Annotated in this window: 43 protein-coding genes and 1 pseudogene (1 of these 44 running past the window's edge); 23 read left to right on the top strand and 21 right to left on the bottom strand. The window is 61.6% G+C overall.

Going from position 1 to position 57,671, the window contains the following annotated elements:
• Nucleotides 1-340: the 3' end of a class I SAM-dependent methyltransferase gene (locus tag Q0L30_RS01145; RefSeq protein WP_296650057.1), read on the top strand. 569 nt of this gene lie to the left of the window's left edge; only the last 340 of its 909 coding nucleotides appear in the window; its start codon lies off the left edge, out of view; the stop codon is at nt 338-340.
• Here Q0L30_RS01145 and chrA read toward each other — a convergent pair.
• Complete coding sequence (gene chrA / locus Q0L30_RS01140) at nt 318-1,568, bottom strand: chromate efflux transporter (protein WP_296650154.1); 1,251 nt, start codon at nt 1,566-1,568, stop codon at nt 318-320. The two genes, Q0L30_RS01145 and chrA, sit on opposite strands and share 23 nt — an antisense overlap.
• 267 nt (nt 1,569-1,835) lie before the next feature.
• Between chrA and Q0L30_RS01135 the strand changes: the two genes are divergently transcribed.
• From Q0L30_RS01135 to Q0L30_RS01120, 4 genes are all read left to right on the top strand, one after another.
• The gene (locus tag Q0L30_RS01135) at nt 1,836-2,495 is read left to right on the top strand and encodes a response regulator (RefSeq protein ID WP_296650055.1); all 660 of its coding nucleotides are present in this window, start codon (nt 1,836-1,838) and stop codon (nt 2,493-2,495) included.
• Nucleotides 2,492-3,955 (top strand): ATP-binding protein, encoded by a 1,464-nt coding sequence (locus Q0L30_RS01130; protein ID WP_296650053.1) that lies wholly within the window; start codon nt 2,492-2,494, stop codon nt 3,953-3,955. The genes Q0L30_RS01135 and Q0L30_RS01130 overlap by 4 nt, the downstream gene beginning before the upstream one ends.
• Before the next feature lie 81 nt (nt 3,956-4,036).
• Nucleotides 4,037-4,564: a cytochrome b gene (locus tag Q0L30_RS01125; RefSeq protein WP_296650051.1), complete on the top strand. Its 528-nt coding sequence runs from the start codon at nt 4,037-4,039 to the stop codon at nt 4,562-4,564.
• A 350-nt stretch (nt 4,565-4,914) separates the two neighbouring features.
• Nucleotides 4,915-5,487 (top strand): cytochrome b/b6 domain-containing protein, encoded by a 573-nt coding sequence (locus Q0L30_RS01120; RefSeq protein WP_296650049.1) that lies wholly within the window; start codon nt 4,915-4,917, stop codon nt 5,485-5,487.
• 14 nt (nt 5,488-5,501) lie between these two features.
• Here Q0L30_RS01120 and Q0L30_RS01115 read toward each other — a convergent pair whose 3' ends face one another.
• Nucleotides 5,502-6,134 carry a phosphatase PAP2 family protein gene (locus Q0L30_RS01115; protein WP_296650047.1) on the bottom strand — a complete coding sequence of 211 codons (633 nt, stop codon included), beginning with the start codon at nt 6,132-6,134 and terminating at the stop codon, nt 5,502-5,504.
• 710 nt (nt 6,135-6,844) lie between these two features.
• Here Q0L30_RS01115 and Q0L30_RS01110 point away from each other — a divergent pair.
• The gene (locus tag Q0L30_RS01110) at nt 6,845-9,088 is read left to right on the top strand and encodes an NADP-dependent isocitrate dehydrogenase (RefSeq protein ID WP_296650045.1); all 2,244 of its coding nucleotides are present in this window, start codon (nt 6,845-6,847) and stop codon (nt 9,086-9,088) included.
• Between the two features lie 128 nt (nt 9,089-9,216).
• Here the strand turns inward: Q0L30_RS01110 and Q0L30_RS01105 are convergent, their stop codons facing one another.
• Entirely contained in the window at nt 9,217-10,698 is a 1,482-nt protein-coding gene (locus Q0L30_RS01105; protein ID WP_296650043.1) for an MDR family MFS transporter, read from the bottom strand.
• A gap of 394 nt (nt 10,699-11,092) precedes the next feature.
• Nucleotides 11,093-11,308, bottom strand: a complete 216-nt coding sequence (locus tag Q0L30_RS01100) for a hypothetical protein (RefSeq protein ID WP_296650041.1) — start codon at nt 11,306-11,308, stop codon at nt 11,093-11,095.
• Between the two features lie 445 nt (nt 11,309-11,753).
• Here Q0L30_RS01100 and hpnI point away from each other — a divergent pair, with 445 nt between their 5' ends.
• The 7 genes from hpnI to Q0L30_RS01065 all read left to right on the top strand — a co-directional run bounded on the left by hpnI (nt 11,754) and on the right by Q0L30_RS01065 (nt 21,244).
• Entirely contained in the window at nt 11,754-13,028 is a 1,275-nt protein-coding gene (gene hpnI, locus Q0L30_RS01095) for a bacteriohopanetetrol glucosamine biosynthesis glycosyltransferase HpnI (protein WP_296650151.1), read from the top strand.
• 61 nt (nt 13,029-13,089) lie between these two features.
• A complete protein-coding gene (locus tag Q0L30_RS01090) occupies nt 13,090-14,118 on the top strand; it encodes a lysylphosphatidylglycerol synthase domain-containing protein (RefSeq protein ID WP_296650039.1) in 1,029 nt (342 codons plus the stop codon).
• Nucleotides 14,119-14,464: 346 nt separating this feature from the next.
• The gene (locus Q0L30_RS01085) at nt 14,465-15,976 is read left to right on the top strand and encodes a sugar ABC transporter ATP-binding protein (protein ID WP_296650037.1); all 1,512 of its coding nucleotides are present in this window, start codon (nt 14,465-14,467) and stop codon (nt 15,974-15,976) included.
• A 19-nt stretch (nt 15,977-15,995) separates the two neighbouring features.
• Nucleotides 15,996-17,021: an ABC transporter permease gene (locus Q0L30_RS01080; protein ID WP_296650036.1), complete on the top strand. Its 1,026-nt coding sequence runs from the start codon at nt 15,996-15,998 to the stop codon at nt 17,019-17,021.
• A 100-nt stretch (nt 17,022-17,121) separates the two neighbouring features.
• Complete coding sequence (locus Q0L30_RS01075; RefSeq protein WP_296650034.1) at nt 17,122-18,063, top strand: ABC transporter substrate-binding protein; 942 nt, start codon at nt 17,122-17,124, stop codon at nt 18,061-18,063.
• A 148-nt stretch (nt 18,064-18,211) separates the two neighbouring features.
• Nucleotides 18,212-19,510, top strand: coding sequence for an L-fuconate dehydratase (locus tag Q0L30_RS01070; protein WP_296650032.1), 1,299 nt, complete (start codon nt 18,212-18,214; stop codon nt 19,508-19,510).
• A 150-nt stretch (nt 19,511-19,660) separates the two neighbouring features.
• On the top strand, nt 19,661-21,244 hold the full coding sequence (locus Q0L30_RS01065; RefSeq protein ID WP_367277753.1) for a Na+/H+ antiporter: 1,584 nt from the start codon (nt 19,661-19,663) through the stop codon (nt 21,242-21,244).
• A gap of 163 nt (nt 21,245-21,407) precedes the next feature.
• Here the strand turns inward: Q0L30_RS01065 and Q0L30_RS01060 are convergent, their stop codons facing one another.
• The 9 genes from Q0L30_RS01060 to Q0L30_RS01020 form a co-directional block, all read right to left on the bottom strand.
• Nucleotides 21,408-23,396 carry a c-type cytochrome gene (locus Q0L30_RS01060; protein ID WP_296650149.1) on the bottom strand — a complete coding sequence of 663 codons (1,989 nt, stop codon included), beginning with the start codon at nt 23,394-23,396 and terminating at the stop codon, nt 21,408-21,410.
• A gap of 992 nt (nt 23,397-24,388) precedes the next feature.
• Nucleotides 24,389-26,482, bottom strand: a complete 2,094-nt coding sequence (locus tag Q0L30_RS01055) for a Na/Pi symporter (RefSeq protein ID WP_296650028.1) — start codon at nt 26,480-26,482, stop codon at nt 24,389-24,391.
• 685 nt (nt 26,483-27,167) lie between these two features.
• Nucleotides 27,168-27,455 carry a hypothetical protein gene (locus Q0L30_RS01050; RefSeq protein ID WP_296650026.1) on the bottom strand — a complete coding sequence of 96 codons (288 nt, stop codon included), beginning with the start codon at nt 27,453-27,455 and terminating at the stop codon, nt 27,168-27,170.
• Nucleotides 27,452-28,129: an MgtC/SapB family protein gene (locus Q0L30_RS01045; RefSeq protein WP_296650024.1), complete on the bottom strand. Its 678-nt coding sequence runs from the start codon at nt 28,127-28,129 to the stop codon at nt 27,452-27,454. The genes Q0L30_RS01050 and Q0L30_RS01045 overlap by 4 nt, the downstream gene beginning before the upstream one ends.
• Nucleotides 28,130-28,204: 75 nt before the next feature.
• Nucleotides 28,205-28,762 carry an NUDIX hydrolase gene (locus Q0L30_RS01040; RefSeq protein ID WP_367277751.1) on the bottom strand — a complete coding sequence of 186 codons (558 nt, stop codon included), beginning with the start codon at nt 28,760-28,762 and terminating at the stop codon, nt 28,205-28,207.
• 569 nt (nt 28,763-29,331) lie between these two features.
• A complete protein-coding gene (locus Q0L30_RS01035) occupies nt 29,332-30,312 on the bottom strand; it encodes an FAD:protein FMN transferase (RefSeq protein WP_296650022.1) in 981 nt (326 codons plus the stop codon).
• Nucleotides 30,293-32,515: a PepSY domain-containing protein gene (locus Q0L30_RS01030; protein WP_296650020.1), complete on the bottom strand. Its 2,223-nt coding sequence runs from the start codon at nt 32,513-32,515 to the stop codon at nt 30,293-30,295. The genes Q0L30_RS01035 and Q0L30_RS01030 overlap by 20 nt, the downstream gene beginning before the upstream one ends.
• A 15-nt stretch (nt 32,516-32,530) precedes the next feature.
• Nucleotides 32,531-33,007 carry a DUF2271 domain-containing protein gene (locus Q0L30_RS01025; protein WP_296650019.1) on the bottom strand — a complete coding sequence of 159 codons (477 nt, stop codon included), beginning with the start codon at nt 33,005-33,007 and terminating at the stop codon, nt 32,531-32,533.
• A gap of 65 nt (nt 33,008-33,072) precedes the next feature.
• Complete coding sequence (locus Q0L30_RS01020; RefSeq protein WP_296650018.1) at nt 33,073-33,531, bottom strand: PepSY domain-containing protein; 459 nt, start codon at nt 33,529-33,531, stop codon at nt 33,073-33,075.
• A 144-nt stretch (nt 33,532-33,675) separates the two neighbouring features.
• Here Q0L30_RS01020 and Q0L30_RS01015 point away from each other — a divergent pair, with 144 nt between their 5' ends.
• The 4 genes and pseudogenes from Q0L30_RS01015 (at nt 33,676) to Q0L30_RS01000 (ending at nt 38,680) form a co-directional block, all read left to right on the top strand.
• The gene (locus Q0L30_RS01015; RefSeq protein WP_296650017.1) at nt 33,676-34,335 is read left to right on the top strand and encodes a response regulator; all 660 of its coding nucleotides are present in this window, start codon (nt 33,676-33,678) and stop codon (nt 34,333-34,335) included.
• A gap of 2 nt (nt 34,336-34,337) precedes the next feature.
• Nucleotides 34,338-35,702, top strand: coding sequence for a HAMP domain-containing sensor histidine kinase (locus Q0L30_RS01010; protein WP_296650015.1), 1,365 nt, complete (start codon nt 34,338-34,340; stop codon nt 35,700-35,702).
• A 293-nt stretch (nt 35,703-35,995) separates the two neighbouring features.
• Nucleotides 35,996-36,121 (top strand): annotated as a pseudogene (locus Q0L30_RS01005) (L-threonine dehydrogenase); the annotation flags it as partial.
• Nucleotides 36,122-36,331: 210 nt separating this feature from the next.
• Nucleotides 36,332-38,680, top strand: a complete 2,349-nt coding sequence (locus Q0L30_RS01000) for a TonB-dependent receptor (protein WP_296650012.1) — start codon at nt 36,332-36,334, stop codon at nt 38,678-38,680.
• A gap of 444 nt (nt 38,681-39,124) precedes the next feature.
• On the opposite strand, the gene Q0L30_RS00995 is transcribed toward Q0L30_RS01000, so the two are convergent.
• From Q0L30_RS00995 to Q0L30_RS00965, 7 genes are all read right to left on the bottom strand, one after another.
• Entirely contained in the window at nt 39,125-39,553 is a 429-nt protein-coding gene (locus Q0L30_RS00995) for an antitoxin Xre/MbcA/ParS toxin-binding domain-containing protein (RefSeq protein WP_296650009.1), read from the bottom strand.
• 390 nt (nt 39,554-39,943) lie between these two features.
• Nucleotides 39,944-40,312 (bottom strand): hypothetical protein, encoded by a 369-nt coding sequence (locus tag Q0L30_RS00990; RefSeq protein WP_296650008.1) that lies wholly within the window; start codon nt 40,310-40,312, stop codon nt 39,944-39,946.
• A 428-nt stretch (nt 40,313-40,740) separates the two neighbouring features.
• Complete coding sequence (locus Q0L30_RS00985) at nt 40,741-41,373, bottom strand: LysE family translocator (RefSeq protein ID WP_296650005.1); 633 nt, start codon at nt 41,371-41,373, stop codon at nt 40,741-40,743.
• Between the two features lie 404 nt (nt 41,374-41,777).
• A complete protein-coding gene (locus tag Q0L30_RS00980) occupies nt 41,778-43,445 on the bottom strand; it encodes a TnsD family Tn7-like transposition protein (protein ID WP_296650003.1) in 1,668 nt (555 codons plus the stop codon).
• Nucleotides 43,446-43,462: 17 nt separating this feature from the next.
• Nucleotides 43,463-44,953: an ATP-binding protein gene (locus tag Q0L30_RS00975; protein ID WP_296650002.1), complete on the bottom strand. Its 1,491-nt coding sequence runs from the start codon at nt 44,951-44,953 to the stop codon at nt 43,463-43,465.
• Nucleotides 44,950-47,157: a Mu transposase C-terminal domain-containing protein gene (locus tag Q0L30_RS00970; protein WP_296650000.1), complete on the bottom strand. Its 2,208-nt coding sequence runs from the start codon at nt 47,155-47,157 to the stop codon at nt 44,950-44,952. The genes Q0L30_RS00975 and Q0L30_RS00970 overlap by 4 nt, the downstream gene beginning before the upstream one ends.
• A 1-nt stretch (nt 47,158) precedes the next feature.
• Nucleotides 47,159-48,007 (bottom strand): TnsA endonuclease N-terminal domain-containing protein, encoded by an 849-nt coding sequence (locus Q0L30_RS00965; RefSeq protein WP_296649999.1) that lies wholly within the window; start codon nt 48,005-48,007, stop codon nt 47,159-47,161.
• Between the two features lie 446 nt (nt 48,008-48,453).
• Here Q0L30_RS00965 and Q0L30_RS00960 point away from each other — a divergent pair, with 446 nt between their 5' ends.
• On the top strand, nt 48,454-50,304 hold the full coding sequence (locus tag Q0L30_RS00960; RefSeq protein ID WP_296650142.1) for an acyl-CoA dehydrogenase: 1,851 nt from the start codon (nt 48,454-48,456) through the stop codon (nt 50,302-50,304).
• A 168-nt stretch (nt 50,305-50,472) separates the two neighbouring features.
• Here Q0L30_RS00960 and Q0L30_RS00955 read toward each other — a convergent pair whose 3' ends face one another.
• Nucleotides 50,473-50,883: a VOC family protein gene (locus Q0L30_RS00955; RefSeq protein WP_296649997.1), complete on the bottom strand. Its 411-nt coding sequence runs from the start codon at nt 50,881-50,883 to the stop codon at nt 50,473-50,475.
• A gap of 85 nt (nt 50,884-50,968) precedes the next feature.
• Here Q0L30_RS00955 and Q0L30_RS00950 point away from each other — a divergent pair, with 85 nt between their 5' ends.
• The 5 genes from Q0L30_RS00950 to Q0L30_RS00930 form a co-directional block, all read left to right on the top strand.
• Entirely contained in the window at nt 50,969-51,367 is a 399-nt protein-coding gene (locus Q0L30_RS00950; protein ID WP_296649994.1) for a VOC family protein, read from the top strand.
• 1,619 nt (nt 51,368-52,986) lie between these two features.
• Nucleotides 52,987-54,363: a replication initiation protein gene (locus Q0L30_RS00945; RefSeq protein WP_296649991.1), complete on the top strand. Its 1,377-nt coding sequence runs from the start codon at nt 52,987-52,989 to the stop codon at nt 54,361-54,363.
• 895 nt (nt 54,364-55,258) lie between these two features.
• On the top strand, nt 55,259-55,945 hold the full coding sequence (parA, locus tag Q0L30_RS00940; protein ID WP_296649986.1) for a ParA family partition ATPase: 687 nt from the start codon (nt 55,259-55,261) through the stop codon (nt 55,943-55,945).
• Nucleotides 55,935-56,936 carry a ParB/RepB/Spo0J family partition protein gene (locus tag Q0L30_RS00935; protein ID WP_296649985.1) on the top strand — a complete coding sequence of 334 codons (1,002 nt, stop codon included), beginning with the start codon at nt 55,935-55,937 and terminating at the stop codon, nt 56,934-56,936. Before parA ends, Q0L30_RS00935 begins: the two co-directional genes overlap by 11 nt.
• A gap of 455 nt (nt 56,937-57,391) precedes the next feature.
• The coding region (locus tag Q0L30_RS00930) for a pyridoxal-phosphate dependent enzyme (RefSeq protein ID WP_296649983.1) at nt 57,392-57,671 on the top strand (280 nt) is incomplete at its 3' end.

The following is a 57,671-nucleotide window of genomic DNA, read 5'->3' as shown; positions in this document are numbered from 1 at the left end:
TCGCGCCGCGCAGTTTCCCGATACGCAGGAAAAGGTCCGGGCGCTGCCCATCACGAATTACGGCGAGCGCGATCTGGTTCGTTACGCCATCGATACCGGATTCACGGACATCCACCTGGAACTGCACATCAATGTCGCCACCGACGATGCGCCGTCGTGGCAGACGTATCTGCGCACGTCGCCGCATCCGTTGGCGCCTTCCTTCGAGTCGATATTCGACACGCGATTTACGGCCGAAGAGCGGCAGTTCATGGAAGCACGGTTGCGGCCACTAGTCGAAAGCGGCCGGCAATTCAACGCCCAGCGCATTGCGTACCTCACGGCGCAAAAGCCGTTGTGACAAACGCCGTGCCAATGGCCGCCGCGATACAAAGCACAACGACGATCAGCGGCGGCAGGCGCCAGCGGACCAGAAGGAAAAATGCGCTCGCCGCAATCGCGAAGTCGACCGGCGACCAGACGGCACTGACCCAGACAGGCACATACAGCGCGTGAGCGAGCAAGCCGACAACGGCCGCGTTGACGCCTGCGAGCGCCGCGGCGGCGGACGGTCGGGCGCGCAAGGTCTGCCAGCACGGCACGGCGGCAATGACGAGCAGCAGGCCAGGCAGGAAAATGCCCGCGGTGGCCAGTAGCGCTCCGCTCCAGTGATTCGGCGGCGTGGCCATGATCCAGCCAAGAAAGGCCGCGAAGGTGAAGAGCGGGCCGGGGACCGCCTGCGCCGCGCCATATCCGGCAAGAAAATCGTTCGACGATACCCAGCCGGTTGCGACCGTTTGTTGCTGGAGCAACGGCAGAACGACATGACCGCCCCCGAAAACGAACGCGCCCGACCGGTAAAACGCCTCGAACAGGCGGACGTACTGCGCGCCACCGCTTTCGTGCAGCAATGGCAAACCCAGCAATAGCGCAACAAACAGCGTCAACGCTGCAATGGCTGCGTGGCGGGTCACAGCAAACACGGGAATGCCGTAGGAAGCCGCGGGCGTGACGTCGTTCGCCTGCGTGCGGCAGAGCGCAAGGCCAAGCACGGCGCCCGCCGCAATGACGGCGAGCTGCGCATACACACTGGTGAGCAGGCTGAGCAACACAAGGGCGATCAGTGCAATCGCGACGCGGCGACGGTCGGCGCACAAACGGCGCCCCATGTCCCAGACGGCCTGCGCCACGACGGCGACCGCGACGAGCTTCAATCCATGGACGAGTGCAACACCCGTTGGCCCCGCAACGTTCGGCGCCGCGATCGCGAAGGCGATCATCAGAAGCATCGACGGCAGCGTGAATCCGCACCAGGCGGCAAGGCCGCCGGCCCATCCGGCCCGGAGCAAACCGATCGCAAAGCCTGTCTGACTGCTGGCCGGCCCGGGCAAAAACTGGCAGAGCGCGACGAGATCGGTGAACGCCTCCTCGTCCATCCAGCGACGCCGTTCGACGAATTCACGTCGAAAGTAGCCGATGTGGGCAATCGGGCCGCCAAAGCTCGTCAACCCGAGCCGCAAGAACGCCAGAAACACTTCCAGCGTGCGCTCGACACACGACGACTGCCGCCATGACGTCTGCTCCCCCATTCGTTGTCCCCTGTTCATGGCATCTTCGGCTCGACGCCAACGCTCTTCGCCGTGGCCGCATAATGACCGGAACGAGCGCTGGCGAATCCGATCCGGTGTGCTTGACGAAAATAAACGAAGCGACCGGATCGCGGCACAAAAACGCACGGCTCAAATGCGCGTACCTGCACGCTGACCACTCGCATACAATCACAAACAACGCAAAACCGCCATTACCGGCATGAATATTTCCGGGGCGCCCCCGAAGCAACGCGATGTCACTTGTCCATGAAAATTCTCCTCGTTGAAGACGACGACCTGATTGGCAGCGGTGTGGAAATCAGCTTGCGCCAGGCCGGGTACGACGTCGAGTGGTTACGCGACGGGCGCGACGCCGCCATCGCGCTCGCCACGACGCGCTACGCGCTGCTCGTGCTGGATCTTGGCTTGCCGGGCCGGTCGGGGAACGATCTCCTTCGCTCGCTGCGTGAAGCGGGCGACACCCTCCCTGTGCTCGTTCTGACCGCGCGCGGCACGGTCGCAGACCGCGTCCGGGGCCTCGACGCCGGCGCGGACGACTACCTCGCCAAGCCCTTCGAGCTTTCCGAAATGCTCGCACGCTGCCGCGCGCTCGTGCGGCGTTCGCAAGGCCGCAGCGGCGAGCCGCTCGTCTGGCGCGACTTTAAAGTCGATCTGACCACCCATACCGTCACGCGCAACGAGAGCCGCATCTCGCTCACGTCCAAAGAGTGGTCCATCCTGGTTCAGCTCCTCACGCATCAGGGCATGCCGCAATCGCGCACGCGTCTTGAAGAGCAGCTTTACGGCTGGCAGGAAGGCGTCGAGAGCAATGCGATCGAAGTGCACGTTTCGAACCTGCGAAAGAAGCTTGGCACGGAGTTGATCCGCACCGTTCGCGGCATTGGTTACGTTATCGAAAAACCATGATGTCGCGCTCGATACGCCATCGCCTTTCGTTGACGGTGCTGTCCTGCGTCTGCATCGTCTGGATCGTGGCGGTATTCGGCAGCTTCCGGCATGCCTCGAACGAGGTGCAGCAATGGGAGGATGCGCGGCTTGTCGAATACGCCTCGCTCATCATCCGCTTCGATCGCGCGGATCTGCACCGGTTCGCGGATATTCCCCTCAATGTGCAGATCGAGCTCGCGAAACCGGACGACCAGGGAATTGCCGAATCCGATAGCGACGTGCTGCCACGACGCGTGCTCTTCGAGGTGCTCGACGCAACCGGCAGCACGCTCGCATCCAACATCCCGCAGGACGACGCCACGCAGGACGCGTGGACCGGCGTGCGGCCGCAGCCCTGGACCGCGGACATCGACGGCACCGCGTGGCGCCTCTACGCGCTGCACGACGATGCCACCGGCCGGACGGTGCGGGTGATGGTGGCATCCAACACGGGCAGCGACTTCGCGGTCGGCACGGCCTGGCAAATCGTCTGGCCGGTACTCGCCGCCCTGCCTGTGCTTGCAGCGCTGCTCTGGTATGCGATCGGTCGCAGCCTCACGCCGCTCAAGACGCTGTCCACCACGATCCGCGCTCGCGACGCCGATTCGCTCGAACCCATCGGCATCGCCGCCGTACCGGCCGAGGTGCGGACCCTCGTCGACGCCATCAATCGCTTGCTGTCGCAACTAAGGCAATCGATCGTGCGCGAGCGCGCATTCACATCCGACGCCGCGCACGAATTGAAGACCCCGCTCGCGGCCATCAAGATCCAGGCACAGGTCGCACTGGCCGCGAACGATCCGTCGATTCAGCAGCTCGCCATGCAGCGCGTCGTTCAGGGCGTCGACCGCAGCGCCCGCCTCGCCGAGCAGTTGCTCCTGCTCGCCCGGCTCGACGAGTACGAGCGCATTCCAGCCAGCGCCGTGATGACGGGCGAACTGATGGACGAGGCCGTCGCCCGTCACGCTGCGAACGCGCGCGAGAAGTCGATCGCGATTGCGGTCAAGCGCGAGGGCGCGCGGGCCATTCACGCCGACCCGGTGCTCATCGCCATCCTGCTCGACAACCTGCTCGACAATGCCGTCAAATACGGCACGCCCGAAGGGCACATCGAGATATCGCTGTTCACGCGCGACGCGATGCAATGTCTTGCCGTTCGTGACGATGGACCCGGGGTGAGCGATGCCGAGCGCGCACGGCTTACCGGACGCTTCTATCGCGGCGACGCTGTGCAATCGCCTGGCAGCGGACTCGGACTGTCGATCGTCGAACGCATCGCGCAGTACTTCAACGGAACCGTGCAATTCGAAACGGGCCTCGATGGCCGGGGCCTTGCGGTGATCGTCGAATTCCCCGCGGCGGCGGACAACCTTGACGATGCGCAAAGTGCCCCGATTCACAACGGCGAATACGCGCACCGCGAGAAACTGCCTCCTTAATTAAAACTTAAGTGTCTCTGTGTAGGATCGGAGCCTTCAGTCGAAGCCGACAATCAAGCACCTCCTTCTACCGGGACCGCCATGCAAGCCACTTCACGATACGACGCCGTCTCACGTTTTTTACACTGGCTCGTCGTTGCACTGGTCAGCGCGCAGTTCGTCATCGGCTGGACGATGCCGGACGTGCATCGCGACACACAACCGGTCGGACTGATCGCCTGGCATCTGATTGTCGGCACCGCGTTGCTGGCCGCGATGGCGTGCCGCGTTGTCTGGCGCGCGACGCATCGGCCGCCTGAAGAAGCGTCCTCGCACGCCTTGCGCGCAGTGTCCGGGCTCACGCATTTCGCTCTTTACGCGCTGCTGGTCGTCATCCCGCTGCTTGGCTGGATCAATGCTTCGTCGCGCACCTGGAGCGTGAGCCTGCTTGGCGCTATCCCGCTTCCCGCGCTCTCGTCCGCCGGTTCGTCGTTCGGTCATGCGATGGGCGACGTGCATGGCACGCTGGCGTGGGCACTGTTCACGTTGATCTGCCTGCATGTCGGCGCGGCCCTGCTGCATCGGTTCGTCCTTCGCGACCGTGTGCTGCAGCGGATGACGCCGTGGTGACCCATTCGTCGTGACCCATTCGCGGTGACCTGTTCGTTGTGCGCCATCGAACGGCCCGATCCGCCAGCGACGATAGCAAACCCATCCACACGATAAACACAACAAACAGCCGGTTGCCGATTCCACGTCCACCGCACCAGGGCCGGCGCCGAGGGACCACCGTTACTGCCGCCGCGCGCGTCCGCGTGGACGCGTCGCCCTCCGGCCCGATCAAAAGCGCTCGAGGTCCAACTACGACATGGCGCATCGAGAAATCGAGGTCTAATATGGTGACCCGATTGCGCGCCGCGAGGTCTGCACTCACGCAGATGCCCTTTTGACGCGCGGCTGACCGGAAAGGAGGCAGCATCATGGTGAAAGGCTCCGGCACGCGCTACGGTGCGATTGCGCAATTCTTCCACTGGTGTACTGCAATCCTTGTCCTCGTGGCCTTCATTTACGGGCCCGGCGGCCCCGAACAGCGCGTGTACTCGTCCGTGCACGAGTTCGACCGGCGGCTTCACGAGACGTTAGGACTGTGCGTGTTCGCGCTTGCCGTCATCCGTTTGCTGTGGCGGGCTTTCGATACGCGCCCCGCGGCTCCGGACGGTCCACGCTGGATGGGTGTGCTGGCAACCGTCGTCCAGTGGCTGCTCTATCTGCTGCTCCTTGCACTTCCGCTGACCGCCATTACCGGCGCGTGGCTCCAGGGGCATCCTCTGACGCTCGTCGCCGGAATCGAAATTTCTCCGCTATTCGCAGCATCACATGGTGCGGGCGCAACCTTCGCATCGGTCCACGGGTGGCTCGGCGACCTGATCATGTGGCTGGCCGGACTGCACGCGCTCGCGGCGCTTTTCCACCATATCGTCCTTAAAGACGACGTCCTGACCACCATGCTGCCGCGCTGGTTTCCGGCAGGGCGCACAAAATCCGGCCGATAAATCCCGCACGCCGCTCAGAACCGCTTCGAAAATCCAACGGTCAGGCCGTGCGGAAGGATCTGGACGAACAAGGGTGTGTTGAACGTAGTGGACACGTAACCCACCGCCGTGCCCAGCGCCCAACCGGCGAGGACGTCGGTTTGCCAGTGCGCCTGCGCCTTCATGCGCGCCACCGCGTCATAGGCGGGCAGCAGTTCGAGGGCCCAGACCCAGGGGTAGCGCCGCCCGTAGTTGACGATGAACGGCGTGACGAAGCTCGCCTGCAGCGTGACTTCTCCGCTCGGGAAGCTGTCGCCGCCCTTCACGAACCACGCGCCCGGCCCCCGTCCGCTATTGGGACGCTCACGGCGAAACGCGTACTTCATGCCCTGCGCGGCAACTGCCGATATCGCCACGGAATCCACCGTTTGCCAGAACGTGTGACCGAGTTCGGTGTCGTTGCCGAGCCAGAGTGCGCCGCCCGCCGTGACGGCAACGGCCGAATACTCGATGGCGAGCTGGACGTTCCGGTTCCAGATGCCGCTCTGGTCGTACGCCCATACATGATCGAAACCAGCGTGCGCCGCGATGCTGACGACGCTCAACGCTGCCGGGGCGATCAGCCGTGTGCTGATGCGACTCAAGAATGCCGATGACCTGGTGGACATGTTCACCCACCCTTTCGTTGCGCATTGCTTGTGAACCAACGATCGCCGCAACGACTCACGCCATGGCGGCGATTACCTGTGACCGGTGTTTGTTTGCCGTGCAGGCCCGCCCGTTCGCGATGAACGCGCGCACGTTCAGGTTGTAGTGTGGGTATGCGTGCGCACAGCTTGTCGCGGCAATAAGCGGCCGCGGCTGTGCTGTCCCTTCGAGTGCCCGAGCCCGGGCTCCGGTGCCTTTCCTACTCTACTGCCGACGCCTGAAGAAAAGATTAAGCCGGCTTTTCAATATGTTTTCGCCGCGAGGCCGAGCGACGTGCGACGTGCGATTGATTCGGTGCATTCGTTCCGGCGAGGTCTCTGCCGCGCCGCACCCGGATCGATCCGGCTTGACAACCTCGCGCCCCGCCGATCCGCAAAAGCACGCTCGTTCGATATCGAAACGATCGATCCCCCGATCGTGAATTCGCGGCAGCGTGCACGCGCTCACCTACACTCGTCTGCTCCCAGCTCCGACAGGCAACGCGCGCGCCTTCGTCCCCCTATTTCGGGTCGAAATTGTTAAAAAACTGCGATATCGCATCCCACCATGTGAAATTTTCCGGCGGCTCGGCCCCGCCGAGCCCCAAAATCAGGCAAAATCCTCTTGTTTACGCCGACTGTGCGCAGCCGGTGGTGTTCCCAACCCGTTTTTGGACCCCGCCAAGAAGCCGATGAGTACTCAGCAACCCACGATCATTTACACCCTGACTGATGAAGCGCCGCTGCTCGCCACCAGCGCGTTTCTGCCCATCATCCGCACCTTCGCTGCGCCGGCCGGCGTGAACGTCGAGACCAGCGATATCTCGGTGGCGACCCGTATTCTCGGAGAGTTTCCCGAATTCCTGACGGAAGAACAGCGCGTGCCGGACAATCTGGCCGCGCTCGGCCGTCTGACGCAGCTGCCGGACACGAACATCATCAAGCTGCCGAACATCAGCGCATCGGTGCCGCAGCTCATCGCCGCGATCAAGGAGCTGCAGGGCAAGGGCTACAAGATCCCCGACTATCCGGAAGATCCGAAGAACGACGAAGAGAAGGCGATCCAGAAGCGCTACTCGAAGTGCCTCGGCAGCGCCGTGAACCCGGTGCTGCGCGAAGGCAATTCGGACCGCCGCGCGCCGGCCGCCGTCAAGAACTACGCGCGCAAGCACCCGCACAGCATGGGCGAGTGGAGCATGGCTTCGCGCACTCACGTCGCGCACATGAAGCACGGCGACTTCTATCACGGCGAAAAGTCGATCACGCTCGACAAGGCGCGTGAAGTCCGCATGGAACTCGTCACGAAGAGCGGCGAGACGATCGTGCTGAAGCCGAAGCTCTCGCTGCTCGACGGCGAAATCATCGACAGCATGTTCATGAGCAAGAAGGCCCTGGTGGCGTTCTACGAAGAGCAGATGGAAGACGCGCGCAAGACCGGCGTCATGCTCTCGCTGCACGTGAAGGCGACCATGATGAAGGTTTCGCACCCCATCGTGTTCGGCCACGCGGTCAAGGTGTTCTACAAGGACGCGTTCGCGAAGCACGCCAAGCTCTTCGAAGAGCTCGGCGTGAACGTCAATAACGGCATGGTCGATCTGTACACGAAGATCGAAACGCTGCCGGAATCGAAGCGCGAAGAAGTGATCCGCGATCTGCACGCGTGCCACGAGCACCGTCCGTCGCTCGCGATGGTCGACTCGGCCAAGGGCATCTCGAACCTGCACGCGCCGAACGACGTGATCGTCGACGCCTCGATGCCCGCGATGATCCGCGCCGGCGGCAAGATGTGGGGCGCCGACGGCCGTCCGGCCGACACGAAGTGCCTGATTCCCGAAAGCACGTTCGCGCGCATCTACCAGGAAATCATCAACTTCTGCAAGACCAACGGCGCATTCGACCCGCGCACGATGGGCACGGTGCCGAACGTCGGCCTGATGGCGCAGAAGGCCGAAGAGTACGGTTCGCACGACAAGACCTTCGAAATCACGCAAGACGGCACGGCGCGCGTCGTCGACAACGCCACGGGCGAAGTCCTCGAAGCGCTCACGCAGGAAGTCGAGCAGGGCGACATCTGGCGCACGTGCCTCGTGAAGGACGCGCCGATCCGCGACTGGGTCAAGCTCGCCGTCGCGCGCGCGAAGAACTCGGGCACGCCGGTCGTGTTCTGGCTCGACCCGTATCGTCCGCACGAAAACGAACTGATCAAGAAGGTCGAAACGTACCTGAAGGATTACGACCTGACCGGCCTCGACATCCAGATCATGTCGCAGGTCCGCGCGATGCGTTACACGCTCGAGCGCGTGATCCGCGGTCTCGACACGATCTCGGCCACCGGCAACATCCTGCGCGACTACCTGACCGACCTGTTCCCGATCATGGAACTCGGCACGAGCGCGAAGATGCTGTCGATCGTTCCGCTGATGGCGGGCGGCGGCATGTACGAAACGGGCGCGGGCGGTTCGGCGCCGAAGCATGTCCAGCAACTGGTTCAGGAAGACCACCTGCGCTGGGATTCGCTCGGCGAATTCCTCGCGCTGGCCGTGTCGCTGGAAGACCTCGGCATCAAGACGAACAACGCGAAGGCGAAGCTGCTCGCGAAGACGCTCGACGCCGCCACCGGCAAGCTGCTCGACAACAGCAAGGGTCCGTCGCCGAAGACCGGCGAGCTGGACAACCGCGGCAGCCAGTTCTACCTGGCGATGTACTGGGCGCAAGAGCTGGCCGCGCAGAAGGACGAGCCGGCACTGGCCGCTCACTTCGCACCGCTCGCGAAGGCGCTGGCCGACAACGAAGCGGCCATCGTCGCGGAATTTGCGGCCGTGCAGGGCAAGCCGGTCGATATCGGCGGCTACTACCAGCCGGACTTCGCGAAGCTCACCGCTGTGATGCGTCCGAGCAAGACGTTCAACGCCGCGCTCGAAGCGGCTGCGAAGTAAGCATCGTTCGTAGCGGGGACCGCGCAAGCGGCCCTCGCTTCATCGAAACATGCGAAACGCCCTTGCGGTTAAAACCGCAAGGGCGATTTTCTTTTATGCGTGTGAGTTGTGTCGTGCGATGCGTGCAGCTAGATCGCTTCGCTCGCGGACACCTGATGCCGCGCGCTCAGCTTGAACGGCGGCACGAACAGCAAGGACACGACCACGGCCAGCGCAATCGCCATCAGCGCGAGAAACGTCAGGTGCAGCGATTGATGCAGCGCGAGCCGGATCGACAGATCGCCCGCCACGTGCCCGCCCGGCGCGTCGAGCACGTGGCGCAGCGCATCGGCGCCACCGGCCGGAAGATACGGCGTATGGCGCAGCCCGAAATTGAGCACCGCGCCGAACAACGTCGCGCCCAGCGTGCTGCCCAGATTGCGCGAGAAGAGGTTCGACGCCGTGGCGCTGCCGCGCTCCGAAGGACTGACGATCTCCTGGATCAGCACGAGCGAGCACACGCTCGACGTGCCCATGCCCAGCCCCATCACGAGCGAGCCGACCGCCGCCACGACCGGCGAGCTGTGCGGATTGAGCAACACGAACGCGATGGCGCCGAGCGGCATGAAGAAGCTCCCGCCGACCAGCACGCGGCGCAGCCCGACACGGTGGAACGTGCGCGCGGCGAGCGTCGCACCCGCCGGCCAGCCGACCATCATCATGGTCAACGCCAGCCCCGCCACCACGGGCGAGCGTTCAAGCACGCCCTGGACGTACATCGGCAGGAAGGTCGTGAGCCCCATCAGCACCATCCCGCAGAAGAGCGTCGCGGCGTTGGCCGCGGCGATGGGCCGGTGTGTCCACAGCGCAAACGAGATCATGGGCTCCGCGGCGCGCCGCTCCTGCCACACGAAAAGCGCCCCGCACACGAGAAAAAGCGCGAATTCGAACACCGCGCGCGAATTGTCGGCGGCGCCCGCATCGGTGAGCGCCATCATCAGTGCGCCGATTGCCACGGTAAAGAGCGCAGCCCCCGCAAGATCGATGGATGGCCGCGTATGGCGCTCGTGCTCGTGCAGAAACGCGATGAATCCCGCCGCGGACACAATGCCGATCGGCACGTTCATCCAGAAGATCCACGACCACGAGAACGCGTGAATGATGAATCCGCCCGCAATCGGGCCGAGCACGGCCGAGATCGCCCACACGCTCGCGATCCAGCCCTGTACCTTGCCGCGCTCGTGGACCGGAAAGAGATCGCCGACGATGGTGACCGTAATCGGCTGGATCGCGCCCGCGCCTATGCCCTGAATCAGACGGAAAACGATCATCGCGGTCATCGACCCGGCGTAACCGGCGAGCACCGAGCCGAGCAGGAAGATCGCGATACCCGCGAGCACGACGGGTTTGCGCCCGTAAAGATCGGCGAGCTTGCCGAACACCACCGTCATGGCGGTCTGCGCGAGCAGGAACGACGAGAACACCCAGCTATAAAGGCGCAGGCCGCCGAGTTGCGTGACGATCTGCGGCATCGCGGTGGAAACGATGGTGGCTTCGATCGCAACCATGGCGCTAGCGGCCATGACGGACGCGACGACGAGCGGACGAGAGGTTTTCGGATGCGGTGACATGGGTGAATTCGTGAGAAAGCGTGCCGACCGCCGCGCATGCGCAAGCACGCTGCCTCACCGCGCTACTGCGACGGGTGGCCGCACGGCCGGAAGCGCGATTATGGCCTGTTTGCGGCCGGCGCGCCGATGTCCGGCACGGCACGAGCGACACGCGCATCACGATACGCGTTTTCGCTTCGAACGCGGCGCGCCGACCGGTGTGGACGGACAACCCATATCAGGCAACCTCAATCCGATTGCCGATTGCCGATGTGGCACGCGGCGGAATCGGAATTGCATGAACGCGCTCATTTAATGAGGAATACGAATATGGCGCCCGCTATTGACGTTGGCTTCCGACGCTTGCTGCCCTGATCGCATTCATACACGGGCGCGCATCAGCTTAAGGTTTTCTTCATGTTCGATCGTTATGATCGCCCCACGGTTTGCGCGCGACCTCATACTTGCGAAGTTGCACGGCAATCATCTTGAAGGTCATCCGCAGGCGCCTCGAAAGACGGACCAGGCGTTTATCCTGGTGCGGCGCATTGAAGCGGATCTCAATGTGAAGCCGTCGACTATCGAACCGTGCCGCGCAGAGTTGTTTATCGCCTTCGCGTTGCACGTTCATGCGCGTTCATGCACGTTCAAACGCGTCAGCGTGGTTGCGGTTATCGGTTGCGCCCGCATCGTCTTCGCAGGCTCGCGCATCGAGCGTCTCGCAACGCAATCGCCAGCCGGCAGGCCCGCCTCGCGGGTTCGCAGCAACGCACCGCGGTGCTCTTCGAGCACGGTTCGCGGCGCGTCCGCTTGTTCGTTCGTGTCCGATTCAATCGGCAGACGAGCGATCCGGCGCTATACTGGTGCGCCTGTGCGAATCCGGTCACGTTAGACCCCTAAGCGTCATATCAGCGTCAATGCTGACCCCTATACTCCCGGCCGGTTCGCGACACGCGTCACGGGGGCATTCCTCACATGAAATGGTTGCATCAGCAGGTTTCGTTCCACGGCAGCGCCGGTTTCGCTGTCCGGGCCAGTTTTGCGCAACGCCGTACCCTCTGCCGGCGCGACGCATGATGGACGTCACACGCGCGAGAAAACGCAAGGGACAGGCAGGCGCTGCGCGCGTGGCCTTGTTGATCGCACCCGTCGCCGCACTCGCGCTTTGGGCTGTGTCACCGCTCTCACTCCAGCAATTGGCACAGCCGCTACTCAAGCTGCTCGCATTCGTCTGCGCGGCGGCGGCGGCGCTCGGTATCGCCTACTGCTGCGTCGCGAGCGTGATGGTGCGCCGCTTCTTCGCGCAGCCCTGCCATGAGCCGACCCAGTGCCCCAGCGTCACCTTCGTGAAGCCGCTGCATGGCGACGAGTGGAATCTCATCGGCAACCTCACCACCTTTTTCGAGCAGGACTACGCCGGTCCCGTGCAGTATCTGTTCGGCGTTCACGACGCGGGCGATGCCGCGCTGCAAACCGTCGAGGCGCTGCGCGCGCGCTACCCGCAGGCGCACATTACGGTCGTGGCGGATTCGCGGCTCTACGGCCCGAATCGAAAGATCGCCAATCTCGTCAACATGCTCGAACGCGCCGAACACGACGTGCTGTGTTTCGCGGACAGCGACGTCACCGTCGAGCGCGACTATCTGCGTCATGTCGTCGGCGCGCTGGAGCAGCCGGGCGTCGGGCTCGTCACCTGCGTCTATCGCGGGCTGTGCGCGCCGGGCTTCTGGCCGCGCGCCGCGGCGGCATTGACGAATTATCAGTTCCTGCCGGGCGTCGTGACCGGTCTCGCCATCGGGCTCGCCCGGCCCTGCTTCGGCCAGACCATTGCAATGACGCGCGCGACGCTCGAGCGCATTGGCGGGCTCGTGCAGTTCGCGCATCATCTCGCCGAAGATCACGCCCTTGGCGAAGCCGTGCGGCGCACAGGCGCGAGCGTGGCCATTCCGCCGTTCACGGTGCAGCACGCGTGCGTGGAAACCACCTTTGCGAAGCTCTTCACGCACGAACTGCGCTGGAGCCGCACGATCCGGGCCGCCGACCGCTCCGGCCATCTGAGCTCGACGCTGATGCATCCGTTCGCGCTCGCGCTCGTCGCCGTACTGGCCTCGGGCGGCGCGCCGGCCGCCGCTGCGCTCGCACTGGCCGCGCTGCTCGCGCGCGCCGCGCTCAAATGGCAGACGGACCGCGCAATCGGCGAACGCTGCCGCGGATTGTGGCTGCTGCCGATGTGGGATATCGTGCAGTTCATGATTTTTGCCGCCAGCTTCTGGTCTTCGCGCGTGGTCTGGCGCGGCTTCAGTTTCAGCGTGGACGGCGACGGCCTGCTCTCGCCGCTGCACGACGACTGAGCGACGATCAAGCGAAGACTGACCGACGAATGAACACCACACGCGTGGCGGAACTCCACTCATGAAACACCTTGGACGCCTGGCGGCCCTGCTTGGCCTTGCAATCGCCGCCTGGCTCGTCTGGCGCGACCATCCCGAAACGATCTTTCGCCTTCTGCAAGGCGCGGGCGCGGGCCTCCTGCTCGCCGCGGCGGCACACATCCTGCCGATGCTCGCCAACGCGTGGGACTGGCGCACGCTGATCCGTCCGGCGCAGCGCCCCACCTTCCTGACGATGCTGCGGCTCGTGTGGATCCGCGAATCGATCAACTCGCTCCTGCCGGTTGCGCGCATCGGCGGCGAACTGGTTTCCTTCCGGCTGCTCGGCCGCCTCGGCGTACGGCCCGCAACGGCGGCGGCGAGCCTCGTCGTCGACATGCAGCTCTCGCTCATCAGCCAGTTCGTGTTCGCGCTCGTGGCGGTCGGCTTTCTGCTCGAACAGGCATCGTCGGATACGGCGCGCGTGGCCGGACAGATCGCGTGGGGCGTTGCGGCGCTCGCGCCCGTCCTGCTGCTGTTCGCGCTCGTTCAGCACGCCAGGCCATTCGAGCGCGCCGCACGCACGCTCAATCACGTCACGAGCGGCAAGGTTTATGAGCTCGTCGGCAAATCGGCGCGGATCGACCAGTCGGTCAAGCTCATCTGGCGGCAGACCGGCGTCATCGTGCGTTATCTGCTGATCTGGCAGACGCTGCAGTGCCTCGGTTACGCACTCGAAATCTGGATTGCGCTGTACGTCCTCGGCGCGAATCCGACCTTCGCGCAGGCCTTCGTGATCGAAGCGCTGATCCAGATCGTGAGCAGTGTCGCGTTCCTGGTGCCGGGCGGCCTGGGCGTTCAGGAGGGCGGCTTCGTGCTGATCGGCGGGCTGATGGGTTTCGATGCGCCGACCTGTCTCGCGCTCGCGGGTACGCGGCGTGTCCGCGATCTGCTGTTTTACGTGCCCGGCCTCCTCGCCTGGCAGTTCGCCGAGTCCGGTCCGCGACGCGCCAGGGCCCACGCACGCCCGCGCGTCGACATGAGCAGCGCAAGCAGCGAACGCGCGCCATAATCGCCCCCCGGCGCCACGTCGGCCCCGCCAGCGCCGCACGATGGCGTCCCGCGCGACCCAAACTCTAAAAACACACAAATAGTGGGATCGCGCGCGCTGCATATGGGTAAAACAGCGGGCGGCATAACGGCGACGTATCGGCGATTACCTTAGGTTGAGCCAAGGCTGACTTCAGTCGTAGAATCGTCATACATCGGTTGTGGAGACCCTGGCGGTACCCGGCAACAGGCTGCGATTGCAGCTTTAAATGCCGGCGATGCCCGACGAACCGATATCCGACGTTTTTTCGACCCACTCCTCCCGACCAGGCCACCTGCTGCCGGGAATTTGTCGTGAAAACCGCGCCATGATCCCGCTCATTTCCGTTAGCAGGCTCAGCAAGCGCTTTCCGGGCGTTAGAGCGCTTCACGAAGTCCAGTTCGACCTGATGGCGGGCGAAGTCCATGCGCTGATGGGTGAAAACGGCGCGGGCAAATCGACGCTCATGAAAATCCTCGCGGGCGTCTACACCCGCGATTCAGGCGAAATCCTCTACGACGGCCAGCCCGTCGCCTTCCTCAGTCCGCGCGAAGCGCAGTCCGTCGGCATCGGCATCATTCATCAGGAACTCCAACTGATGAACCACCTGAGCGTCGCGCAAAACATGTTCATCGGCCGCGAGCCGCACGGCCGTTTAGGCGTGTTCCTCGACGAAGAAAAACTCAATGACCAGGCGCGCGACATCCTCGCACGCATGCACGTCAAGATCGACCCGCGTGCGACTGTCGGCACGCTCACGGTCGCGAAACAGCAGATGGTGGAAATCGCCAAGGCGCTGTCCTTCGATTCGCGCGTGCTGATCATGGACGAACCGACCTCGGCGCTCAACGACGCCGAGATCGCCGAGCTTTTCCGCATCATCCGGCAACTGAAGGGCCGGGGCGTCGGCGTCATCTACATCTCGCACAAGATGGACGAGCTCAAGCAGATCTCCGACCGCGTCACCGTGCTGCGCGACGGCGAATATGTGGCGACGGTCGACGCACAGGCCACGAGCATCGACACGATCATCAGCATGATGGTCGGACGAAAGCTGTCCGACGCCCCTTCTGTCCACGGTGGTGACAGCAGGGGCGAAATCGCGCTCGAAGTGAAGCATCTGAATGCCGGCCCGCTCGTGAAAGACGTGAGCTTCGCCCTGCACAAAGGCGAGATCCTCGGCTTCGCCGGTCTCATGGGCGCAGGCCGCACCGAAGTCGCGCGCGCGGTGTTCGGCGCCGATCCGGTCGATTCCGGCGAAACCCTCGTGGGCGGCGTGAAGGTGACGATCAAGCGGCCGAGCGATGCGGTGGCGCGCGGGATCGGCTATCTCTCCGAAGACCGCAAGCATTTCGGCCTCGCGACCGGCATGGATGTCGAATCGAATATCGTGATGTCCAACCTCGGCAAATTCCTGTCGTTCAATTTTTTCCTGCGCCGCGCGCAGATCCGCAAGACCGCTGCGCACTTCATCAAACTGCTCGCGATCCGCACGCCCGCGGCGACCCAACAGGTGCGATTGCTCTCGGGCGGCAATCAGCAAAAAATCGTCATCGCGAAGTGGCTCGAACGCGACTGCGACGTCCTCTTTTTCGACGAGCCGACGCGCGGCATCGACGTCGGCGCGAAAAGCGAAATCTACAAGCTGCTGCGCGCGCTCGCCGATCAGGGCAAAGCCATCGTGATGATCTCGTCCGAATTGCCGGAAATCCTGCGCATGAGCGACCGCATCGTCGTGATGTGCGAAGGGCGCATTACCGGCGAACTCGATGCGAAGGACGCGACGCAGGAGCGCATCATGCAACTGGCCACACAACGCGATACCTTAAAAGCGGCGTGATCTTCTAAAGGTCCACTTCATGACACTGCGATCGGATACTTCGGTACTGGCGAACAAGGAACGGCCGTCCGGCCTCAAATCGCGCCTCTTCGCACCGGCCACGGTGCAGAAGATGCTGGCCTTCGTCAGCCTGATCCTGCTGCTGGCGTTTTTCAGCTTCGCCTCGTCCGCCTTCATGCAGGTGGACAACATGCTCGGCATTCTGCAGGCGACAGCGGTCAACGGCGTGCTCGCCATCGCCTGCACGTTCGTCATCATCACGGGCGGCATCGACTTGTCGGTCGGCACGCTGATGACCTTCACCGCTGTTATTTGCGGCGTGTTTCTCACTTACTGGCATTTGCCGATGTGGACCGGCGTGCTGGCCGCCATCGGAACCGGCGCGCTGTGCGGAATCGTTTCGGGCACGCTGACCGCGAAAATGAAAATACCGCCGTTCATCGCAACGCTCGGCATGATGATGCTGCTAAAAGGTCTGTCGCTCGTCGTCTCGTCCGACCAGCCGATCTATTTCAACGACACCGAAAACTTCTACAGAATTTCGCAGGATTCGCTGATCGGTTATCTCGTGCCGAGCCTGCCGATTCCGAATGCGGTGCTGATCCTCTTCGCGCTCGCCATCCTGAGTTCGGTCATCCTCAATCGCACGGCGCTCGGGCGCTATACGTTCGCGCTCGGCAGCAACGAAGAAGCGGTGCGCCTGTCCGGCGTGAATGTCGATCGCTGGAAGATCGCCATTTACGGATTCGGCGGCGCCATCTGCGGCGTGGCCGGCCTGCTGATCGCGTCGCGCCTGAATTCGGCGCAGCCCGCGCTCGGACAGGGTTACGAGCTCGAAGCGATCGCTGCCGTGGTGATCGGCGGCACGTCGCTGAGCGGCGGCGCGGGCACGATTCTCGGCACCATCATCGGCGCGTTCATCATGAGCGTGCTGACCAACGGACTTCGCATCCTGTCCGTCGCGCAGGAATGGCAGATCGTGGTGACCGGCCTCATCATCATCCTCGCGGTCTACGCCGACATTCTGCGGCGCAAGAAGCTCTGACGCTCCACCGGACGATCACTAGAGAAGGACGGGAGCACGACAGCACGAAAGCGCTCCCCATCGGCAGAAGGTTGATGTCCCACTCAAGAGGAGAACCCCCATGTTGAAACGGAGACTTGTCGGTGTCGTGGTTGGCGTAGGCGCACTCGTTGGCGGCACGATGCTCGCGCGCGCGGACGAACCTTATATTCCGCTCATCTCGAAGGGCTTCCAGCATCAGTTCTGGCAGGCCGTCAAATCGGGCGCAGAACAGTCGGCAAAAGAGCACAACGTCAGGATCAGCTTCGAGGGCCCCGAAACCGAGGCCATGGTCGACAAGCAGATCGACATGCTCTCCGCCGCGCTCGCGAAGAAGCCGCAGGCGCTCGGCATCGCCGCGCTCGACAGCAAGGCCGCCATTCCGCTTCTGAAGCGCGCACAGGCCGACAAGATCCCCGTGATCGCCTTCGACTCCGGCGTCGACAGCGACATCCCGCTGACAACCTGTTCGACGGATAACCTCGCCGCCGCCGCGCTGGCCGCCGACAAGATGGCAGACGCCATCGGCAACGCCGGTGAAGTCGCGCTGATCGTGCACGACCAGACGAGCCGCACCGGCATCGGCCGCCGCGACGGCTTCCTGAATCAGATGAAGGCCAAACATCCGAACATCAAAATCGTGTCTGTGCAATACGGCGGCGGCGATCACCTGAAGTCGGCGGAAATCGCCAAAGCGATGCTTCAGGCCAACCCCAATCTAAAGGGCATTTTCGCCTCCAATGAAGGCTCGGCAGACGGCGCAGCCATCGGCGTCAAGGAGTCCGGCAAGAAGGTCGTCCTGGTCGGCTTCGACTCCGGCAAGGAACAAAAAGACGACATCACCTCGGGCCTGATGCTCGGTGCGATCACCCAGAACCCGGTGGGCATCGGCAAGTGCGTCGTCGATTCCGCCGTGAAGGCGCTCAAGGGCGAGAAGCTGCCCAAGAAGATCGACACGGGCTTCTTCTGGTACGACAAGAGCAACATGACCGATCCGAAGATCGCTGCAGTGCTCTACGACTGATCCGCAGCGAGCACGGCACGACGAATCAGGAAGGGCTACGGCCCTTCCCTTTTCTTTTTCCCGCGCACCGCGTAAAGCGGTATGGCGCATGTCATAGCACGTCACTGCAGCGGCCCGTCCAGCGGCCCTCACCCCGGAGCGTGACCCGATGACCACGATCACCAAGCTGTCCGTCAAGGACATCCGGTTTCCAACGTCGCGTTCGCTCGACGGCTCGGACGCGATGAATGCCGCGCCGGATTATTCGGCGACGTACGTGACACTCGAAACCGATTCGCCGACACCGCTTACCGGCCACGGGCTCACCTTCACGATCGGGCGCGGCAACGAAATCTGCGTGTGCGCCGCGCACGCGCTCGCCCCGCTTATCGTCGGCAAAAAGCTCGAGGATATTGCTGCGGATATGGGCGCCTTCTGGCACGCACTGACCTCGGATAGCCAGTTGCGATGGATCGGTCCCGACAAGGGCGCGATGCATCTGGCGACGGCGGCTGTCGTGAACGCCGTCTGGGATCTGTGGGCGAAATCGCAGGGCAAACCGGTGTGGAAACTGCTCGTCGACATGAGCCCGGAAGAACTCGTGCGTTGCCTCGATTTTCGCTACGTCACCGATGCGATCACGCCGCACGAAGCCATCGCGCTGCTGCATCGCCATGCGAAGACGCGCAGCGTGCGCGAAGCGGAAATGCTCGCGCACGGCTATCCGGCGTATACGACGTCGGCGGGCTGGCTCGGCTACGACGACGACAAAATCCGCCGGCTCGCACGCGAAGGCGTCGCGAACGGCTGGACGCATTTCAAGCAGAAGGTGGGCGGCAATATCGAAGAGGACGCGCGGCGTGCGCGCATCCTGCGTGAGGAGATCGGCGACAACCTCAAGCTCATGATGGACGCCAACCAGGTATGGGACGTGGAAGAGGCCGTGGCCAACATGCGGCGCCTCGCGCAATTCGACCCGTGGTGGATCGAGGAGCCGACGAGCCCCGACGACATCCTCGGCCACGCCACGATCCGCGAGCGAATCCGGCCCATCGGCGTCGCCACGGGCGAGCATTGCCAGAACCGCGTGATGTTCAAGCAACTGCTGCAGGCAAAGGCGATCGACTTCTGCCAGATCGACAGTTGCCGCCTGGGCGGCCTGAACGAAGTGATCGTCGTGCTGCTCATGGCCGCGAAATTCGGCGTGCCCGTGTGTCCGCATGCGGGCGGCGTCGGGCTCTGCGAATATGTGCAGCACATCTCGCTCTTCGACTATATCTGCGTGTCGGCTTCGCTCGAAAACCGCGTGCTCGAATACGTCGATCATCTGCACGAGCATTTCGTCGATCCGGTCGTGATCCGCAACGGACATTACATGCCGCCGCAACGCGCGGGTTACAGCATCGAAATGCATGCGGCTTCGCTCGATCAGTACGCGTTTCCCGATGGTCCTGCGTGGCGGCCTTGAGTGCCGGCCTTGAGTGCCGGCGCGATTGCGCCGCGGCAGGCGCGACCACTCTGACAACGCGCAGCGCGAAGCCGCGCTAGTATGCGAGTCGTCGGCCCCACGCGGCCCATGCCGCGTGAACGGCCGCACCTCGATACCTGGGTGAACGAAATGAGCAACGTCGCGTTTTTTCATACTCTGCTCGTCCTCATCGTCGGCGCTGGCGCGCTGACGTGGCTCGCCGAGCGTCTCGCCATCGCACCCGCGGTCGTGTTGCTGCTCGGCGGCTCCGCCATCGCGCTGACCGGCGGCCCCGCGCCCGATATCGACCCGAATCTCCTGCTCGCAGCGGTGCTGCCGCCGCTGCTCATGTCGAGTTCGTTCTACACCGCGTGGAAGGACTTCCGGCGCGAAATCGGCACGATCTCTTCGCTCGTGCTGGGCGCCGTGGTGTTCACGACCGTCGCCGTGGCCGTTGCCGTGCGCGCGGTCGAGCCCACGCTGCCGTGGGCCGCGTGCTTCGCGCTCGGTGCGATTGTCTCGCCGCCCGACGCCGTGGCCGCAAAGGCGATGCTCCAGCGCTTCCCGCTGCCGGGGCGGCTCGTCACCGTGCTCGAAGGCGAGAGCCTCGTCAACGATGCGTCGGGCCTGCTGCTGTATCAGATGGCCATTGCCGCGGCGCTCGCCGGACAATTCACGGTGCCGCGCGCCCTCGCGGTGTTCTCGATGCTGACCGTAATCGGCGTGGCCGTCGGCATCGGGTGCGGATACGGCATGACGTGGCTCATCAAGCGTCTTCGCGAGCCGATGCTCAGCATCATGCTGACGTTCGTGATGGCGTGGGCAAGCTATGCGATCGCCGAGAAACTGGACGGCTCGGGTGTGCTCGCGGTCGTGTCCTGCGGACTCGTGCTCGGCATCCACCAGCATCAGGCGTTCGATGCGCCCATGCGCGTCAAGGCGGAGGCGTCCTGGGAAGTCATCGTGTTCGTGCTCGACGCGCTGGTGTTCATCCTCATCGGCCTCGCGCTGCACGGCATTCTCTCGCGCATGCATGAGCAGAACGCGCTTTTCGCGTCGGGCCTCGGCGTCGCGCTCGCGGCCACCGCAGCCGCAATCGTGGCGCGCCTCGCGTGGGTAGGTTTCGCGATCTGGCTGCCGTCGAAGCTCGCGGCGCGCCACGGCAAGACAGTGCGCGCGTGGCGCTTCGATGAAGCTGTCGTGCTCGGCTGGGCGGGCATGCGCGGCGTGGTGAGCCTCGCGGCTGCGCTCGCGCTGCCGGTGAGTTTTCCGGGGCGCGACACGATCATCTTCAGCACGTTCATCGTGATCTTCGCCACGCTCGTCGTTCAGGGCCTCTCGCTTGCGCCACTGATCCGGCTGCTGCGTTTGCGTCCCTTGCAGCGTACGACGATGTCCGAATTCGAAGCGCGTTCGCACGCGTTTCGCGCAGCCCTGATCAAGCTGGAAAAGATTGCAAAAACGGCGCCGAAGGACGAATGCGAGAGCATTGAACGCATGCTCGACGAATACCGCGTTCGCGTGCGCTCCAATGAAAACGCGCATGTGTCCGGCTCCGAGCACGTGGAACGGCGCGCGAAGTTGTTGCGGCTGGAACTCGAACTGGTGTCGAAATCGCGCGAAGCGCTGCTCGGCCTGCACGACAACAACCGCATTCAGGACAGCGTGCTGCACCGGATCGAAGCCGAACTCGATCTCGAAGAGTTCAGGCTTCAGCGTCTGCTCGAACCGTGAGCGGCGCAGGCTGGCACTCACCCATGCGCCCCATCACGCGGTTTCGACTCCCGCGAAGTCTTTGGACTTCACGGGAGTCAATGCATCGAATCTCGCATCCGCCCGCCGCTGAGTCTTCTCCGGTTCGGCGGACGCGACCCGCTTCATCGCGACGGCATGCCCTTCAATAGCGCGCGTCCTTCGGTTTGCCGCCCTTCGGCCAGTCGTGGATCTTCGGTGCGAAGTCCGCGCGCGGCTGCGTCGTGAAGTAGGCTGCGACGTCGATAGCATCCTGGTCGCTCAATCCGCCTTGCGCCAGCGGGAACTGGTTGCGCGCGCCGACCGGCATGTTGTTCTTCACGAAGGCCGCCGCCGTATAGAGCCGTGCCATCCCCGCGCCGATGTTGAACGACTGGTCGCCCCACAGCGGCGGATAGATGTACTCGCCGTCCGCGCGCTTCGCGCCTTCGCCGTTCGCGCCGTGACACGACGCGCATTGCGCCGAATACACGTCCTTGCCGTGCGCGAGATTCGGCTGGAGGCTGGTATCGATCTTGCCCGCGCCGCGCCCCACGATTTTGTCTTTCATGCGATAGCCGCCCTTCATCCAGTCGAAGTACGCGACCATCGCCTTCATGTCGGCGGAGTCGACCGGCAGCGCCTTGCCGTTCATCGAGCGCAGGAAGCAGCCGTTGATGCGATCGGCCAGCGAGATCACCTTGCCGGCGCGCGCCGCGTAGCTCGGGAACTGTGCCGACAGGCCGACAAACGGCGAGGCCTGCGCCACCGTTCCGGAATTCAGGTGGCAGCTCACGCAGTTCAGCGAATCGCCGACATGATCCGGCAACAGCGCCTTCGTCTGCATGTTCAACCGCATGCCGCGCACGAGCTGCGCCGCATTCGGCTCGTCGAGCATCGCGGCGAAGCGCGGCGTCTTGAAGGCCGGCGTGCGTGCAGGGCTCGTAACGACCTGGCTGCGCAGCTTGCTGACCTGCGACGCGGTAATCGCAACGTTATGGCCGCCCCAGCTATGGCGCACGAACGTCAGGATGTCGGCCAGCTCCTGATCGGACAACTGGTCGAAGGCCGGCATCGTGTAGGCACGCGGATAGGTCGCGGTCCGCGCCGACGTCCAGCCAGTCAGTGCGACGTGAATCAGCGAATCGGCATTGGCCGACAGCACGGCCGGATTAGCCGACAGCGGCGGGAACGCCGACGAAAAACCGCGTCCGTCAGTCTGGTGGCAGGACGCGCAGAACTGCGCGTATCCGAGTCCGCCTTTCGACGTGAAGAGCGCGGCGGGCTCTGCCGCTACCGTCTGCGCGACGGCTGGACGCGCGTCCGCGCCGCCCGGCAGCGACTTCATGTAGACAGCCATCGCCTTCAGGTCGGCGTCGTTCAGATACTGCGTGCTGTGATGAACCACGTCGGTCATGCCGCCCGCCGCCGACGTATAGCGGTTTTGCCCGGTCTTGAGCAGCGTGACCAGGTCATCCTCCGTCCACAGATTGCGCAGATTGATCGCGTGCCACGACTCGACCGTCGAGCCCGAGAGAAAGAGGCTGCCTTTGGCGCCCACATCGGACATCGCCTTTTCCTGGAAGCCGATGCCGCGCGGTGTGTGGCACGCGCCGCAGTGACCGAGGCTCTGCGTCAGATAGGCGCCGCGATTCCACTCCGCGCTACGGGCCGGATTGGGCGCGAAGGGCGTGTCGTCGAGGAAGGCCGAGTTCCAGAGTGCGAGCGTCCAGCGCATGTTGAACGGCCACTTGATGCCGAGCGGCCGGTTGGCCTGCGAGACGGGCGGGACGCCCTGTTTCAGGTAGGCGTACAGCGCGTGCATATCCTCGTCGCCGATCTTCGCGTACGACGGATAAGGCATCGCGGGATAGAGGTTGTGCCCGTCGGCGGCGACGCCCTTGCGCATGACCCGTTCGAACTCGGCAAAGGTGTAGCGGCCGATGCCGGTCGTCTCGTCGGGCGTGATGTTGGTCGAATAGACCGCGCCAAACGGCGTGGTCAGCGCGAGGCCGCCGGCCATCGGCTTGCCGCCGGGCGCCGTGTGGCACGCGACGCAATCGCCCGCGCGGGCAACGTAGGCGCCGCGCGCGACCGCATTGGCGTCGGCGGGAGCGGCCTGAGCGGTGGCGGCCAGTGCAACGGGTCCAAGCATCGCCAGTGCGGTCAAGACCCAACCCTGAAGCTTTCCATGTTTCCTGGCAAGCCCGTTCATCAATCGATGATTCATGGTGTGAGAGGTTGTTGTTGTTGGACGGCCGAAACGCTCAATTGCCTTGTCCTGCAACGGCTGACGCATCGGGTCGATGGTGTGAACCGACAATAAAGTTTGACACAGGCAATCCCCGAGAATCAGTCGCTTATCCGCGTGCTTGAACACTCACTGGCGAAATAGAGTTTGACACTTCGGCTTCTCCACGCATAAAGCCATCGCCCTTGCGACAATAGTGTTTGACACAACGCAAGCCGCGACGCCGATTGACCCACCTCCATTTCCCCGCCGGTTCTTCAGGCTGATTTTGACGCTCGAATTCGCGAGCACGGCTACGATAGATTTTTTGCTCGCATTCTGATGGGAAGTGGTGCCGTCGCACGCGTGGCACCCGTCGCGCGCATCGCGTCCGCCTGCGTTATACCCTCACCCAGCACAACTCACGCGGTGCGGTTGGTTTCCTCTTTATGTACCATCATCGACCTGGGTATCGCTGTCGGTCCCAAACAGGCTAGCGAACGCTTCCCCCTGGGAACCCGGGACCTCAACTGGCAGTGTGGTCTGGGCGTGGTCGCGCAACCATGAGAAGCGATGCCATCCATCGGTGAAGCCTGGTGAGCCGTCAGCATCGAGGCACGCAACCGACATGTACAAAACAGGAACTGGCACCGCAGGCGCATGCCCGATTCGGGCGTACCGGTCACCACCTCCTACGCCGTTCTTCCCCGTACAGCTATCTGTCGTGGACCACGCAGTGTCGAGCATGGCAACGGATATCCAGACTACTTCATCCGGTTCGCGATGGGCGGGACAGTTACTCCGCCGCCATTCGAATTCACCCATCTCCCTGGAAGCCCCCTGAGCACTGATCGCCACAGCAGTCGATTTGCTGCCGCACCGAATGCGTCGGGAATAACGATGCAACTGGGGTACCGTCAACGCCTTGCGAATACAAGAACAACAAGCAGCACGACGATAAGTACGGCAAGCCATTTCACCAGGACGACCAGACTTCCCACTTTCTCATCAAGCGTGCGAACCGCCTCGAGTTCCTGAATGCCGCTGCGGCCAGGCCGCGCGTCATCGGTACTTGCGCGTACTCCATCAGGATCGCAAAGCCTGATCGCTGCCTGCTCGAATGCCATATGAGTCACATATCCTGTCGCGACTTCGGGCAAACTGGTTGTGTTGACGCTGTCCGGTCGGAGAAACACGCACGCGTCACCGTGTGCATTTGCAGCTTCCGGTGTGAGCAGATAAAGATTCTTCAGCGACAGCCCGAGCTTGACGTCCGTGAGACGCGCAGCATCGATGCACTCGATGAGACCCTGCATGCTGCTCGCCGGAACGTGGAGCGATGCCCACCACCGTCCGTTCTCCTGCATCTCATGATCGGCAGCGTTGTAGCCAAGTCTGGCCGTACCGAGCGGAATGTCGGAGAACGTGATGCCCAATATATCCTGCCATTCGCGCAGGCCCCGATGATCCCCTTCAGTGAGTTCCCTGGCCGCAAACGTAACGCTGACGGCGTGCTGCCTGGTCCAGGGCTCTCCGATCACACACAGATATCCGTCGTCCAGATGCGCGGTCCCCTGTACGTAGCTAGTCAGGACCGGCTGCCTCTCCTCCCCGGTGGGTTCCGCCTGCCGCACTATACGGAGGTCCTGGAGCGTCAACCAGATCGATCGGGCGGCCTCGTACTGCGTACGCACGCCGTCACTCGTTGTGCTCGCAACCGTATCGCGCCCGCACCCGGAAATACGACGCCCGATGGCCGGTGTATCGCCGTCGCGTATTCGGGATTCTGCCTGGGTGCTGTCTCGCAGATCATCCTCCGCATGCTGGATTGCCTCGTGCACCGGCGGCGGATTGCCGGCGTTGGAATCGATCCCATCCAGAATGTCCTTGTGAAGAACGTCTCTGCCGGGAATACGGCTGCGTTCTCGCAGATACTGACGAATCTCAACCAGCAATTCACCTGGATCGGCCAGGCGACGCAATGTCGGACGCAATGCATGATCGCGTGTGCCCCTCGGAAGCGGCTTGCCCCGCTGGTCACCGTGAACCGATCCAGACTGGCTCGTGACCTTGATAAACGCCGGCATCAGGCGGGCGAGAAAGTTGCCGTACGGAGAAAGCAGTGGCAGAAACAGCACGGCCAGGACGACGTTGAACAGCGTGTGGAAGTCCGCGACCACACGTCCGTTGTCGGCCTCGATGGTTACCATGAATATTCCGATCGGCCCGAGAGCGGCAAGCACCAGAGTGGCCCCGATCGTCAGGATAAGAAGGTTGCCCATCTGGAGCCGCCTCGATGCAGGATCGTCTGGATCTGCCGATTCGAGCACCAGTTTGATCGCGGCGCCCAGATTCGCACCGACTACCAGTGCGAATGCGGCATTCGGCGGCACGACGTTCCTGGCGCAGAGGGACGCGACCAGCAACACGGCAGCAAGGTTTGAGTCCGCGGCCCAGCTAAGGCTTGCGGCGAGCAGCACATCTACCAGCGGGACGGTCGACGCGGCGCCCAGCAGCATGCGCAGGCTAGGCGCGTCTTCGTAGTCGGTCATGAGATCGAGCAGCTCGTGCAGCGCAAACAGCATTACGCCCAGCCCGATGAACGCGCGACCCAGATCATGAGCCCGCGTATTCGATGTCTTTCGAAACATGGGCATACCGACCAGTATCAGTGTCGGCGAGAGGGCCGGTATGTCGAACGACAGCGCCTGCACAATCAACGTCGCACCGATGTTCGCCCCCAGCAGGATGGCCAGCGCCGGAACAAGTTCAGCACGACCTGCTGCAGCAAGACCGGCTAGCATCGAGCCCGTTGCTGTACCGCTTTGCAATACGGCCCCCGCACCCACACCGGCAACTAATGCTTGCCCCCGATTGCGCAGGGACTGCGCGAGTAGCGACTGAAGCCCCGCGCCGAAAGCCCGCCGCGTGCCCGTCTGAACCATCTGCGTGCCCAGTAGCAAAAGCGCGACGGAGCCTGCCAGATCAATCAGCGTAAATGTCGTCGGCATGCGCGTGCTCCTGTTGTGCCGTCGTGCCGCCGGTTTTCCTGAAACGCTTGGGCGTGTCGCCGCCCTCCATGTTCACAAATGCTGCTGACACTCGCGATGAACACACACCATTATCCAAAGGATTTTCGGTGGTATTTGTGTGCGAGTGTACAGTCAGTCCCGTCCAGAGGGCGGAAGTGTGAATCATTCGTGCGAAGCGGGCCGGTGATGCGGGCGTGCGTTGCTAGCCGCGGCTTTTGTGTAGCAGACCGTCGATCAAACGACGTCCAGTGGAAAAGCCACCCATCGGCGCGCCTGCGTCCTTGCCACTCGTGCGCCCCGCCTTCGCTTCTCCGTGTCGCGCAATTATGTGAAACTAAAATGGGCGTGCCTGCCTACACGTGGTCGACACAATAACCAGATCCCGAGTAGTAGTTCAACTTGTCAGAATCGGCCCAGATCGTATTGCGCCGCAGCACTGACTTTGATTTCGAGTCCGAGGTCATCATAGAGGCGTTTCATTTGGCGCCACCGGAAAACGCCCGCCCAGCCAGTTTTTCCCAAGGCTTACTTGTGCGCAGAAACGGCGCTCCTGATTAGAAATGGGAAGCCTCTGGCGATCAACGGGCCTCGCAATAGCTGCATACGCGTGCGCCGATCTGGTTGATCCGCCTTTTGGCACTATGTTTGCGATACGTAGTGGGGCTCAGTTCCGCTCGTGACTGAAGAGGTCATCGACAATCTTTCGCGCAGCGCTGTACCCACCCATAAGCGCGTCAGCCTCCGTTGCGAACGCTCGGCCGCGGACCTCGCCGAAGCGCAAGGGTGAGAAAATCGCCACCGCACTGCGGTCCCTGAATACTCTGACGACAGCCACGTATCCGGGCACCGATTGCATCCCTTTCCCCAGTTGGATGCTGACGTCGACCTCGACGGAAACTTCCAGGGTAAAGCCGTTGTATTCGTAACTTCGCAGCATGTCTGTCCCGTTCATTGGTCGTGCCGGCACGCGCGCACGCCAGACATCTTCTCGAGCCGCAGGCAGATCACCGAGAACTCACTTGTACTCACGCGCGACAGTGCGATTTGCACGTCGTCGAGTTCCGGATCGTCTTCGGATTGCTGGACGATGAACTGCTTGACCCGGACGCTCCCTGAACCGAGCGTGTGATGCACGGTGTCCAGAGACACGCTTCCACGCTCGACCAGTAGTTGTATGTTGCGCTGTTGCCGAACAGAAATGAAGCGGCGCTCAAGCGGCTTCACGCCCGCGAGAATTACCAGGATGATGACGGTTGCACCGATGGCGGCCGTGTGCATTCCGCCACCGACAGCGAGGCCGACGCCAGCGACGGACCACAAGCTCGCAGCCGTGGTCAATCCCCGCACGACTTCGCCCCGAAGCAGGATCGATCCTGCCCCGAGGAAGCCAATTCCCGATACGACCTGGGCCGCAACCCGCGATGGATCGAGTACGACGTTCTTCTCGCCCAGCACATCGGCAAAACCGTATGCCGACACCAGCATCATCAGGCACGCCCCGACGCACACGAGCATGTGCGTGCGCAAACCGGCAGCCCAGTTCAGTCTTTCGCGCTCAAAGCCGACCACGCTGCCCAGTAGTGCCGCCATAAACAGTCGCGACAGAATCTCAAAATTCCCAATCATGGTCTCGATCTCAATAGCCAGCCATGTACTTATCTGCGATCCTGGGGCGGAGCACTGGATGCAGACGGCAGTTGGCTAGATTGTCGCGCTTTTGTGACCAAAAATGAGATTCACGATTTCGCGCGTAGGTACGCTGGTGAGAAGCGTGGCCACTTTCCGGGGGCGAAACCATCGACATCGAAGGATTTCACTGCTCGGTTCGGGCCTCGCATCGGTTGGCACGACTGCGTAGAAGACGTAATGCCGCTTGCTCAGACCGCCGAACTGGAACAGGTAGCCGAGTTCGAGCCCGGCGAGGGTTGTTTCCTCGCTCAGTTCCCGTCTTGCCGCATCCGCCGGGGATTCGTCACGCCGGATTGTGCCGCCGGGCAAGGCCCATCGTGAACGCCCCCGTTCGACGAGGAGGATTCTGCCGTCCTGCCAGCACACGACGGTCGCTCTGTTTTTCATGCTCGCGGATTCAGGTTCGGTACAGTAATTTTCAGGTGAATCGAAACGTTGCTCCGGTCGAAAGCCGTTCGTAACAAAACTGGTGAATGAACCACCTGAGCAACGATCGATCCCGGCGCGCGATGCGCCACCGACGATTTGAGCGTTGCATTCTGACGGGGAACAATAAAAATGGGAACCCACTTTTCACTCGAAGCTCGTAGGCCTCCCGGCCTATTGTTGCTTCGGCTGTCGCAGCGCTGACGACTTCGCCCCCGGAGGCATCCCTGCGAAGCGGTTGGGCGAGTTCAACACACCTGCCGGTTTTTCTATCACCTCGCGTAATGGCCATGGTACGTACGACGGACGGCATGAAGCCCTTGCACATACCCAATATATGTTCGCTTCAGACCGGTCGTCGTGGAAAAGATGTGCCGCATCCAGACGAGGAACTGATGTGGCGTAATGCTGACAGGCTCAGGTGCGAAGAAAGATCCAGGAAGATCGTGGCACACAGGATGAACCTGATCGGTTCCAGGCCCGATCCGAAACACCGGTTCGTTCTGGCGTTGACGCCGGCCGGGCGTGAGGAGTCACTTGCCGAACTGAGGCCTAGTCGAAACCGGATCCGTGGGTATCACTCATGGTTATCGAGGCCCCAGCACCGTTGGCGACGGCGAAATTCGCGGTGGCGGCATCAGCCTCTCTCAGATCGAGGCAGTTTCATTCGACGTCTTCTCGCGTTTCAGCAATTGTGTGCAACGGCGCTGGGTTCAAGGAGGCGTCGCATCTGCGAAGCAACCGGTGGCGATCGTATGAAACGCACCACCGCCACGCACGATGAAGAGTGCGTCCAGGTTGCGCTGCACGGCTAAGGCGCGTCCCTCCTTCATGCCGAGCACCATCAGCGCGGTCGCATAAGCATCCGCGTCCGTGCAGTTGGGTGCGATAACCGTGACCGATGCAATCTCGCCGTGCAACGGCGAACCGGTCCGTGGATCCATCGTATGTGAGATACGCATGCCGTCGATGTCCGCCCAGTGCCGGTAATCGCCCGACGTTGCGATGGCCGCATTGCCCAGCTCGATCACACTGATCGTTGCGCGCTGCGCGTAATCAGGCGCCTCGACAGCGATCGCCCAGAGTGAGCCGTCGGGCTTGCGTCCGCGTGCGCGCATTTCACCATCGATGCCGACGAGCCACGAGCCGAGCCCATGTCCGTCGAGCACGCGCGCGAGTTCGTCCACGCCGAATCCCTTTGCAATACCGCACAGATCGAAGCCGACATCGGCCTGCCGGCGTGCGCGGCACTGTCGCATATCGACTTCGAGCAGGGCGTTCGCGGGCCGGATCGGAGCCGGGCCCGGTGCATCTTGTGGTTTGATCCGCCGCGCAGACGCGGGGCCGAAGCCCCACGTGTCGACCAGTTCACCGACACCGATGTTGAACGCGTTGTCCGTTTCATGGCCGATTTCGAGTGCGCGCGCGAGCACCGCCGTGAGATTCGCTGAAACGGGCGCCCAGCAGCCCGGTAAGGTCCGGTTCAACCTCGAGAGATCGGAGTCGGGCTTCCAGTTCGACATCTGGTTGTCGACGGCGCAGACCGCTGATTCCAGTTCCGCGGCGAGTGCTTTGACGTCCACATGCAGGGGGGCAAAGAACTGCACGTCGTAGCGGGTACCCATCGTCGCTCCGTTCACGCGGCATCGATTCATTCGCGTGTCCGGCGACCACTCAATAGACGTCTTCGACATAGCGCCCCTGCATTCTCAACTGTGAGACGGACAGGCCGGAGCCATCCAGGATGCGCTCCCATGCCCGCGCGACGCCTTCAGCCATGCCGCGTCCGCCGCACACCATGATCTGCGCGCCATGCAGAACGAGGCTGCGCAGGCCGCGCGCATCGCCAATGAGCCGGTCCTGCACGTAGGCCCGGCGGCCGGAGCGCGAGAATGCGGTCGTCAGCCCGAGAAGCCGCCGGTCGCGAACGAGGCCGGCGAGTTCATCGCGATACAGGAAGCCGCGCCCGGCATCGCGCGCCCCGAAGTAGAGGTACATGGGGCGTCGCGCGCTGTTATGGCGGACAAAACCGACCAGTGGACCGATGCCCGTTCCCGCGCCGATCAGGATCACGGGCGCACTGCCCACTCCCGGCCGGAAGTGCGGGTGCGGCCGGACGAACGCATTGATCGTTTGCCCCGGTTTCAGCGCGGTCAGGTAGCCCGAGCACAGGCCATCCGGATGGCGGCGCACGCAGATCTCGACGAATCCGTCCGATGAAGCGCTCGCGAGCGAGTAGTAGCGCGGCGACGCGCTGCCGGGCGGCACGATGCCCACGAGGTCGCCAGATTCGAATTTCGGCAGCCCGGGTTTCGCGAGCCATATCCACGGCGTTCGCCTGCGACCGGCACGCACGAATCGCAGCACCGACGTCAACGCCTGCGGATCGGCGTCGTAGTCTTCGCGCGCAACGAGCGTGAGCGGCATCGTGCGAGGCAGAGAAGGCGTGTAGCGGATATCGAGTTCGACGCCGAGCGCTTCACCGAGTCGCGCGCACCATGCACGGAATTCAGGCTCCGACTGCCGGTCGACGGTGCCCGGTTCGAGCAGCGCATCGAAGCCTTTTGCGGCAAGCGCGCTCTGGACCGCCGCTGCATAGCCACAAAAGTGCGGAAACTGGCGATCGCCGAAACCCAGCACGGCAAACGAGACACCCGGTCCCGCGGCGCTCTGCGTGAGCTTCGGTAGGAAGTGTGTGGCACTCGCCGGCGCATCACCGTCGCCGTAAGTGGCAGTCAGCACGACAAGACGACGCATGCTGCGATACTCGCTCGCAATGTCGTTCATCGGCGCGACGTGCACGCGCAATCCCGCCTGCGTCAACGCGCGATGCAGCGCCGCGGCAAATCCCCACGTGCTGTTTCCCTCGCTGCCGACCAGCAGTACGGTATCCGCATCGCGCGGCGACGACGCGCCGCTCAACCTGGGCATTGCCTGGCGTCGGCGCGCCCAGAGCAGCACGCCGGTCACGGCCAAAAGTGGCACGCACAGCGACGATGCGCCGAGCAGGAGTCCGAACCACCAGAGCCCTTCACCCGTATGCAGCATCCGCACGACCGCGTGCAGGCGCTGCCATCCATCCGCGGGCTGCCAGGCGAGCCATCGGCCCGACGAAGGATCGATGTAGCCTGCACCATCAACCGTCTTCACTTCGATCGAGCTTGCCGGCCCGCCTTGCACGGGGAGCGTCACCTGCCGCAGCGCCGCTACGTCGAGCGTCCGCAGCGCGGCGATTTGCCCGACAGGTTGAAGACGCGCGGCATCAATGCGCTCTGTCTGAGTGGGCTGGGGCTGTGTAGGGCCGCCTTCGGGAATCACGCCAAATGTCGTCAGCGACAGCACGAATCCAGTCAGCGCGGACAATGTCAGTCCGGCAAGGGCGACACGGGCGGTTTCGTTGTGCAGCCGCGGCAGCGTGTTGCCGCGGATACGGCCGAACAGATGTGTCCATCCGCCCATCCGCCGCGCGAGCAGCACGAGACCGGACAGCGCGACGAGCAGCATCGCGGCGGCTGTTACGCCCATCGCGAGTCGACCGCCATCGCCGAGCAAAAGCTTGCGATGCAGGTTCGTCAGCCAGCGCACCACGGGCGATGGCCGCCACGGGCCAACCACGTTGCCGGTCGATGGATCGACGACCGACGCCTGCTGTTCGCCATCGACGTCGTGATACGCGATGATCGCGCCGGACGGCCGCCGCACGATCTTCGTGACGCCGGGCACGTGGGTGCTCACGCGGTCTGCGAGCGTTGCGACGTTCAGCGGTGTATGCGGTCCGCCCGTGAGACGCGCGCGTTCAAGAACGGGATTCACTGACAACGCCGCACCCGTCAACGTGATCACCACGAAAAATAGTGCGGCGATCAGGCCGGGAACCGAATGAAGTCTGCGCAGCATCGGATGCTCCACCGGTCAAAGCGAATAGCGAAACGACGTCACGTAGCCCCGCCCCTTCGTCGCCTTGCCTGCACCGGACGCCGACAGCGGCACGACGATTTCCGACGCGTTTTCGTTCATGTCTTCGACGGCCGTGTCGATGTGGATCTGGTAGCCGGCGTCGAGCAGGGCGTCGGATACGTCGAGCGTTGCGCGCAGCGTCCTGCCCGCGCCGACGCTTGCGCCCGTGATGCCGTCAATCCGCGCTGCTCCGCCGGTCGCGCGGTACCAGTCGCGCAGATGCCGGTGGTATTTGGCCTGGCGGCCCGCCATCCACAGCGTGCCCTGATAGCGTCCAGCCTGGTCGGTGACGTACATCACGACGTAGGCGCCGTCTCCTCCATAGTTCGCGAGCTGAGTCTCGAATGTCACCGGGCGCGCGGCGGCGGGTAATGGCGCGGCCAGCGCGCCGGCAATCGCTGCGGTCGCGGCGATCGGCAATGCCTGTTTCATCAGTAATCTCCTGGTTCGGGTGAGGACGGCCGCGGCCTGAGTGGCGGGTCGCGAAGCCGCCCGACTCAGCGGATCTGCACGCTGGGCTTCGAGCCTGGCGTGAGCAAACCGCCGGGCGGCGCGCCGACGGGCGAATCGACCGCGTTGCCGGTAGTCGTGCCGTCGGGTGCCGCACCGTGATGCTCGCGTTCGCCGCCGTGCCCCTGTTCGTCCTCGTCATTGCGTTTCAGGCGGAGGACGTCGAGCGTGGCCGGATCGAGCCTTGCCTTGAAACGGCGGCCGTCGGTGTCGTACCCTTTGAGTTCGTAACAGCCGTCGTCGACTTTCAGCCTGTCGATGCGCCAGCCCTTCTGCTGCGCCATTGCATAGACGGCGTCGCGCGGTTTCCAGTCGGCGAGCGGCGCGTTACAGCGCTCGCCTGCCAGCGCGCTGCGGATCAAGGGACTGGCGGCGACGACAAACAATGCGCCGGTGAGGACGAGCAATGCGAGGGCGAAGCCTTTTGCCAGCCGGGAATGATTCATGACGTTGTATCCTCCGTTCGGATCGCTGGGCTCTACAATGACCACCAAACCTGAAGCGAAGCTTGCGGACGCAAAGAATCTTCGTCATGTTCGCTTCAGGTTGGCGTGGCAGATTCGCCTGAGACATTGGATCGGGACAAACGAATGAGAGTGCTTCTTGTCGAGGATGATCGGTGGCTCGGAGAAGCCGTGCGCGACCAGATAGAAAAAGACGGTCACCCAACCGATTTCGTCGCCAGCCTCGCCGACGCGCACCGTCACCTGGCGGCCGCAACCTACGACCTGATCCTGCTCGATCTGCTCCTTCCTGATGGTCGCGGGCTGGACTTCCTGCGCGAACTGCGCACGGCCGGCTCGACCGTGTCCGTCATCATCCTGACCGCGCTCGACCAGGTTTCGAACCGCATCGCCGGGCTCAATGCCGGCGCGGACGACTATCTCGTGAAGCCGTTCGACCTTGACGAGCTATCCGCACGCGTAAGTGCGGTTGCCCGCCGCTACTCGGGCAATCCGAATCCGCTGGTGAAGCTGCGTGACCTGAGCGTCGATACGGCGGCGCGCAACGTGATGCGAGGCGACAAGCGTATCGACCTGACCGCGAGTGAATGGGCGCTCCTCGATGCGTTGATTCAACGCCCCGGGATGATCCTGTCGAAGCTGAGGCTCGAAGAGAGCCTTTATTCGTTTAACGACGAAATCGAAAGCAACACGATCGAGGTGCACGTGAGCCGTCTGCGCAAGAAACTCGGCGCCGAAACGATCGAGACCGTGCGCGGCCTCGGCTATCGGCTGAGGCGGGAATAGCGATGCCGCGCAGCCTGCAACTCCGGCTCGCAACGGCGCTTGCCGCCGGGCTCGCGGTGCTGTCGGTCGCGGCCGCGGCTGCGTCGTTCCACGTGCTTCGCCACGAAATCGACCGAATATCTGACAGCGCACTGCAGGAGACGGCGCAACGTCTGTTGCCGCTTGCGGCGATGGAAATCCTCGGTCGCGACGCCGACGGCAGCGACAATCAACGCATTGCAGCCGTGCGTCCGCATGACGAGCTGCTGACTTACGTCGTGCGTGATGCGACCGGCAAAACGCTGCTGCAGTCGCACGACGCGGACGAAACGGTTTTTCCGCCGAAACTGCGTGCCGGGTTCGTCTCGACGGCGACGCATCGGGTCTACGCGGAAACCGGTCTGGAGGGCACGATGTCACTGCTGGTCGCGGAGCCGCTCAAGGCCCGCCGGCATGCCGAGATCAAGGCCGCACTCGCAGTCGGCCGAGCAGTCGCGCTGTTTCTGCCGGTCGGCCTCGCGGGTATCTGGCTGATCGTGCGCACCGGGCTGCGGCCGGTCCGCCGCTTCTGCGGCAGTATCGCGACACGTGGGCAGAACGACCTGAGCCCGCTCGACAAGCAATCGCTGCCCGTGGAGATGACACCCATCGCCGACGCAGTCAACGATTTGATGACGCGCCTCGAACGCGCGCTTGCTGCCGAACGCAACATCACCGCCAACAGTGCGCACGAGTTGCGCACGCCGATCGCGGCGGCGCTCGCCCAGACGCAGCGCCTGATCGCCGAAGCGCCGTCCGCGCCACTTCGCGAGCGGGCGCGGAACATCGAGGGTGCGCTGCGCGCGTTGTCGCAGATCAGCGAGAAGTTGATGCAACTCGCGCGCGCGGAGGACGGGCGCATCCTTGCCGACACCCCGCAGGATTTGCGCCCCGCTTTGTCGCTCGTCATCGATGACTTTCGACGTGCCGCGAACGCGAGCTCAATCGAGCTCGACCTGCCGGAAGACCCTGCACTCTCCCGTATCGATCCCGACGCTTTCGCCATCGTTGTACGCAATCTGATCGAGAACGCACTGAATCACGGCGCGGCGGGTGGACCGATACGGGTCGTGCTGTCACCGGGCGGCACGTTCAGCGTGACAAATCACGGACAGGCGGTGCCGCACGACGTGCTCGGACGCCTGACGAAACAATTCGAACGCGGTACGTCGATGACGAAAGGCAGCGGGCTTGGTCTTGCCATTGTTAACGCGATCGCGAAGGGCGCGGGCGCGACGCTCTCGCTGCACTCGCCGGCGCCGGGCTGGCCGGACGGTTTTCAGGCAGTCATCGACGGCCTGCTTCTTGTTTCGGGCCGACACGGAACCGCGTCAGAAAAAAGACGGTAAGGCGCACTGCGGCTCATCAACGTCCGCGATGCGTAACAGACCTTTTGCCGCCTGGACAGCGGCCACGTATTCAGCCGTTCGGTATGCAACGTTCTGAACCGATGTTGCGTCGGTCAAGCGTGTGATATGTGAAGGTTTGGAACAGTACCCCGGGCGATATGTGTTGAATCGGTGCAGTCGTCTGTTGTGTCCCGCGTGATTACCGCTGAGGTATCGGCCTTTCACGTATTGGTACGGTTCGTGCTTCAAGCTTTCGGCCGTGTAAGAAGAACGACATAATCTTCGGAGACGACATGGGCTACCTGAGCATTGCGGATCGCACCGACAGCTTCTTCATTCCTTGCGTCGCGCTCATTGGTCCGGGCTACGCACGTGAGACCGGTGATCGTGCGAAGTCACTGGGCGCCGAAAAGGCACTGTAAGACGTCCCGTCTCCCTCTCTGGCAATGCCAGGAGGGGATGCGTCACTTGCGTACTGAACTGTCCCGTCATTTCGGGAATAGTACCCACCGCACGCGAAAGGCCTGGTACAAGACTCAGCCAAACGCATGCGGCTCACAACAACAGCAGTCACCACGTTACCGGCTCGCCAGGCCGGCGTGTGGATGACATGACACGAGACACAAGCAATGTCCAGACACAATCACAACCCCGCGTGGCCCCGCTTCCGGCGGCGCGCCGGCCTCACGCTTGTCTTCGGCTCGGCGCTCGCTGGCGCTCCCGCAGTCGTTTTTGCGCAGGCCACCGCGCCGGATGCAGCGTCAACAGTTCCGGCCGCATCTGCCACGGACTCTGCTGCAACGGCGCCAACACAAAACGAACCGGTGCACCAGCTTGCACCGATCGTCGTAGTCGGCACGACGCCGCTGCTCGGCATCGGCACGCCGCTTACGCAGGTGCCTGCCAACGTGCAGACGGTACGCGGTTCCGACATCGCGAACCAGAATCGCATGGCGTTACCTGACTTCTTCGAGAAGAACCTGCAAAGCGTCGCGATCAACGAAGCACAGGGCAACCCGTTCCAGATTGACGTCAACTATCGCGGCTTCACCGCGTCGCCTGTGCTTGGCACACCGCAGGGGCTATCCGTGTTTCTCGACGGCGTGCGCGTCAACGAGCCATTCGGCGACGTCGTGAACTGGGACCTGATTCCGCAGCAGGCGATCGACACGATGCAACTGATCCCCGGCTCGAATCCGGTTTTTGGGTTGAACACGCTGGGCGGTGCGCTCGCTGTCACGACCAAGAACGGTCGCGACCATCCAGGCGGTGAGGCGCAGATTATGGGCGGCTCGTGGGGACGCAAGAGCGCACAGATCGAACAGGGCGGTACGATCGGCCAGAACCTCGACTATTACGTGACCGGCAACGCGACGAATGAAGACGGCTGGGCCGACCACAATGGCAGCCGTGTCCGGCAGGGTTTCGGCAAGCTCCGGTATAAGGATTCGGACACGACCCTGTCGCTATCGGCCGGCGGGGCGGACAACAACCTGCAGGGCTCGCAGACAATACCGCGCTCATTCCTCGACAACCCGCGCCAGGCGTATACGTTCCCCGACCAGAATCTGAATAGCGCCGCGTTCGTCACGTTGAACGGCGAGCACTATTTCAGCGACAACGTCGAGTTAAGCGGCAACGTGTACTACCGGCATTACGACAACACGAACATCAGCAGCAACACAAATGGCGATTTCGACCCGACCGATCCCAACTCGCCGCAGGGCACCAACCAGAAGTCCGATATAACAACGGACAGCTATGGCGCGAACCTGCAACTGACACTGCTCGGCAAGGTGCTCGGCATGAAGAACCAGTTCATTGTCGGCGGCAGCGCGGATATCGCGAATTCGCGCTTCGTGCAGTCGTCCCAGGATGCTTTCTTCACGCCCACGCGCGCGACGATCGGCATCGGCGACTTCAGTCTCGACACCGATGCGAAGACACACAACTCGAACTATGGCCTCTACCTGAGCGACACGCTCGCGCTGACCGAGCAGTGGTCGGCGACGTTCTCCGGGCGCTACGACTTTGCAAGCGTCGACATCGGCGATCAGACGGGTCAGCAGCCGGGTCTGGACGGCCACCACACGTTCTCGCGTTTCAATCCGGCATTCGGCATCAACTGGAATCCGGTGCCGGGCTTTACCGCGTATGCAGCGTACAACGAAGGCATGCGCTCGCCAACCGCGATCGAACTCGCGTGCGCGGACCCGGCCGCGCCGTGCTCACTGCCGAACGACTTCCTCTCCGACCCGGCGCTGCGGCCGGTGATCGCAAAAACGTTCGAGATCGGCGCGCGCGGCCGTATCGGTTCGTCGACGACATGGAACGCCGCGGTGTACCGCACCACGCTCGATGACGATATCCAGTTCATCAGCAGTCCGGCGGCCGCAAACACGGGCTTTTTCCAGAACGTGGGCAAGACGCGGCGCCAGGGTTTCGAGCTGGGCGCGCACACGCAGTGGGGGCCGGTTGGCGTCGGCGCGAACTACAGCTATGTGGACGCGACCTACCAGTCCACGTGGACCGAGAGCGCCCGGAGCAATTCGAGTGCGGACGCGAACGGCAACATCACCGTGCATCCGGGCGACCGCATTCCGGGCATCCCGGCGAACACGGTGAAGATGCGGCTCGACTACACGCCGATTTCGCAACTCAATTTCGGTACGAACCTGACGTGGCGCGGCAGTATCTTCGCGCGCGGCGACGAGGACAATCAGGATGTGAACGGCAAAATCTCCGGCTACTTTCTCGTCGACCTCGATGCGACGTGGAACGTGACGAAACAGTTGCAGGTGTTCGCGCTGGTGACGAACCTGCTCAACAAGCAATACTCGAGCTTCGGCGTTCTTGGGCAAAACTTCTTCACCGGCCCGGGCCATACGTTTGACTTCACGAATGCGGCCAACGAGCAGTTCCTCGGCATGGGAGCGCCGCGTGGTGCGTGGGTCGGATTGAGGTATGCCTGGAAGTAGTGCTGAAGATTCGCCAGCGCGCAGCCGCGCGTCAGCGCTGCGCGCTGGGCGCCCCGTGCGAATTTGCGGTTCGGGCGGTCGGACCACTCAGCACGAGGCGCAAGCAAAGTCGATTATTGATACCGGAATTCCACCCGGATTCAACGTCGAGACGACCAGACAGGTCCGTGCGGCGTGCCTGCCCGTATACCTCGCAGAAGAGAAAAGCCCGCAGAGGTGGCAGGCTGAAACCATATGCATGGAGATATGCAGGGGAGTTGATTCTGTGGGTGGTAGCCGTGAATGCATTGTGAAGAAGTGCATGGACTCCTTCACGAAGTAATTCTGTAGAGGTGGGCCCAGTAGATCATCGGGTGACCAAGGCCATTGAGACCACCTCCTCCAAAGCGCCGCGCCGCTCTTGCTTCGCACCGAATCCCTAGCAAACGATGGGAAATATTCTCATCATGCGGGTAGACCGTACAAGATCTGCGAGAGAAGTGCCTCGACGCGGCGCGCTCCGAGTTCGGTCAGAGCGACATCCAGCGGTCTGCGACCCTCAAGTAGCGGGTGAGCCGCGGCTAGAAATGTGCGCGCGTCTCCCGGGTCTCCCCAAACGTATGATGCAGTCGCGTAGATGCGTGCAATACGCTCTGTTTTCTCCGATTCTCCCATCGAGAGTCGTTCACGACGACGCTTGTAAGTTGCCTCGGGAACGACGCTTGCGCGCAGCGCCCGGCGGGTTTCAGCATCTGTAGCGATGTGCTGCACGCTCATGGCAAGTGCGGATTTTGGCAGACCGTCACGTACTCGGGCCTCGAGTTCCGCGAGTGAACGAGGAATTGGCGCCAAATTCATCACGGCGGCAACTTCGGCAGGGGTAACGAATTCCATGAGTGCCTCGTTCAATATCGTGTGAGTGCAATGTATGGCGTATGTGCCCGACGGACGTGCGGTGGACTGGGTTAGAACAAAACAGATGTAAGCGCGGCCACCCACTAACACCCTTGTCCACGATCTGTTGTAGGTGTGAACGATCAATAGAGTCCGACGAAAGACAATAGACTTCGGCACAAAACGATAGTGTTTGACGAAAGCGAAGGTCGCATGGGCGCAGGTGCGACTACCGTGCTCCTGCACCTTCCGGCTAGGCGCCGACGTTCGACCTCGCCACCAATATCGTCAACAATCTTTTCTCCCGAAGTTGCGAACACTGCCGACGGTGATCATCACCGGCGGCCGGGTGCGATGAGAGATGGCAGAACATCTCACGCGCATTTTGTGCTATCTAACTCTTCCTTCCAGCCTCGACGTTAAAAGCTCGTATTTTTGTTGCGAGGTATCGGCCAATGCCTCGTCGCGGGTGGACAGCGTGTCCTCGTACGGCACCGGTTCAGCGAACTGGCTCACTGTCAGATCCCACTTTTTGCCGTCAATCAGATTGTAGAAGTGCGTGCCACCTGACGTTCGTGTAGTGAGAATCTGACCGCCGAAATAATCCTGGACAACGAGAGACGTCACACTGCAGTGATTTTGAGCTGGATTCGATGGTGACCATGCGCCGGTGGGACTTGACGTGTCGCCGGCCCAGACGCGTGATATCGCTCTGTACAGGTCGATGGGTGTCGCGAAGGCTTTCGATACAGAAGTCATTCGATTTTGCTCTCTCGGTGAGCCGGCAAACAATGAGGCTGCCAAAAACAAAAAAGCCCCGTCGTTACCGGCGCGGCTTCGAAGCGCATGTCGCTGCGAATTTCTAGCGCGCAGACATCCCCAGCGGCAGTCCGGAATGGGAATGCGCACGATGGTGAGTCGCGATGGCGAGGAGTATGACCGCTTGCATACGTAGGGAGTTTGCCGTCAGCTGTTGAAGCCGTCAATGAATGCCTTATCGGTGTTTGTTTCCCGTAACGAACGCTTTCGGGCTTAGCGACAAGCAGGTTGGGATCGTCTTATGCCATGTTGCATGGAATGCGTGCCCGAGGCTATCACCTCGGCCGAGGCGCGGTAATCTGTGTCGGCATTACTCTGAAAACAGATGGTCGACGCCAGGCGCAGAATCCGCGTGCAAGCAAGAACTGTCACGCCTGCCGCGCAGTCAACAGCTTCACGCTCAGTGCGACAAAAATGAACCCGCTCAGCCGTTTGATCGCACTTACCCAGCGAGTCGCGCCAAGACGACCATGAAGCCGTTTGACGCCCGTGGAGTAAGTGGAATGCACGACCATAACAATGGCGGAAATGGTGAGATACATTGTAAAAAATTGCAGGGACAGAGGGCGGTTGGCAGTGAGGAACTGGGGCATGAAAGCGGAAAGGAAGATCAAGGTCTTCGGATTGCTGCCTGAGACAAGCAGCGCTTCCCGAAATATCCTTCCTTTGCCAGTCCTCTGCTCGAACGTTGCGGTAGCGATGGAGGTTGGTTGCCTTGCCGCTTGTTTCAACTGCTTCAGACCGAGATATGCCAAATAGAGGGAACCGATGACTTTCATGCCGACAAAGATCGGAGGCATGGCGGCAAGTACCGCGCCCACGCCTATTGCGACGAGGATAACGACGACGAGCTGTGCCAGGAGATTGCCTGCAATAGTCGTGACAGTACCCACACTGCCATAACGAAGTGTATTGCGGATAACAAGCAGAACGTTCGGCCCCGGCGATAGCGTCGTCACAAGGTATGCGATTGCAAACAGTATCCAGGTATGGAATGGCATGCAGGATTCCTTGAGCGCGGCCTGAGACGATGGTTTAAAGCGCAAAGATAGCACATGGATCCGCGCTGCACGCATAAGGCGCGATGCCTTGTTGAGCCGGCATGAATGGCTCAATTGGAACCGGTACATACCGTATCAAGGGCCTCAAGATACTGCAACGGAGGGCGCGAGAATTTCAATGGCCACTGCTTCAGCGCCATATATTTCAGCAAGTACCTGACAGACTCGACGACGAAAAGTACGCCAACCAAGGGCGTTGAAGTTGTGCTGTCAAAACGATGCCTTTTGTATGCTTTGGTTGGCGTATATTTATTTGGCATACGAAATTTACTGCCCCTCTGCTCGGAATTACCGCAGCATGACGAATAGCGCCGACCGTCGATGATGAAGATTCTCGATTTGCCTCATTTCCGACGCTGATATGCACGCCCACCGATCGCTCGACCCTGCCACGCAGGTGGACCATCCCATTTGATCGTAATTCCCACTTCGGATAGCTTTCCCAGCACATCGATATTTGCAGCGAGTGGCAACAAATGCTCCCATCCGCAGTATTCGATGATAGCCTGGGCAGCGTACAGACCTACGCCAGACAGAATGACAGCTTCGAGCATCGGAGGTGCGCTTCCCCGAGTGCTCAGCACAGCATACGCCCACCATAACCGCCTTGCCCTGAAATGCCACGTCGATTCCCGGTTGTCGGTAACCCGCTTGAGCATGCCCGGATATCGTTTACGGTACCGTGGAGTGTCGGCGACAGGCACCGGGAGCGCTGCGAGCAGACGCGCCTTCGTTACCTGTTGCGGTTTGCCGGATCTGGTAAGTAACTCGGCAGCGGTCGCGTCGACGTGCGCCGCAAAACGCTCGTCGTCCGGAGACACGGCTTCTGCTGACGACGTTTTACCTACTCTGGTTGCTATCGGCGTTGACAGCGTTTCAACAAGCCATTTTCGGTCATGCTCGTAGAGCCATGATGTGATGCGATTCGCCCTCCGCCACAGGTCCTCAAGTGTCGTTTTTGGATTTTTTGATAACTCGTCCCGTATCCTGCCTCTATACGCTGTACGTGGTGTGGACGGCGATGCCCAAGAGCGCCCCGAATTGGACTCGGCAGCCTTCGTGCTACGAAGCGCATCCTCCTCGGATACTCGTTGCAGGGCCAACGCAAACTTGTCTCGCGTACCAAAAAGATACATCGCCACCAACAGGTGCCGCGTAATCGGCATATCCCACGTGCAGTTATCGCCACCTGTAAAGCGTATCCAGAAGCTCATCCTCTTTGAGGCGTATGCAGGATCCACCGCGGAAAGAAACGCGTCACCCAACTCTCCGATCAGGTGCTCCTGAAACGCTTTTGCCTGTACCTTTGATCCCCGTCTGAAGCCCAATTCGCGAATGCGGTTCTGATACGCAGCACGCACACGCAGCGGACCCACCTGGCCCAACGGGTAGTTAAGCAGATCATGGGCGAAACTCGCGTAATCAAGCATGCCCGGCATGTCCGAGGCACCCGTGTCTTCGACCCCTGTCACCTGCCAGCCGCAGTGGCAAGCGTGCCACGGTTGACGCAGCAGGCGTGCGCGAAACTGGAACGGTCGACGACATTGCGGGCAACTCGACAGCAAGCGCCCGCGGTGACGCCAACACACGCTGACGCCTGGCACATGGTGGGCTCGGTGCCAGTAAGCCATGCCGAATGCGTGGACGTCCTCCTTCACACAGGCAGGACACAACTGCGCTTCCCCGTGATGCCCGACAACGCGCCGAGGCAGCCGACTCACCATAACGCTAATGTCAGTCGTTGTGGATCGTTGCCCGTCGACCAGAAACGGCTCGAACAGCGGCCACAGGGTATTCTGTTCCAGAAGCCTTCGTCGCGCCGCATACGAACTGTCGCTCATGCGATCCGCAAGATGCAGCATCGCCGGTGACACGATTTGCTCAAGCGCGAACGGAATGCTGTCGAACAGATCAAGAAAGGTTTCAGCCTCACCCTGGTTGCCAGATAGCAGGTGATGCCGGGCAACACGCGACTGGATAGTCTCATCAGGCAGCGACGGAACAAAAAACAATAGTGCATGCATCAAGGTTAGGAGGCAGCATAGGCCGTCGAAAATTCCAGAGCGTCTTCCAGCAGCCAACCGGCATCTCGCAGGGCAGCCGGCGGCGCCTCATGCCCGGCAAGGCTGCGCGCTTCGGACGGAATCCGCTCGCTTGCCGTTGTAGCGCTGGTCGCCGGAATTTGGGGCATTTCGCACGCTTCGGGCGAGGGTTGCGCAGCGCTCGCATGTACCGGTCGCCGGATATCACGAAGCATCGACAACTGCGACGACACGCACGTCTCCCGGTCGAGCATGCCCATCATCGCGGCGATCTGGCTGTCGGGTGGGAGCAGGTCCTCGAATTTCGACATGCGCCGGGTGTCGCCGCTGCGCAAGGCATCAAGCGCTGGTTTAAGCAATTGCATCCGCGTGTCCGCAATGGTGCGCAACAGCTTGACCGTCAGGCGCTCTTCGCCTGTATGGATGGCATGCCGCTGGGCGAGCACGAGCAGCTTGATCAAGATGTCCGTCACGCCCTGTGTCAGGTCGTACAGTGCATCGCGTATCTCAGCGGTCATCGGCTCCACATGCTGAACCCACTGGTACTGCCACGCAGCATCCACCAGGAGTGCCCATGCCGGATCGTCATGCGTTGGCTGCCTGAAGTCGCTCAGTCCGAGTCCCGTGGCACGCCTTGCGTTGCGCATCACATCGGAGAAGAGATCGATCATCGAATTTGTGCCCACGAACACAACCGGTATGCCGATGCTGTTGATGAGGTTCACAAAAAAGTTGAGCATGTTTTCCTTGCCGCCCGTCTTCGCCACACGCAGATGCTGCAGTTCATCGATGATCAGCATGCCGACGAAGTGCGTGCTCGCGATCTGTTCAATCTGGTGAACAAGTGGGACGATTCCGCGTGCTGATCGGTAGCGTTTGGCATATCGTTCGTCCCCGATTGCTCGGTCAATGGCGCGAAAGAACGCGTGGCATAGCCCTGTGAGCGAGCCGTCGAACGGACATTCGATCTTCAGCCAGGGGATCTGCACCTGAACAAGCTCATGCCCTTTGTACTGCTGGTGACGAACAGCTTGTGGATAGAGCCGAAGAATGGACTCCAGCGCTGTCGATTTGCCTATGCCGCTCAGTCCCACGACGCTTAGCGTTGAGGCGGTGGACCGGAAGCTGCTTTCGGACGTTTGGCCGCGGGCAAGCGCATACATGTGTCGCCACGTCGAGTGGGCAAGTGGATTGCGACCGACGTATCCGCTACGGATCAGCGAAGACAGGGCAGATTCGAGCTCCAGGTGAATTGGCAGGGGCTGAACCAGTTGCAGCAGTCGGTCAATGCAGTGTAGCCGGACCTCCTTCGACAGTCCGACCTCACTCCCCGGCTCTTCCGGGAACAGCGCCAGCGCCGCGGCGGCGTCTGCCTCCGAGCGGATCGGCGGTAATGCTTCGATGAGCGGATTGCCCTGATACTGCACGATGGGAGACTCGATATATCCGGCGGCAACAAGGCGAGCAGGCGTTGTCATGTGCGATTGCCCCTGTTACGCAGTCGACCGAGCAGATCCAGCACTTCCGCTCCGCGCTCACCAGCATAGGTATCGACGACGCCGGGGGTTGCCTCTGCTGGAACGGGACTACCAGCCGAATCAGCGCCGCCCACCGGCGACGTGTTACTTGCGCGGTGACGCTCGGCAGCCTTTTCGAAAGCCCGATGCATCCTGATATTGCCAACCTGACGGCTATCAGGGACAGGCGTTGATGGTTTTGCAGCGCGCTTGTCGATGCGGGCCTGACCCACGGCTGCATCGATATGCGCGTCCAGACGGACCCGGTCGTTGAGGGCGGCATACGCGTTCTCGGTTGTCGGCGTTCCGGTCATGCCAAGCATGTCGAGAACCTCCTCCAGACGACGGCCGGCGACCCGCTCCTCTGATGCGAGCAGATCGCAGCGGATAAAGTTGCGCTGCGGGTCCTGAAGCCAAACGTGAGTTGTATCGTTCGGGTCGTACCAGACCGTTACGCTGCGGCGTCCGTCCCGGCGCGCCCTGGCGAACCAGTTCTCCTCAACGGCGAGGGCGCACGAGTAATACATGCCCTTGAAGCAGATGCCACCACGCTGGATCGACGCATTTTCGCGCGGTAGCAGGTGCAGGTAGACGAGATTCTCCGGTTGCGTATTCGGCGTGGAGAGCCCGCGTTCCATTCCCCATCGCCAGAGATTGACCGGTGAGGGCTCGACTTCCTCTCCGATCATGTCGGCCGTTAGCCGTTCAGGCCTGCGGCTGTGATGGTTGTAGTGCAGGACACTGCGAATCATGATGCGGGTGAACTCCTCCAGATCGAGAATTGCATCGAGGCGGTAATCGCGCTCGCCGCGTTCGGCGATTCGCTGTCTGACAGCGCCAGGAATCCAGTGAATCTGCGCAGTCTTGTTCAGCAGTCGGAATCGGCTCTCCACGATCGATTTCCAGTCTGGCCGGAATGGCGGCGCAATCGTAATGTCGATCCCGAGGCCGGATACGATGCCCTCGGCCGCTTGCCCCAACATCTCGCCCCGGTCGGCCATCAATTCGTGGGGAAGATGGTGCGACGGCCACGCCGACGGTTCGATCTCAACACCGTACGCACTACAGAACGCTACCTTGTCAGAAAATGCGTTGAACAGCGCGTGCCGCGCTCCGTTCCAGCTAGGGCCTTCCAGCCCGACAAAAATTCCTACGATCATGGTCGAGAAAACGTCGATCACAACGTAGACCACGGGGCGGCCAATAACCCAGTTGCGGTTGTATCTGCTCACCAGATAGATGTCGGCGATTGTCGCGTCGATTTCGAAGCGATGCCCCGGCCCGTAGACGCCGTCGGCTGCCCGCCCCGTCAATCCGCGATGATCTTTCTGCCACCGACGCTCGCCCACGCGTGAGCGATGGACCAGCAGGTCATCGAACGCCTTTTTCCCCCAGTAGCTGAACTGCCGTTGGCTGGGCAACTGGTCGAGGGGTTTGAGCGTGAGGTCGTCTGCTGACGCGCCCGGCACAACATGCTCCAGTACGTAAAATCGTCGCAGGGTTCGGTGATAGGCATCCGCGATCGACCCGACTTCGTTGTTCCTGTAGAGGGAGTACCCGACCCGTATAAAGCCCTTGTCGTCCTCACCAAGGACCTTTCCGCAACGCTCACCGACCGGCGCAGCATGCACAGGCGGACGGCCCGGGCGCTTGCCAGGGGCAAATACGCGATCCTTGCCGGGCCCACCCGCGTTCTCGTAGTTCGGCAGCAACGCGTTGCGGATCTGGCCAAACATCCAATACCGGTAGAGCAATCGATAAAGGGTCTTGCGCTGTGTTTTCGTCGCTGCGGCATGTCTTGCGACGAGCGCGCCCATCGCACCTTCAGCGAATATTTCTCCCGGTACGCCTGTCTCGACCAGGCCGGCAATACGTTTCCAGTTGCGATCACGTGATTCCCGGTCAGACTGTGAGACATCCTCTTCAACCCTAAGCATGTACCCGGGTAACCTGAGCTTGGCGCGTCGCGCGTCGCCCCGCTCAAGCCACGCAAGAACCTCCTCAGCTTCGACGATCCACGGCCTGCGGGGCGTAGGCGAAATCGAAATCAGCGTGGCCGGTGCAGCAGGACCACCTATCCAGAGAATGCGCGCCAGGCCGTCGAACGGCAGTCCCTCGGACAGAGCCTCGATGACCGTGTTGAGCAGTGTCGTAGTTTCGATCATGTCAGGCTGCCCGCTTATAACGAACGGGACCGTTCGGAGCGACCTGTATCCGCGGCGCCTGCGATGTCACTTTCATCGGCGTTTCGAGATCAACGAGAATTACCTTGTGCCAGACCAGATGCCTGAACAGCCTGACAGCGTCCGGGTAAGGCATGCGTAGCCGGTAACTCACCATGCGAAGCAGCGACGAAAGCGTCCTGTCGTGAGTGCCAGCGTCGGCAATACCCTCGACAAAATTGGTCTGCAGGCTGCTGTCTTGCAATTCCTGTGCGATTTCCGCACAACCGCGAAGCCAGATGAGATTGCTTGCCATCGTGGCGCTCATGCTCGCCTCGGTGACGAGCTTCCAGTCCACGTCACGCTGTGCCCAAAGAGCTTTTTCGAGTTCGAGCTTTTCGAGCGTGCGAGAAAGCCTGTTACTGGGTGCCAGTTCGTCGGCATATTTAACCGTCCGCGCGAATTCGCGAACTGAACCGTCATCTGATCTTGCGGTGACGACGAAATCGGTCGTCATCACGAAAGGGACCGTTGTCCCCGCATAAAGTGGATAGCGGATGCCTCGCTGCCGGGCGATTTCCCGGACTGGCGCGATAGGAAGAAGAGGGAACTGCTCACGGATATCGACGACGCGCTCCGAAAATTCAAGCGCGACAAGGTAGCGATACTCGAGATCGGAGAGCACATGATGGATGCGCCCTGTCTTGAGTCCATGGACTTTTCGCGAACGACCACGTGAGGGAACGTCTTGTACACGAAGCCACGGATTGTAGTCCGCGCCGACGCCTTGCCCATAGCCTTGGGCTACATACCGCTCGATGTCCTGTTGTGTTCTGAAACGTCGTGCCCGCATGCATGCCCCGTTGAATGAGAGGCAGGAGGATACCGGCAGGTACGCCGTTTGTGTCGATCTTTATTGTCGTGTGTCCAACTATATTGTCTCGTGTCGAACTCTATTGTTTGTTCACAGATGGGCCCTGGAGCTTAGGGTTAGCCCTACTCATAGTAACTTTCCTACATAGCGCCAGATAGCCGCCGGACTTGACTCAAATCAGATTCGGCGGCCTTTTATCACTTTTATTCATATGCATATATGGCAAAAGGAATAACAAAGCCAACTGAAAGATTGCCGATGAATGACGACCGAAATCCCGGCGAGCGCCGGTGATGTCGCCTCGTTCGCGGGGGATGGCCGAAAACAGCACGTCCCCCACAGGCGGGAGCATTCCCCAATAGCACGCTCGTTCTATTTTGTGTAGGCTCGTGGAAATCGATCTTTTCCACCGCGAGCGTGCCGCCATGTCGCTGATCCTTTCCCGCCGTGACCTGAACTTCCTGCTTTACGAATGGCTCGATGTCGAGCGCCTCATCCGCATCCCGCGTTACGCCGATCACTCGCGCGAGACCTTCGACGCCGCGCTCGACACCTGCGAGAAAATCGCCACCGATCTGTTTGCGCCGCACAACAAGAAGAACGACCAGAACGAGCCGCACTTCGACGGCAAGACGGTCACGATCATCCCCGAGGTGAAAGCCGCGCTGAAGGCGTTCAGCGAAGCGGGCCTGATGGCCGCGGGCCAGGATTACGAATATGGCGGGATGCAGCTGCCGCTCGTCGTCGAAAAGGCGGGCTTCGCGTGGTTCAAGGGCGCCAACGTGGGCACGAGCGCGTACCCGTTCCTCACGATCGGCAACGCGAACCTGCTGCTCGCGCATGGCAGCAAGCAGCAGATCGACACGTTCGTGCGCCCCGAACTCGCGGGCCGCTTCTACGGCACGATGTGTCTGTCCGAGCCGCAAGCGGGCTCCTCGCTCTCCGATATCGCCACGCGCGCCGACTACGAGGGCGAATCGGCGCTCGGCGCGCAGTATCGTCTACGCGGCAACAAGATGTGGATTTCGGGCGGCGAACACGAACTCGCCGAAAACATCGTGCACCTCGTGCTCGCCAAGATTCCCGGACCCGACGGCAAGCTCATTCCTGGCGTGAAGGGCATCTCGCTCTTTATCGTGCCGAAGTACCTCGTCGACGAAGATGGCTCGCTCGGCGAGCACAACGACGTCGTGCTCGCGGGCCTCAATCACAAGATGGGCTATCGCGGCACGACGAACTGTCTGCTGAACTTCGGCGAAGGCACGCAATACGCGCCGGGCGGCCGCACAGGCGCGATCGGCTATCTGGTGGGCGAGCCGCATCGCGGGCTCGCGTACATGTTCCATATGATGAACGCCGCGCGCATCGGCGTGGGCCTCGGCGCGACCATGCTCGGCTATACGGGTTATCTGCATGCGCTCGACTATGCGCGCAACCGGCCGCAGGGTCGTCCGGTGGGCGCAGCGGGCAAGGATCCGGCGTCGCCGCAGGTGAGGCTCATCGAACACGCCGACGTGCGCCGCATGCTGCTCGCGCAGAAGAGCTACGTGGAAGGCGCGCTCGCGCTCAATCTCTATTGCGCGGCGCTCATCGACGAAGCCGACGCGATCGAAGACAAGGCCGCGCGCGCACGCCTCACGCTGCTGCTCGACCTGCTCACGCCAATCGCGAAGAGCTGGCCGTCACAGTGGTGCCTCGCCGCTAACGACCTCGCCATCCAGGTCCACGGCGGCTACGGCTACACGCGCGAATACAACGTCGAGCAGTTCTACCGCGACAACCGCCTCAATCCGATCCATGAGGGCACGCACGGTATCCAGGGGCTCGACCTGCTGGGCCGCAAGGTCGTCATCGAAAACGGCGCTGCGCTAAAGCTCTTCGGCGAACGCGTGAGCGCTACGCTCGGGCGCGCGCACGCCAGCGGCGACACGGCGCTCGGCAATCACGCCCGCACGCTCGATGCGGCGCTGCACCGCCTCGTCGACGTCACGCAGAAGCTGTGGTCGGCGACCGATCCGGCGGTGACGCTCGCGAATGCATCCGTCTACCTCGAGGCGTTTGGCCACGTCGTCATGGCGTGGATCTGGCTGGAACAGGCGCTCGTGGCGCGTGCGGCGCTGTCACAGGCCGTCACGCACGAGGCGGATTTCTATCGCGGCAAGCTGGCCGCCGCGCAGTATTTCTTCGCGTGGGAACTGCCGAAAACGGGCGCACAGTTCGATCTGCTCGCCTCGCTCGATCGCACGACGCTCGACGCGCAAGACGCCTGGTTCTGACGCACTGTCCGCATCGATAAAAGGAGCGGCGCGACTTCGGTCGCGCCGCTCTTTCATTCGGGTCTGTTGTTAGTGCAACGATTAGTCGTCTTGTGGCTTGATGCGGGGCAATCGCGTCTCGAAGGAAACCTGCTGGCACTGGCACTCGCTCAGATGGCGTGCGGTCCGCTATTGCGCTACCGGATCGTGGCAGCAAACACCGATCTTGTTCCCTTCGGGATCGCGAAAGTAGGCGCCGTAGTAGTGAGGATGATAGTGAGGCCGCAGGCCTGGGGCGCCTTCGCATGTCCCGCCGTGAGCGAGCGCGATGGCATACACGGCGTCGACGTGGGCTCTATCTGGCGCAAGCAGCGCCACCATCTGGCCGTTGCCGTGCTGTGCGGGATTACCGTCGTATGGCGTGCCGACGATGAAGAGCGGACGCTGCGTCCCCGGTTCCATCCAGCCCGCCCACACACCTGAGCACGGCGTATCCCGCTCGCAGAACTTCAGCGTATGCCCGAGCCCGTCCATGATGGCCGAATAGAACGCGAAAGCCCGATCGAAATCGTTGATCCCGATAACGACGTGCGAAATCATCTGGTCCCCTCCCCTCTGTGCGAATAGCGCGATGACGGCGGCCAGCTAGAATGAAGCCGGTTCGACTCCCCACGATGGCGAACGCATGCAACTTCTCGATCACGTATCAATCGGTGTACCCGACGTTGACGCCGCCCGGCGATTCTACGACGCGATCATGGCGGCGCTCGGCGCATCGAAGGTCTACGACCGTGCCAATGCGCTTGGCTATGGCGAACGCTGCTCGCAGGACGACACGGCGTCCACCTGTCTCGCCGTCTATCTCGACACGAGCGATATCGGCGCAAACAAGCGGCATTGGTGTTTCAAGGCGCAAACGCGCAAGCAGGTCGATGCGTTCTTTGCGGCCGGGATCGCGAGCGGCGGTCGCTCCGACGGCGAACCGGGCCTGCGCCCGCATTACCACGCGAGCTACTACGCGGCCTTTCTGTTCGATCCGGCAGGTAATCGCGTTGAAGCCGTATGTCATGCGACACAGGATTGAGCACCGACACGTGCGACTGCGACGCAGACGACCGAATCGCGTGCAAGGCGATTTTCCCCGCGCAAATACATTGGAGCCGTGCGCCTCAACGGGGCGATAGGTCACCTCTCGTACGGCTGCCGCGCGCGATCAAGGTACTTGTGCCGACGGCGCCAGGTTACCGGATGTCTTGCCGCAGTGGACCTTGAAGCCCTGACGCGTAAATGCGTCATTTGCGCAAACTTCCTCCCATGGTCGGTGACCTGACATCGGTAACCGGATATGGGAAGTCGTTACCTTAACCGGGACGATGCCCATCCCTGGTTCGTCGGGGGCTACGTGCCGACGAGTCGGCAACCTTGCTTTCTTCTTCGATTCCTTCCGGCAAGGGATGCCGGAAACAGGTCGTGCACCGCACGTGATTCCCATAACACGGTACCTTCAAGCGCTCTGCGCTCCCATAGATGGAGCCCGATAGAGGTGTTTTGGTTTGAATTCAATGCCTTGGGCGATATTTCAAAGGTAGCTTATGAGGAATCAGGGTTCTATAGGGGTGGTCGTTGGCGCTGCCGAACGGCGTGAGGACGCCAAGGTACCCATGGATGGGAGTTACTGAGGTTGGTGACCACTTACCTGGCGACAGGGTCCCGGTTTTGGGAGACGTCTTTCTCATCGGACACAGGTTTTAGTGTTTACCTTTAACGCTTTAACAACTTTAGTAAACCTTTAGGCGGCGCAAAGCCTTATCTGGCAAGGCTTTCCGGGCGATTTGGTCGCCCGTAATGGGATTTCGGGTACCTGGTATGGGACGTTCGGGTTGTGGATATGGGAATTCGGTATCCGCGGATGGGTTTTTGGGGCTGTGGATATGGGGAAATGGTGCCGCGCTATGGTCCAGATGCCCATGACACGCTTAGGTTGCTGGCTATGGGAAGAGCGAAAGGTCGCCTTCCATGGGACGTTGAACGCGTTGAGAGGCTATTTCCTGAGGGCTGCGCCATTCGTCAGGTTGCCTGTTATGGGAGGTTCGCCAGGTAGCCGGATATGGGAACGATATAGGACATGGCTGTTAGGTTCCCAGAGGGGATTTTCGTGGTGCCCTTGTACAGACTGGATGCTCCAGTGCCGAACGTTCAAGGGTAACCGGTTATGGGTGCGACTTATGGTGACCAGATATGGGAGTGTCTAGCGGCGCTGGTGGCCGATTCTCGCACTGTGCCCATCCAGTTGGGTACCCAGTTATGGGGCAACCGTCAGGTAACCATTGATGGGGAATATCCCACGAGAGATGCAATGAGCCCTTGTGGATAAGTGGTCCGCGCCAAAACTCCCATATCCAGATACCTTCGTGGAGAAATATATGAGAGTGCGTACTCACTCTCCCCGAGTTGGTTACCGGTTATGGGAGCTTTGTCGGGCACACGACCCATGGAAGTTCCCATTTATGGGAGTGTCTATTGCCCGTTCCGGTTGCTGCTCTGGCCGGTTTGGGGCTCCGCTACATGCGGTTGTGAAGCGCCTGTCAACCAGCTCGACACGAAAATGTCGTACGGCGGTACGGCCTCGATTGCGGCCTTGAGTCACCGGGGCGCTTGGTATACAGTTACCAACCGATCAGGTTCCCTTCAAACGTGGATCACATGGCAAGAAAAAAGGCCGATGCCGGCGATGCCGACAAGCAAGGCGCACTCGTATTTCAGCAAGGCCAGCCGCCTGATCTGTTTCGCAAGGCCGTCCCGGCGATTCATATTGCGCCGAAGTCCGGGTCCATCAGCCTCCAGCAGCGCAAGATGTTCAGCTCGCTGATCAAAAACGCTATTCGCCAGGATTCGCTCGAGCCGGGCCGCTCGTCATTCGAGATCACGATCTCCGCCCTCTCGCAGGACGTCGATCTGAACAGCAACAACACGGAGTACGTCAAGGAGACGATCAACTCGTTGATCAGCACGGTCGTCAACTGGGACTACCTTACGCAGGATAAGCGCAGTATCTGGAAGGCCTCCGGTCTGCTCGCCGGCGCCGAACTCGAGCGCTCGGTACTCCGCTACACGTTTTCCGAACAGATTCGCGGCGAGCTGCTGAACCCCGAAATCTACGCGATGATCGATATGCGGATCACGCGCCAGTTCAGAAAGGCGCATTCGCTCGCGCTGTGGGAGAACGTCGTGCGTTACGAGGCAGTCGGCATGACGGCTCGCTTTCCGTTGGCGACGCTCAGGGATCTGATCCTTGGCCAGGATACCTCGGCGCAATCGTACAAGCTGTACAAGCAGTTCAAGAGCCGTGTGCTTGTGCCGTGCATCAAGGAAGTGAACGAGATTTCGGATCACATCTTCGATCTCATCGAGCACAAGGTTGGACGTTCCGTCGTCGCGCTTCAGTTTCGCGTCACCCGCAAGCCCGAGACGGACCCCTCGCAGGAATTGCGTGCGAACGAGACGGTGCTGATCGGCGAAATGTCGAAATTCAGCATTCCGGTGTCCGAGGCGAAGCGTTTGCTGAAACAGTACGGCGAGGAGAAGATCCGGACTGCGGTCGCCTATACCACGGCGCGCGTCGCGCAGAAGAACGCTGCGCCGCTTGCAAACGTAGCAGCCTATTTCCGCAAGGCGCTCATGCAGGGTTACCAGTTGCCGGGCGCCAATGCGGCGGCAGGTACTGCGGCCGAGTCGGCCAAGGTGCGCGAAAGTCAGGATCAGGTCAAGGATCGCTACATTGCGGCCAAGATCGCCGAGGCGCGCTCGTACTTCAACGAACTTGAGTACGACGATCAGACTGCACTGATCAAGCGCTATAACGAGACCGTCGGGATGGACAAGCTCAAGGTTTCGACGGCAAAGGTGCCAAGCAAGATGGCATCGACGAATTTCTTCCGCTGGGTCGTCCTCGATACCTGGGGTCAACCGACCGCCGCGGATCTGCTCGAATTCCTGTTGAGCGGTCAGCAGGGTGTGGGTACTGTGGATGGCCAGGTGGCCGTTGATGTTGAGCTTGCGTTGAAAACCCGCGCCGAGTGAGGTGCGGGTGACCGCCCTGCTAGTGCGTTGCCGATTGGCAGCGCACAACACCAAGATTTACGAAATATTCTGAATAAGCAGCGGCAGATAAATATACGCTGCTTGTCGCTCTCGTTTGAACGATCGTTCAAACTAATTTCCCCTCTCCAACATGAGCCCGGCCATATCTGATATGGCCGCGTTTGTGCCTTCAGTGTTGTCGGGCTACGTAGAGTCTCCACGTGGAGATTTCACGACGATGATTTGTGCATCGGCGTGACGACAGGCTAACGGAGCAGATAACTGAGCAGATAACTGAGCAGATAACCGATGGTGTGATGCTTGGCGGTTTGGTTGGGCAATTTCGTACGCTAGTTGATTTGGGAGTCACGGAGTTGCACAATCTCGGACCTTGAAGGTTGTGTTGAGTGAATCTCCACGTGGAGAGAGCGATTGCCAACCTGACACCGATGCACGGTGTTCCTTCGCGCGATCAACCGTCATTTGAATCTAATCGTGTTCGGATTTGAGGCGGTAAGCATGCGTCTAGTTCAGACGAAGTCTGCGATCTGAATTCGATCACATACATCCGAATCAGGTTGACTGAAACGTTAATCGCCACCACTCACGCCTACTTGCCGAACAAGTGGCACTGCGGGACACACAATCTCCACGTGGAGATTCGACAATCGCCACGGGCGCCATCCTATCCGCACTACTCCTTCACTCTTGGCTCCCGATTAACCTCCCACAACCTATCCTTTCGGCCAAACGGTTGTGGCTCGGCAACGGATTGAGCGGAAAACCTAGAATTTACTTTAACGCCCCGTTAGACTCCCATTTGGCGCGCGGAGTCTCCACGTGGAGAGTGCGTGAGGACGATCGCCAGCGGATTGAACATTGCATGGAGAACCGAATGGGACTGGTCATAGCAGTAGCGAACCAAAAGGGTGGTGTGGGTAAAACTACCACCACCATGAATCTGGCCGGGGCGTTTCAGTCCGAAGGGTACAAGGTCTACGTTGCCGACGCCGACGGCCAGCAATCGTGCATGAGTTGGTGCGCTGCCGCTGGTCCCGATACACCGCTTCCCTTCCGGGTCGGCAGCATCCACAAGCTGGAAAAGATGATTGGCCCAGAAGTCGCGGCACTCGCCGACGACTACGACGTCGTGATCGTAGACTGCCCCCCCAACATCAACGACCTCACAACTGCGCGCGTGCTTGCCGTCGCCGATGCCACGATCATCCCGACCGACGCGTCACCGATCGATATCTGGAGTAGCGAAGGAATGATGGAATTGGTCGAGCGGACGCGTATCGCAAATCCGGCGGGGAAATTCGCCATTTTGCTGAATAAGTCGAATTCGAAAACGCTACTACACACGCAAATGAGTGCGCTACTGGCTGAGAGCAACGTGCGTGTTTTCACTTCCACGATCAAGCAGCGGGAGCTTTATCGACAGACCGCCGCGCTGGGTCGCACCGTCTTCGACGTTCGTGGCGTACGCGGGACGAAGATCGCGAAAGACGAAATCAATGCGGTCTACAACGAAATCATTTCTCTCGTTCAGGAAGAGGAGGAGACCGTCGATGGCCGCTAAGCTCAACTTCACCAGCAAGGTCCGGGCAGGCATGGCCGTAGAACGAGTCTCGGCCGGAGAGCGTCTTGCCGAAGCCGATGTCGTCAGCATCGCCCAACGCGACGCTGGAGTCACCAGTCAGCCGGTGGAGGACGCATCGACACCCGGATCGTATTCGGTCAGCAAGATTCTGGTCGAGGACGTTGTCTCGAATCCGTACAATCCGCGCTCGTTCTACAGCGCTGAAACGATCGACGAGCTGGCCGGCAGCTTTGAGACGCAAGGTCAGATAACACCGATTCTGGTGACACGCCTGAGCGAATTCCCGGGCAAGTACGTCATCGTGGACGGCGAGCGACGCATCCGCGCTGCTCGCTCGCGCGGCGACAAGACGATCGACGCCGATATTCGCGATGGCCTCGATAACCAGAACCTGTACCTGCGCGCGTATCACGCGAACAAGGAGCGTGAGGAACAGACGGTTTTCGACGATGCGCTTGCCTGGAAAAAGCTGCTGGACGATGGGATCTACGTCGACCAGGTCGAATTGGGTGTGGCCGTTGGAGAGGATCCGAAGCACATCAGCAAGGTCATCTCGCTCACGTCGCTTCCGTCGTTTCTGCTGCAGCGGATGGCGCAGAACAGGAAGGATGTCGGGCTTGGGCATGCCTACAATATCAAGCTGATTTTTGACCGCGCGGGTGCAACCGTCGCTGAGCATTGGCTCGAGCAGGTCGTAGAAGGGAAGGCGAGTGTTCGCAAGCTTGAGGCCGCCGCGTCCGCTGAAGCTGGCGCGCGACGGATCGGCCCGCGCCGGACGCATTACCAGTCGCGTGTGCAGTTCAACCGTCCCGATGGCGTCGCGCTCGGCGAACTCAAGCTCTTCGGCGACGGACGAGCCGAGCTCAGCCTCAAAGGCATCGCACCCGTGGATCAGCAACGGCTCGCTGAACGTGTCAAAACCGTGATCGAACAATGGGCGTCGGAGATGGATACGCCCGAGAACGTGTAGTTTCACGTGCAAATCGGCCGCAGGGTCGAATCCGTGAAACAAGAGGGAATGATCGTATCGCGCGCGATATGATTTAAAAATCAACGCGATACGATGGATTTCGTAGAATGTTTCACGATTTGACCCTGTGCCGGGCAGACAAAAACGGGGTTTCGGGGCAAGATCGTAGCTCGCGACGGGCACCGCGTACATTCCACGTTAAGATGTATCAAACACTACGTAAATAACGTTTTATATACGAATCACATTTTGCGTGCAGGATTGACAAACTACAGGTGCCCAGGCGATGCTTACCGCCATGAGCTGCCGCCAATTTCCCATCGCACTGATTATTCGCACCATTCCTCGAATGGTGGGTTAGTGCGTATCTGATAGCAGTAACAACAACCCGCCCCAAGAGGCGGGTTTTTTGTTACCGCCTCCTGGCTTAACGTACGTCAGCACAGGAGCAACCCATGTCGGCCAACCCGAGCCGCGTCGCAGTCGAAGCCCCCACTACCGCGCAGAACGATTACCTTCGGAAAATCCTCACCGCCCGCGTCTATGACGTGGCCCGCGAGACCGAGCTGGAGCGCGCCCCGAACCTCTCGGCGCGCCTCTCCAACCGTGTGTTCCTGAAGCGCGAGGACAACCAGCCGGTGTTCTCCTTCAAGCTGCGCGGCGCCTACAACAAGATGGCGCACCTCACGCCCGCCCAGCGCGAGCGCGGCGTGATCACCGCCTCGGCGGGCAATC

The organism is Paraburkholderia sp., from assembly GCF_024281035.1.
In the GTDB taxonomy this organism is placed as follows: domain Bacteria; phylum Pseudomonadota; class Gammaproteobacteria; order Burkholderiales; family Burkholderiaceae; genus Paraburkholderia.
The sequence above is the reverse complement of the archived record's forward strand: the minus strand, read 5'-3'. Positions and strand labels throughout refer to the sequence as shown.

Bases quoted from the DNA above. Each gene is read 5' to 3' on its own strand.
- Q0L30_RS01035 (WP_296650022.1), bottom strand. From the start codon at position 30,312: ATGTCGAAGACGTCTATTGAGTGGTCGCCGGACACGCGAATGAATCGA.
- Q0L30_RS01060 (WP_296650149.1), bottom strand. From the start codon at position 23,396: ATGCTTGGACCCGTTGCACTGGCCGCCACCGCTCAGGCCGCTCCCGCC.
- Q0L30_RS01080 (WP_296650036.1), top strand. From the start codon at position 15,996: ATGACACTGCGATCGGATACTTCGGTACTGGCGAACAAGGAACGGCCG.
- Q0L30_RS01030 (WP_296650020.1), bottom strand. From the start codon at position 32,515: ATGCTGCGCAGACTTCATTCGGTTCCCGGCCTGATCGCCGCACTATTT.
- Q0L30_RS01135 (WP_296650055.1), top strand. From the start codon at position 1,836: ATGAAAATTCTCCTCGTTGAAGACGACGACCTGATTGGCAGCGGTGTG.
- Q0L30_RS01130 (WP_296650053.1), top strand. From the start codon at position 2,492: ATGATGTCGCGCTCGATACGCCATCGCCTTTCGTTGACGGTGCTGTCC.
- Q0L30_RS01010 (WP_296650015.1), top strand. From the start codon at position 34,338: ATGCCGCGCAGCCTGCAACTCCGGCTCGCAACGGCGCTTGCCGCCGGG.
- Q0L30_RS01015 (WP_296650017.1), top strand. From the start codon at position 33,676: ATGAGAGTGCTTCTTGTCGAGGATGATCGGTGGCTCGGAGAAGCCGTG.
- Q0L30_RS01075 (WP_296650034.1), top strand. From the start codon at position 17,122: ATGTTGAAACGGAGACTTGTCGGTGTCGTGGTTGGCGTAGGCGCACTC.
- Q0L30_RS01045 (WP_296650024.1), bottom strand. From the start codon at position 28,129: ATGATTGGGAATTTTGAGATTCTGTCGCGACTGTTTATGGCGGCACTA.
- Q0L30_RS01115 (WP_296650047.1), bottom strand. From the start codon at position 6,134: ATGTCCACCAGGTCATCGGCATTCTTGAGTCGCATCAGCACACGGCTG.
- chrA (WP_296650154.1), bottom strand. From the start codon at position 1,568: ATGGGGGAGCAGACGTCATGGCGGCAGTCGTCGTGTGTCGAGCGCACG.
- Q0L30_RS01025 (WP_296650019.1), bottom strand. From the start codon at position 33,007: ATGAAACAGGCATTGCCGATCGCCGCGACCGCAGCGATTGCCGGCGCG.
- Q0L30_RS00985 (WP_296650005.1), bottom strand. From the start codon at position 41,373: ATGCCATTCCATACCTGGATACTGTTTGCAATCGCATACCTTGTGACG.
- Q0L30_RS00975 (WP_296650002.1), bottom strand. From the start codon at position 44,953: ATGACAACGCCTGCTCGCCTTGTTGCCGCCGGATATATCGAGTCTCCC.
- Q0L30_RS00965 (WP_296649999.1), bottom strand. From the start codon at position 48,007: ATGCGGGCACGACGTTTCAGAACACAACAGGACATCGAGCGGTATGTA.
- Q0L30_RS01105 (WP_296650043.1), bottom strand. From the start codon at position 10,698: ATGTCACCGCATCCGAAAACCTCTCGTCCGCTCGTCGTCGCGTCCGTC.
- Q0L30_RS00955 (WP_296649997.1), bottom strand. From the start codon at position 50,883: ATGATTTCGCACGTCGTTATCGGGATCAACGATTTCGATCGGGCTTTC.
- Q0L30_RS00990 (WP_296650008.1), bottom strand. From the start codon at position 40,312: ATGACTTCTGTATCGAAAGCCTTCGCGACACCCATCGACCTGTACAGA.
- Q0L30_RS01120 (WP_296650049.1), top strand. From the start codon at position 4,915: ATGGTGAAAGGCTCCGGCACGCGCTACGGTGCGATTGCGCAATTCTTC.
- Q0L30_RS01125 (WP_296650051.1), top strand. From the start codon at position 4,037: ATGCAAGCCACTTCACGATACGACGCCGTCTCACGTTTTTTACACTGG.
- hpnI (WP_296650151.1), top strand. From the start codon at position 11,754: ATGGACGTCACACGCGCGAGAAAACGCAAGGGACAGGCAGGCGCTGCG.
- Q0L30_RS00945 (WP_296649991.1), top strand. From the start codon at position 52,987: ATGGCAAGAAAAAAGGCCGATGCCGGCGATGCCGACAAGCAAGGCGCA.
- Q0L30_RS00935 (WP_296649985.1), top strand. From the start codon at position 55,935: ATGGCCGCTAAGCTCAACTTCACCAGCAAGGTCCGGGCAGGCATGGCC.
- Q0L30_RS01050 (WP_296650026.1), bottom strand. From the start codon at position 27,455: ATGAACGGGACAGACATGCTGCGAAGTTACGAATACAACGGCTTTACC.
- Q0L30_RS00950 (WP_296649994.1), top strand. From the start codon at position 50,969: ATGCAACTTCTCGATCACGTATCAATCGGTGTACCCGACGTTGACGCC.
- Q0L30_RS00970 (WP_296650000.1), bottom strand. From the start codon at position 47,157: ATGATCGAAACTACGACACTGCTCAACACGGTCATCGAGGCTCTGTCC.
- Q0L30_RS01085 (WP_296650037.1), top strand. From the start codon at position 14,465: ATGATCCCGCTCATTTCCGTTAGCAGGCTCAGCAAGCGCTTTCCGGGC.
- Q0L30_RS01000 (WP_296650012.1), top strand. From the start codon at position 36,332: ATGTCCAGACACAATCACAACCCCGCGTGGCCCCGCTTCCGGCGGCGC.
- Q0L30_RS01065 (WP_367277753.1), top strand. From the start codon at position 19,661: ATGAGCAACGTCGCGTTTTTTCATACTCTGCTCGTCCTCATCGTCGGC.
- Q0L30_RS01110 (WP_296650045.1), top strand. From the start codon at position 6,845: ATGAGTACTCAGCAACCCACGATCATTTACACCCTGACTGATGAAGCG.
- Q0L30_RS01070 (WP_296650032.1), top strand. From the start codon at position 18,212: ATGACCACGATCACCAAGCTGTCCGTCAAGGACATCCGGTTTCCAACG.
- Q0L30_RS00960 (WP_296650142.1), top strand. From the start codon at position 48,454: ATGTCGCTGATCCTTTCCCGCCGTGACCTGAACTTCCTGCTTTACGAA.
- Q0L30_RS01020 (WP_296650018.1), bottom strand. From the start codon at position 33,531: ATGAATCATTCCCGGCTGGCAAAAGGCTTCGCCCTCGCATTGCTCGTC.
- Q0L30_RS01100 (WP_296650041.1), bottom strand. From the start codon at position 11,308: ATGAACGTGCAACGCGAAGGCGATAAACAACTCTGCGCGGCACGGTTC.
- Q0L30_RS00995 (WP_296650009.1), bottom strand. From the start codon at position 39,553: ATGGAATTCGTTACCCCTGCCGAAGTTGCCGCCGTGATGAATTTGGCG.
- parA (WP_296649986.1), top strand. From the start codon at position 55,259: ATGGGACTGGTCATAGCAGTAGCGAACCAAAAGGGTGGTGTGGGTAAA.
- Q0L30_RS01055 (WP_296650028.1), bottom strand. From the start codon at position 26,482: ATGCCGACGACATTTACGCTGATTGATCTGGCAGGCTCCGTCGCGCTT.
- Q0L30_RS01090 (WP_296650039.1), top strand. From the start codon at position 13,090: ATGAAACACCTTGGACGCCTGGCGGCCCTGCTTGGCCTTGCAATCGCC.